The following is a 57,671-nucleotide window of genomic DNA, read 5'->3' on the forward strand; positions in this document are numbered from 1 at the left end:
GTCGATAAGATAATCTGTATTGTGTATACAAAATTCAATAATCTTTTTATTTTAAATCTTGTATTGAGTTTCTTTTTGTTATTAGGATATGACATATATACACTCCATAGCTTTGAATAATCGTAAAGCTAGGAATGATGAAATAACGATATCTTGTTTGATATTCGATTAAGAAATGAATAGCTACATAACCAATTATTAGTAGTAAAAATAATGTATAAGGAGTTTCATTTTGTTTAGTTATTATAAGATAAAGAAGTGACAATATACCAAATAGCAAGGTGGTAACATAAATATATCTTTCGTATTTTATAAGGTTGTCTTTTAATGTGATTATATCATTGTCTTTATGTTCTAATCCAAATAAACTCCACATCGGAGCTGAGTCGTAATCGGCCCACATAAGTATGAACTTGTCTTTAAATAAAGATAAAACTTTTTTCGGGTCAGCTATGCGTTCTTGAATAAGTTTTTTTTCCGCGACTGTCCGTTCCTCACCAATTTCAATGGATGTAATATATTCTGCATCTTCCTCAGAATAACCGCCTTTTGTGTCATGATTAAATCCTACTGTGAATTTCCATAGCGGATCACGATTAGAGAGCGGATATTGTGTAACACCGGTGGATATAAGTATGTAGCTAATAATATAATGTACAAGGTAAAAAATGATGAAAATACCAACAAGTTTTTTTATAGAATGGAAAACACTCTGTTTTGATTTTCCTAATATTACTTGTAAAAAAGTATAAATAGTTACGGCAATCAAAATTAAGGCACCAAGTGGACGGATGATATCTCCTAGAGATAGGAAGATTCCTATAAAAATCCACATATATTTATGGCTTAATCCCTTTGTAATTAATATATAAAAACCAAGGTAAAAGAAGAAGGTAGCAAGGTGTTGATTTGTTAATACAGAGCTCATTATAATGCTTGGGATATATAGCGAGTATATTACCCCTGCAATACGACCAGACCATTCATTAAATACCTTCGAAGTAATCTTATAAATCAGTAATGTTGTTCCTGTGCAATATGCAACATTTAAAATCTTCAGCAGTGTAGGAGATTCTCCGAATAATTTTATAATAAAAGCTTGATACATTGTAAAACCAAGTTGATACACCCATGAAGTATAGTATGTATTTTGGGCAAAACTAAAGTCGCCTTTAGCGGCTTGGACTGCGCTATAGTACATCACTGCAAAGTCAGATTCGATGGGGGTTGGAATATTGAGAATCCAGATCAATCGAATCGAAAAAGTTAAAGTAATAAGTGAAATAGTAAATACTATTTTTGACATATATTTATTCGCAATGTAACCAATAAGTAAAAGGAGTAGACCTATAATAATGGGTGGGACTATAACAAGGAAACGAGAATCGGAAGTACTTCCAATTATGGATATGGAATACCATGTTATGGCTGCATAAATAAATAGGCATAGTAGTAATAAACACTTTACAAAAAATGCATTGGCTTTTAGAGAAAATATATTTTGCATTATATGTCTAAACTCCTTAATGAATTTTATAAGTTATTTCAATGAAAATGGCCCTATGCAAACTTAACTTAGTCTGCATAGGGCTTGTTTTAAGAAATTAAGAGTTTTGTTGAGACCATTCTTCTACGTCCCAAACCTTTGTTATCCAATCTTCATAAAAGTCTGGTTCGTGACATACAAGTAGAATCGTTCCTTTATATGCTTTCATAGCTTTTTTAAGCTCTTCTTTTGCTGTAACATCAAGGTGGTTTGTTGGCTCATCAAATAATAGCCAGTTACTTTCTTCTCCCATTAGTTTACATAAACGAACTTTTGCCTGTTCACCACCACTTAATTGACTTAAAGGGCGAGAGATATGTTCATTTTTTAAACCACATTTTGCTAACATTGCACGGATTTGATGTTGGTCCATGCTAGGAAATGTATTCCACACATCATCAATCGGTGTTATATTATCAGCTTTTACTTCTTGTTCGAAGTATGATGGCGTTAGGAAATCACCAAGGCTTGTTTTACCGCTTAATGGTTTAATCTTGCCTAAAATCGTTTTTAATAATGTTGATTTACCAACACCATTGCATCCAACAATTGCAATTTTTTCACCGCGTTCAATTGTCATCGTTAATTTTGGCAATAATGGATGTGTATATCCGATTTCTACATCTTCACCTTCAAAGACGAAACGACTACTTGCACGACACTCTTTGAAAGAGAATTCTGGCTTAATTGCCGTTTCAGGACGATCAATACGCTCCATGCGATCAAGTTGTTTTTGACGACTCTTTGCACGACCCGTCGTTGAATAACGAGCTTTGTTCTTCGCAATAAAGTCTTCTTGCTTTTTAATAAATTCGCGTTGTTTTTCATAAGCATTTATATGCTGATTTTTATTGATTTCCGCTAGCTCTAGGAATTTTTCATATGTCGCTGTATAACGCGTCATTTTTGTGAATTCTAGATGGAAAATAATATCGACACATTTATTCATAAATTCCGTATCATGGGAAATTAATAGGAAGGCATGAGGATATTCTTTTAAATAATTTGTTAACCAATGAATATGTTCAACGTCTAGATAGTTGGTAGGTTCGTCTAATAGTAATACTTCTGGTTGTTCAAGTAGTAACTTTGCAAGTAATACTTTTGTACGTTGTCCACCACTTAATGCAGCAACATCACGATCTAAACCGATTGCATCAATTCCAAGACCACGAGCTGCTTCCTCAATTTTAATATCTAATAAATAGAAGCCACCTGCTTCAAGAGCATCTTGAATTTCTGCCATTTGCTCAAGAAGTTCCTCTAATTCTTCCGGTGTAGCAGTGCCCATTTTTTCTGTAACTTCATTTAAAGCTTTTTCCTTTTCAAATAAAGGTAAAAATGCATCTGCTAATACATCACGGATCGTGCGACCAGGTGTTAAAATTGTATGTTGGTCTAAGTAACCGTAATTTGTACCAGGTGTCCATTCTACACGACCTTCATCATGGATAAGCTGACCAGTAATTATATTCATAAATGTTGATTTACCAACACCGTTTGCTCCAACTAATCCAACATGCTCTCCTGCGAGTAAGCGCATGGATACATCTTTAAATAATGTACGATCACCAAATGTATGTCCTAGTTTTTCGACTGTTAATAAGCTCATAATATCCTCCGTCCAACTTGAAATAGTACCTTGAATCATGATACTAAATTCTTTCGTATAATGCTATCATTTCAAAATGTATATTTTTTCAAGAATTATGTTTCATTATTTTGAAAAAAATATATATAATGGTGATAAGTATGAGAGATTTATTGGAGAAGTACCGAAAACGTCGTAGCGTGAAGGGTTAGAAAAGACTATTTTGTGTATAATAGAAAGATAGATAAATAGAAGGTGCAATCAGTTTATTAAAAATGATTGCACCTTTTTTAGGGGAAATAAAAATTATTTAAAGTATCCACGGATAATGCCTCTTACTCGATTTGCATGGAATTTACGTTTATCGTTAAATATATTTTGCATCATGCGGAATATAGCGGCAACGACTGCACGTACAAGGTAAGGAAATCCATAATGTAAACAGATAACTTTACCAAAACCACCAGCGTAAGAAATAGCTCTGTTTAATGATTGTTCATCTATAGTATCCTCTTTTACAGGATGGTACACGAAAAGATTTTTTCTAAATAAACCTATATAATTTTTTTTCATACCTCGTAGTACGAAATCAGTCTCTTCACCGGCCCCATAAATTGTTCCAGATCCAACACCTAAATCTTCATTAAATGTGCCAACGTTTTGTACAAATTGTTTTGTAAAAAACAGAGCGAAAGAGGGGCCCATGAATCCATACTTATTATTTAGAATGATGTCTTTATCAGGCGCATGTATTAAAGATCCTGTTTTTTCAATGTTTGTAGTGTTTGTCGATATAAATTGAATATGTGCATTTGAGTTAAACGTTGCTACTATGCTCTCTAAGACATTCGTTTCGTAAATACAATCATCATCTGGAAAAGCAATAATATCGCCATTAGCAACTTGTAAGCCGATATTTCTTGCACGAGATAGGCCTTTAATAGGTGTATAAATATAGTTAATAGAAAAATTATTGGTATATTCCTCAAAGAGCTCAGAGATTGGAATGTCATTTTGATCTACTACAATAAGTTCGAAGTTTTTATAAGTTTGTTGTTTAAGTGACTTTAGTAGATCTAGAATATCATCACGTCTACCACAAGTGGCCATAATCAAAGAAAATTTCAATTTTAACAGCTCCTTTAAGAGGTTGCGTTTACACCTTTTTGAATCGTGCTTGTAGCTTTCCTAGTAGAGCTAATAGAATCTCATCTTTTGTTACAAATAAGATAAGAATGTATGTTAATCCGCATATTAATATTACTAGGGCGAATTGTATGATTTGTCCAGAGACTAATTTTTTTATAATAAACGCTATTGGTAAAAATGTTAGAGAATAAAATAGGTATTTAAGTTTTTGAATATCAAACAATGTATAATTCACTTTTAATTTCTTTTTTATATATATATATTCGAGAGTAATTAATCCAATGTTTGCAATGGTTGTTGTGAAAATTGCTGTTGTGGGAGTGAGTATATCGGAAAATATTAATGCGATATTGGATACTAAGTTGACGAATCCACAAATAAATAAAAAGCGCACCAAAATATTTTCTTTCTTTTTCACATAAATAATTTGATTCGATAAAATAGACTCAATACCTACTGTGATCATATAAAAAGCAAAAATAATTAAAGTATTACCAGCGGGAGCGAATTCCTTTCCACCATAAATAATGACGGCCGTATGGGCAATGAGCATTAGACCGATTGCCGCAGGAAATAAGGTAATGAAATATACTTTTGAAATTCTATTTAATAAAGATTCATATTCATTTTCAGCTGCATTTCCAGATAAATACGAAAGTCTTGGAATCGTGACTTGTACAACACTTAACATAAGTGTATTGATGATAGTCATAATTTGGAAAGCCATAACATAGAAAGCGACTTCTATTTTTCCTGCGTATGCGCCTAAGACAAGTCGATCTAATTGTGTGTACAAAATACTGGCATTTGAAAAAATAACGACTAATACTAAGGGTTTTAAATGTGGAATAATCGTTAAGTTAGAAAAATCAAATTTGACTTGGCGTTTCACATATATAAAACTAATAAAATGATTTAAGAATGTTGAGAGCACTAATAAGCAGGCAAATGTTTTATAATCATTCACTCCATGAACTAGAGAGAAAAGAAGTCCAACATAGATAAGTCGAACAACAATTGTTTTTTTAGTAATGAAATCATAATTTTCATATGCTTCATTGTACCACTCGACATAAAATATATTTGAAATGAAATTGAAGCCGAAAATTAGAAGGACAGGGAATAAGTTTTCGTTACCGTATCCAATGTAACTAAAGAGTAAAAAGGATAGTAAAGCCAAAATACTAGTCGTAAAGTTAATTACATAAAGACTTGTAAATAACTTAGAAACTTTACTTTTATCATTTTTTATTAAACTAATTTCACGTAGTCCGTATTGATATACACCAAATACTGCGAATATGAAAAAATAATTAAAAATAGTTTCGGCGTAGTTAACAGTTCCTATTGACTTGGCTCCTAGCATTCGATACGCGTAAGGACCAACTAAGATTGGGAGTATAATATTAAATGTATTGAGCAGCATTTTATAAAAGATATTAGAAATAATTGATTTTTGCATGATTTCACCTTTTCATTAAAGTAATACGATTTAATCAAAATATCATTTGTATCGTATTAAGAACCCTTATTAGAGCTAATTATTTGACTCCATATAAAAATATATTTGAAGTGTGAATAATTTTAGTATAATGAAATACATTTTATATACAGTTTTGAAGGTATAGTTTTTTTATATGTGCAATAAATCATCACCTTCATTTGTTAATTACGAGTATAAGTGTACCTTACATAAACTTTGTAAATCAACTATTGCTTGTATAGAAATATATATAAAATAAGTTGTATAAAAAAGAAAATAAGAATGGATATGCGTAGTTAAGATAGATATATAGGTTAAGGGGTGACTATAAAAATCGTAGTGGATGTTTGAATTGTTTACAAAGCAATGAGCGAATATATATACTACATATTCGCTCAGAAGGAAATTGCTTTTTATACGCTCCAAGGTTTATTTAAAGTTAGTACTTCAGCCATTTCTTTACTTTTTAGACGTCCTTTTTTTCGATCTTCTGCACGTTCTAGACCAGTTTTGTGCAACCAATGTTCTTCTTCAGTTTCTGGCAGTACTTGCGGAACGGAAGAAGGTTTCCCATCTTTTAGAGCTACGAATGTAATAAAGCAAGTAGCAGCGATGCGACGTTCTCCTAATAATAAGCTTTCTGCGATAACCTTCACAAATACTTCCATAGATGATTTACCAGTATAACAAACAAACGCTTCGTAACAAACAGAATCAGCTTGTTGAATTGGTGTTAAAAAATTAACAGAATCAATAGATGCTGTAACGCAATGTTTTCGGCTATGTCTGGCAGCTGCAATAGAAGCAATACTATCAATTTCCGCTAATAATTTTCCACCGAATAAAGTTTGATGATTGTTCAAATCGTTTGGGAAAACACGTGTTGTTTTAATTGCTTTTGATTCTCTCATAAATTTCTTTTCCATATAATCAGCCCCTAGGTTACGTTTTCAATCAGAGTGACATGTTCTTTATGACATAAAAGGAGTGTTAGTTCCTATTGGATTTTACCAGATATTCAAATGAGTAAAAGTTATGGATAGAGAGGAAAGAATACTTCTGCAAGTATATTCATGCAACTGAAAGAAAATTTATTTTGTCTAAAGTGTAGTGTAAAAGAGGATTCGCTTACATTGCAAGTGAAAAGTGAAGAATACATATTTGTCATATAAATTCCCTATCAGCTGTGTGCCTATTCATGATAGAATCGTTGTGTTATGAATGGAAATAGAGGTGCAATGGACATATGAATCATATAAAAACAAATTTTTCATTTTTCTTCAGTAAAATAATGATCGGTGCGATGCTCGTATTTTTTGTTTATAGTTGTTGGTCAGCGTTTGAAGCAAGCAAGCAACTTTTGGGAGGAAGTAATACAAGTGTGACAATTGTATTGGCAATTTTCATTATCCTCATCTTGTTAGCGGCATCAATTTTACAATATCGTTTTACAGATAAACAATTTCTTATTTTTCTTATAAGTATATCTACAATTGTGAGACTTAGTGTGGTTCTATTTGTAGACGTTCCAGTAATCGGTGATATGAAAGCTATGTATGAGGCTGCAAAGCAGATTGCAATTGGTAATAATATAGAGAATGTAATGCAGTTACCTTTTATTATTTATGAATCGATTGTTATTCGTATATTTGGTGATACGGTATTTGTTTTACAGTTATTTAATGTTCTGTTCTGTACAGGAACCGTATTTTTCATTTATCGTATTGCAGCGATGATTTTTGGGAAAGAATGTGGTCGAATTGCGTCTGTGTTCTACGCTTTATATATTCCAAATATATTTATGAGTTCTTTATTAACGCAGGAATCACTCGCAATATTCCTATTTTATTTTGCTTGTTACATACTTCTACATAAAGGCTTAGAGCATCCTTATATGTGGGTGTTTTCGGCAATTTTATTTGCATTTAGCAATATGATTTTCCCAATGGGGTTATTCCTCCCTATTTTTATCGCTGTGTATGTGCTATTAATTGAATTCTTTCAATCAGCAACGAAAAAAAAAGTATTTTTAAAGATGATAGGGATACTTATTTTATTTTATAGTACTCATTTTGGTGTGAATTACGGAATTAAGACAATGGGAATGTCACAATATACGATTTCGAATGAGATGTATGTTCAAGATGTCTTAATTGGAGAAGATAAAAATGAGGGGGAAATACCGAAAAGTCAAAGTGTAGCAGGGCATATTGATCAAAAGCTAAAAGAGATTGAAGAAGAAAGATTTAAACTTTTAAAACCAGTAATGAATCAGTTTTCAGATGAGGGGATAAATTCTATTCTATTTAAATATGAAAAACTTATATATGTAGTGGTAACGTTATTTATGACTGTAGCTTTATTATATTTTCTTATTAAGACACAACAAAACGAAGGATATGTGTTGTTCTTACTGTTAATTAGTGGATATGTGTTGTTAAGACTTTTCCAAGTACATATGGCATATTACAATATGATTGTGCCAGCCTTGTTTATTTTACAAAGCTTTGGTGTTTATATGAGTTATGTTTACTGTCAAAAAATATTTTTCAGAAAATAAAAAGAATCCATTTTGGATTCTTTTTTTGTAGATGGATGATTAGAGTTCATACAAAGGAGAGATGAAGAATCTCCACCCTTATATTTGTTTGCTTTATCGGTTTAGTTCTAGCTGCAAACTATCCGCTGTTAAGGCCATTTTTGAGGAGTCGTCTTGAATACTCTTCATTACCTGTGAAATAACTTCTAATTCATTTTCAATTTTTTTATTCTGGTCTTTAGAGTTAGACATATCTTTTACGATTTCTTGGAAATATTGATCTGTCGCATGCATACTATCTGTCCCTTCAGATACGAGAGAGCTAATTTGTTCTACGGAGGAAGAGACGTGGATAATTTGTTTATTAGTTTTTTCAACGAGCTTTGTAACGTTGTAGATAGATTCTTTCGTTTGCTCTGATAACTTTCGAATTTCTCCCGCTACGACTGAAAAACCTTTACCGAATTCACCAGCACGTGCAGATTCAATAGCAGCATTTAATGCTAGTAAATTTGTTTGCTCAGCGATTGATTTTACGATATCAATGATTTCGTTAATTTTATTAGAAATATCGAGAAGTTCACGAGTATCAGTAATGATAGTTTCCATATTTGTTTGAATGCTTTCCATACGTTTGTTTTGCAGATTTAATTGTTCTTTTCCTTTATTAGCCTTTTCTTCTGATGTTGTGGCTAATGATGTACCTGTTTTTGCAATTCCTACAATATTTTCTGATTTAGATGTTAACTGTTGAATAGAAGAACTTGTTTTTTCAGATACTGCTGCTAGTTCTGTTGCAATATGTGTAATCGTCATAGCTGTCAGTTCTTTTTCTTTTTCATGTTCTTTTTGAATTCTTTCATATTCGGATTCATAAGCCGCAATAACAAGTTCTTGTTCTAATGTAAATAATTTGTTTATTACATTTATAGAATAAGAAAAATCCTCTATTGTTGAAATTTTAGTTTGCAAAATCTTCATGACGGAACGGAATAATTCTTGATAGGCTGCAGTATACCATTTTCTATGTAAACCAATTTGTACATGTCTTCTTGCAATTTTAGCACGTTGTTCAATAAAATCTTCATACATATTACCGCTAAACAATTCTTTAATATGTGTTTTTAACGTTTGTTTTAATTTGGGAATAGAGCTGTAGCGTTCAATAACGGCAATTAAATTAGGTTGTTTTGTGATGTTGGTGTAGAATTTTTCAGTGATCCAATCTATTTCCTCATAAATAAACGGCTGTAATACTTTTACAATTTGTAAATCTTCCTTCGAAATATGTAGCATATCCATTTGAGTTTTTAGTTCAGAATTAGCAGGCACATTAAATATTATTTGTTGGCCTTTACTTAACTCAATTATACTGGTGTTTGTTTTAATTTTTTTAAAAACCCCAAGCATCATTCTTCCCCCTGTTTGTAAAGCGTTTTCAATTTTGTATTCTAATGTAATTATATATTGTTATATAAAATTACTCTACAGTATATGGAATTGTATATAAATTAAGAGAATTCTATGTAGAATTCTCTTAATGACCTTTATTAATTTTAGCATGTGTTTTAAAGAAAACAGGGAAATGTACATTATATATTACAGTGACGACACGAATAATGAATGTTACTAATAAACAAACATAGAAAGCTAATACGTGCGCGCCCATTGCATGTGTGATTAGGAAGCTAATTGCTCCTAAGATAGAAGCGATTGCGTAAATTTCTTTTCGGAATACGTAAGGGATATCTTGAGCGCAAATGTCACGCAAAATACCGCCTCCAATACCTGTAATGACTCCCATTGAAACTACTAAAAATGAGGCGTCAACGTGATGTGACATTGCTGCATTTGCACCAATAGCTGTAAAAACACCTAAGCCAACAGCATCAGAAAGCATAATAACGACTTGAAGTTTATTGATGCGTTCAAAAAACATACAAGTAAATAATGCTGATAATACGCTTACGAAAAAGTAAATGGGTTTTACAAATGCGACAGGAGGCAGGTTACCAATCATAATATCACGAATAATACCGCCGCCGAGCGCAGTAGCTACAGCTAAACAAAGGACACCGAATAAATCTAAATCTTTTTTTAAACCAACTAATGTACCAGAAATGGCAGCGGCGATAATGCCAAGAAACGTAAATATATCGATTAATAACATGGCTCTAATTCCTTCCTTATAAAGATGTTCCAGAGAAAAAATATACACTAAAGTTTTGGAAATAACAATGTATTTTCTTTACGTGTAAAAAAAAAGAATAAATTAGGAAAGAAAGCGTTTGAAAATACAAATTTATTACCTTTTCTATTATAAAAATTGGTATATAAATCGGATAGTTTAACAATAAGGTTATGCTATAATAAACATTTGAGATGGATAAAAAATGTTTATTTTATAGGTTGAAATTATGTAATAGTTATGGAGGCTTTAAATGTTAAAGGAAAACAGTATAAGTAGTAAATTTGAAAATTTCTTACTGATTTTTATAATGTTACAGCCAATTCTAGATTTACTCACGGCATTTTGTATAATGGTTTTAAAAATTGATACAACCATTGGAATTCTTACGCGTCTATTTGTCATGGGCCTAGGAGGAATATACATTGTATTCCAAGCTAGGAAAAGAGGGAATCTTAAGTACTTGCTGTATATAATTGGAATGGGTGCTTTTTTCACTATAGGACTAATTAATAATAAATTGGTTAAGGATCCTATCGTATTAGGGGAAGAGATTAAGTTTATAGCGAAATCTTTATATCCGTTTATCATGTTTACTTGCTATATTTTGGTCTTTAAATCACTTAAAGAAAATAGGCATTTTAAAATGCGAAACAATATTGCCTATGCAGCATTAATTATAAATATAGTAATGGTAGTTTCAGTTGTAACAGGAACAGATTATAACAGTTATGATTGGTTAAAGGTTGGTTCACGTGGATGGTTTTATGCAGGGAATGAATTAGGTTCAATTCTGGCGATTATTTGTCCAATAGTTGTTTTATATTCTATTGAAAAAACAACTAGTATGTCTAAAATATATTGCTGGATTCCTTCTATTTTGATTATTTTTTCATTGTTTGCTGTTGGTACAAAGGTTGGATTTGGAGCGATTTTTGCTACAATGATTATTGCGTTCATCATGTGTTTTATTCAGGCATTTATGCAACGTAAAGATACAAAGAAAAATGCATATGTATTAAATGGTATGATTGCAATGACTGTTTTTCTAGGGGTAATGGCATACACTCCTTTCTCACCATTTATGAAAAATATGGGGCTACATTTTCAAGTAATTGAGAAGCAACAAAATGAGAAGAAGGAAGAAAATGCGAAACAAGTAGAAGAATTGAAAGAACATAAACCTCACGTTATTGAGACGGAAAAAGAGAAAGAAATTGAAATTGAAAAAGAACAGAAAGAGGAAACACAGGCTATTATCTTTAGTGGCAGGGAATTATTTGAACAGCAGTATAAAGAGTACTATGAAAAAGCTCCTCTTTCTCAAAAAATATTAGGTATGGGTTATTCAGGTAATTATAAAGGTGAGCCCAAATTAATTGAACGAGATTTCCATGATTGGTTCTATTCATTTGGAATTGGTGGACTTGGGTTACTTTTACTACCTTTTGTATACTTTGGACTTAAAATTATTAGACTTGTATTGACTAAATTTAAACAATTATTCACTGTGAAATATGTATTAGTAATGACCGGAATAGGTTTAGCCCTAGGTATTTCATTTATAGCTGGTCATGTTTTAATGGCACCGGGTGTAAGTTTTTATTTAGCCCTTATTAGCGCATACCTACTTGTTGATTTGGAAATTGAATGATTAAAAAATAAAAGCTAGCACATGTTAGCTTTTATTTTTGTTATAGTAAGTAAAAATAAAAAAGTGTGGAGGAAATAGGAAATGAAAGTGTTACATATAAATGCTGGTGCAGAAGAGGGCGGAGGAAAAACACATATTATTTCACTTTTATCTCAGTTTCCGAAGAAAGAAGTGGAATTAATGGTATTCGAAGAAGGTGCGATTGCTAGAGAAGCGAGAGACCTTGGTATTCAAGTGCATGTTTTTACTCAATCATCTCGGTACGACCTATCCATTCTTTCAAGAATAAAATCATTTATTAATGAAAATCAATTTGACATTGTGCATACACATGGCGCACGAGCAAATTTCTATCTCTCCCTCTTGAAAAAAGGTATAAAAGCGAAATGGATAATGACTGTCCACAGTGATCCAACTTTGGATTTTATGAAGAGGGGATTAAAAGGATGGGTATTTACGAAGTTAAATTTACGTTCTTTCAGGAAGGTAGATTTGTTCTTTGCAATTACGGAGAACTTTAAGAGAAACATAATAAAACTAGGTGTACCAGAAGAGAAAATTTGTACGACCTATAATGGAATTGAATATGATAACGTTCCAGCAAAACCTTATGATAAAAGTGAATTTGGAATAGAAGAAGGAGTATTTACAGCCATTCAAGTAGCTCGTCTGCATCCTGTGAAAGGCCACCACATTTTGTTTGAGGCGTTACAAAAAATTAAAATACCAAATATAAAGGTACTTTTGCTTGGTGACGGACCTATAGAAGAAGAATTAAAAGAGATGGTGAAACAAAAAAAACTAGAGGATAAGGTGATTTTTCTAGGTTTTCGTACAGATTCAAAAGAATTATATGCATCTGCACACATTAATTTGTTAACCTCTTATAGTGAAAGTTTCCCTCTCGTTTTATTAGAAGCAGCAAATCAACGCTTAACCTCTATTGCAACAAATGTAGGTGATATGAAAAAGTTAATAGTTGATGATACGTATGGCTGGATTGTACCAATTGGTGATGTAGACTCGTTAGCAAGCGCATTAGAAAATGCTTACGAAAAATGGTTGAATGGTGAATTAGAAGCGATGGGAAATCGTTTATATAATCATGCATCTACTCAGTTCTCCCTAAAAAATTTGTATGAAGATACTTATAATGCATATAAAAAACTTTTACTGAAATAGAGAGGATAGTTAATCATGGAAGTAAAAACGGTTGATATTCTAGGTGTTCCCTTTTCTACAATGACAATGGATGAAACGGTCCAATATTTGAAGGGGCAACTAGAATTGGAGCGAACGCATACTTTTCAGGTAGTAACAGCGAATCCTGAAATTGTTATGTGTGCAAAAAAGGATGAAAATTTCCATAAAACATTATTAAATACAGATTTAATTACACCTGATGGTATTGGAGTTGTAAAAGCAAGTGGTATGCTTGGTACACCTGTAAAAGAGCGTGTAGCAGGTTTTGATTTAATGTGTAATTTGTTTGCGAAGTTATCAGAAGAGAATAAACCAGTATCCGTTTTCTTATTAGGAGCAAAACCACATGTTGTACAAGCTGCAGCAGATCATTTAACGAAGACGTATTCAGCGGTATCTATTGTGGGTATACAAGATGGGTATTTTAAACAAGAGGACGAAGAAAATATCATTTCTCGTATTCAAGAAGCAAAACCAGATCTATTACTTGTCGCACTTGGTTTCCCGAGACAAGAGAACTTTATCCAAACTAATAAGCATCGTTTAGAAACGAAAATGGCTGTTGGAGTAGGTGGAAGTTTAGACGTATGGGCTGGAGAGGTAAAACGTGCACCAAAATGGATTCAATCGATTTATTTAGAGTGGTTTTATAGATTGTGTAGCAATCCAACGCGCTGGCGTCGTCAGTTAGTATTAGTGGAATTTTTAAAAGAAGTTATGCGTTCGAAAAAGTAGCGGAATATCGCTACTTTTTTATTTGGCCATTTTTGATAAAATGCAACTTTAATCAGTGAGGTTTTGTTCATCTCCTACTGATTGTTAGTCTTCACCAATCGGACATTTACTGGCAGTTGATCTTCAATCTAACTCTTTCGCTCCAGCTGAATTTTGAGGCGGGATAAGTATTTTATTTTTTGGGAATAGATGAAGGAGAATTTTTTACACGAAAGTATTTTACTTATGTAATTCACACATGTAAAATGATGTGTAAAGACAGCCGTGTAAGGAGGACTTCTTGTGGGCAAGGTGAAAGAAATTTCGAAGCGAAAGCTACTTGGTATAGCAGGGCTTGGATGGTTATTTGATGCAATGGATGTTGGAATGCTTTCATTTGTAATGGTAGCACTGCAAAAAGATTGGGGATTAAGTACGCAAGAAATGGGCTGGATAGGCAGCATTAATTCGATTGGTATGGCAGTCGGAGCACTCGTTTTTGGAATACTATCAGATAAAATAGGGCGGAAATCAGTCTTTATTATTACATTATTACTATTTTCTATTGGTAGTGGTTTAACTGCTTTAACGACGACACTTGCGATGTTCCTTGTTTTACGATTTTTAATTGGTATGGGGCTTGGCGGAGAGCTTCCAGTTGCGTCTACATTAGTATCAGAGAGCGTTGAAGCGCATGAACGTGGCAAAATAGTTGTGCTATTAGAAAGCTTTTGGGCAGGTGGATGGCTAATTGCAGCCCTTATCTCGTATTTTGTTATTCCAAAATATGGTTGGGAAGTTGCAATGGTATTGAGCGCGGTTCCGGCATTATATGCTTTATATTTAAGATGGAATTTACCGGATTCTCCGAGATTTCAAAAGGCTGAAAAAAGACCGTCCGTTATTGAAAATGTAAAGTCAGTTTGGTCTGGGGAATATCGTAAGGCAACAATTATGTTATGGATTCTATGGTTTTCTGTTGTCTTTTCCTATTATGGGATGTTCCTTTGGTTACCTAGTGTGATGGTATTAAAAGGATTTAGTTTAATAAAAAGTTTCCAGTACGTACTTATTATGACGTTAGCTCAATTGCCAGGATATTTCACGGCTGCTTGGTTTATTGAACGACTTGGTCGTAAGTTCGTTTTAGTTACGTATTTAATCGGTACAGCATGTAGTGCTTATTTGTTTGGAGTGGCGGAGTCATTAACGGTATTAATCGTAGCAGGCATGTTACTATCCTTCTTTAATTTAGGTGCTTGGGGTGCATTATACGCTTATACACCGGAACAGTATCCAACGGTTATTCGTGGTACAGGTGCAGGGATGGCGGCAGCATTCGGTCGTATTGGTGGTATTCTTGGGCCGCTATTAGTAGGATATTTAGTTGCTTCACAGGCTTCACTATCACTAATATTTACGATTTTCTGTGGATCAATTTTAATTGGCGTAGTTGCTGTAATTGTACTTGGGCAAGAAACGAAGCAACGAGAATTAGTATAAGGTGAAAGTTTAATCGGTGAGGGATTTATCCCTCGCTGATTATTAGCCAGCACCAATTGTGTCTTTGGGGAAGTAACACTCATTTCTTCGCATTCAGTGAGTGTTACTTCCTACAAATAATGGAATAAAAGGGCAGGGGAACCGTCGTGGTTTCCTTTTTTCTGTTTTTTTAGATAAATAATGGTATAGTAAGAAAAAGGGAATGTTTCTTATAAAAGCGAATGTATACAACAAGACGTATGGACAAAAGAATTAGGTGGTTGAAGAAATGAAAATTTTACTGATCATGGAAGAAGCAGAAGAGCGAAGAAGTTTAGCTGAAAAATTTACTGAAAATATAAGGAATGTAGAATGTTTTGAAGCGAATACGGGAGCAGAATCATTATTTATCATGAAAAAGCATACACCAGATTTTGTTTTCTTGAATTCAAAATTACTAGATGGAACTGGTTTTGAATATGCGAGTTTATTACGGGAAGTAAATTGTTATACGAAATTGATTTTTATGGGTGAAGATATAGAAGAGTCGATTACGGCATTTCGTTTTCAAGCATTTTATTATTTACTACGCCCATTTCGTGAGGAAGATTTGCAATTCCTTTTATATAGAATGTGTAAAGAGCAAGGCGAGAAAGCAAAGAGTTATTTGCGAAAACTACCGATAGAAGGTCAAGAGGGAATTCGGTATATTTTCCCTGAAGATATTGTATATGTAAGCAAAAATAAGGAAAACAAAACGGTTTCAATTTATACAACGAATAATCAGTATATTTCAACATATACACTTCAGGAGCTGGAAAATAAGCTAAATGTATATGATTTTTTACGTGTGCATAAAAGTTATTTAATTAATATGTCATATGTACAAGAACTAAAACCTTATTATAATGGCACATATAATCTGTATTTAGATAAATATGATGAGCAACCGATTCCAGTTAGTCGTAATTATGTGAAACGACTTCGAAATAAGATTGAATTATAGTAGGTAATGCGAATTTTTTAACATGATAAACTAAAAATCCTTCATGATAAGGAGGATTCAAATTAAATATTCAGAAAATTTAGTACAATCCCACTAAGCGATAGTATTGGGGGGATTGTATGTGAAAACATTGAAGTCGATTTTACTATGGGGAGTTATTGCAGCAGTAGGCGCAGGTGCTTTTGGTGTAATAGCTTTATCACAAGGTGAAACTATTAATGCCGTGTGGCTCTTAGTAGCTGCGGTATGTGTGTATGCAGTTGCTTACCGCTTTTATAGTAGATTTATAGCGAGAAAGGTATTTGGTTTAGATAATAATAGGCAAACGCCAGCCCATACATTAAACGATGGAAAAGATTATGTTCCGACAAATAAGTGGGTATTATTTGGGCACCATTTTGCAGCAATTGCTGGGGCAGGCCCTTTAGTAGGACCGATTTTGGCAGCGCAAATGGGATATTTACCAGGGACAATATGGATTATTGTTGGGGTAGTTGTCGCTGGAGCTGTACAAGATTTTGTAATTTTATTTGCTTCGATGAGACGGAATGGTAAATCTTTAGGAGAAATGATTAAAGATGAGATCGGTCCTGTTACAGGGCTTATTGCAATGATAGGCATTTTAGGCATTATGATTATTTTATTAGCGGTATTAGCATTAGTGGTAGTAAAGGCGCTTGTCGGAAGTCCTTGGGGAATGTTTACGATAGCAGCAACGATTCCTATTGCTATTTTAATGGGAGTGTACATGCGCTACATTAGGCCTGGCCGGGTTGGAGAAGGGTCAGTAATCGGAATTATTCTACTTATACTGTCTCTTATTGGAGGACAGTATGTAGCAGAGCATCCAACGCTTGCAAGCATGTTCACGTTTAGCGGTGAAACGATTGCTATTATGCTTATTGTATATGGATTTATCGCATCGGCCTTACCAGTTTGGATGCTTTTAGCACCACGTGATTATTTAAGCACATTTTTAAAAGTCGGAACAATTGTTGGATTAGCAATTGGTATTTTAATTGTAGCACCAGATTTACAAATGCCAGCAGTTTCGAAATTTATCGATGGAACAGGTCCTGTTTTCTCTGGAAACTTATTCCCATTCTTATTTATTACAATTGCTTGTGGTGCGGTGTCTGGATTCCATGCTCTCGTTTCATCAGGTACGACACCAAAGATGATTGAACAAGAGGGACACGCACAGCCAATCGGTTATGGGGCAATGTTAATGGAATCATTTGTAGCCGCGATGGCGATGATTGCAGCTTGTGTATTAACACCAGGAACTTATTTTGCGATTAATAGTCCCGCAGCACTTATCGGTACGGATGTCTCGCAGGCAGCTCAAGTTATTTCCTCATGGGGATTTGCTATTACACCAAATGAACTAAAAGATCTCGCTGTAAACGTTGGAGAGCAAACGATTTTATCACGCACAGGTGGTGCACCAACGTTAGCGATAGGTATGGCGTATATTTTCTCACAAGTAATAGGTGGAACAGCCATGATGGCCTTTTGGTATCATTTTGCAATCCTTTTTGAAGCTCTATTCATTTTAACGACAATTGATGCTGGAACGCGTGTAGGCCGATTTATGATTCAAGATATTTTAGGACATGTATATAAGCCATTTGGGAAAACGGATTCTACATTAGCGAATGTGATAGCTACAACGTTATGCGTATTAGGATGGGGTTATTTCTTATACCAAGGGGTAGTTGATCCGCTTGGTGGAATTAATACATTATGGCCACTTTTCGGTATTGCAAATCAAATGTTAGCAGGTATTGCATTATTACTTGGAACGACAATTTTGTTCAAAATGGGGAAAAAGGCATATGTTTGGGTGACACTTATTCCAACTGTCGGATTGCTTATTGTAACGATGACGGCGGGTTATCAAAAGCTATTTCATGAAAACCCTAAAATAGGATTTCTATCTCATGCAAAGGTGTTTCAGGGAGCATTAGATGAGGGAAAAGTGTTAGCACCAGCTAAAAATGTCGCTCAAATGAAACAAATTATTTTCAATGATTATATTGATGCAGCGCTTTGTGGGATTTTTATGATAGTTGTAATCGCTGTATTAATTTCTGCAATTCGAATTTGGATTCAAGTATTAAGAAATAAGCCGATGCCGTTAAAAGAGGCGCCATATATTTCTAGAGATGAAAGTGAGTCGAGGAACTATGCTTAAACGACTACGGAAAGTATGGGGAAAAAGGAAACACTTTATTAGTTTACTCGTTGGGGTACCAAGCTATGAAACATATGTAGAGCATATGAAAAAGCATCATCCAGAAGAAGAGGTTGTATGTCAAAAGCAATTTTTTGCTGAGGCGCAAGAAGCTAGGTTTAATGCAAAAGGCGGAAAGATATCACGTTGCTGTTAACAAAAAAGGACGAACTTTCGTCCTTTTTTGTTTTTTGCTGTTTCACGTGGAACAGCAAAAAATAAATAAAAGCTTTGGGAATTATAGGGATTTCGTATACAATAAAATAAGGAAAGGGATAGATGGAAAAGTAGGGAGATTATTTTATGTTAAGGGATCTATTTATAAACACAACAATTATTCTTTCCTTTATTTTTATTGGAGGTCAGCTTTTAAGAGACAAGCCATTAAAAGAAGGGTTCTCTTTTTGGCAGAAATGTGTAGTAGGTGTTTTTACTGGAATATTAGGTATATTACTAATGTATTTCGGTGTTCATGTTGGTACTATCCTATTGGATTTACGCTACTTAGCCGTCATTCTAGCCGTTATAATTGGAGGACCAATAGCGAGTACTATAGCTGTTAGTATGATTTTAGTAACTAGATTATTATTTATGGATTATTCATTAGCTTCTCAAGTAGCTTTTTATACAATCATTGCGATAGGGATAGGTAGTATCTTTATTTCGCGTATGAAGCTTTCTTTAGCAGAAAAGTGGGCATGGTTACATACATATATTTTATCTATTCTAATCCCAGCGCTATATATATGGTTAATTAAAGACATCCACATAGTGGGATTATATTTATTTTCTAGTATTGTTACAGGATATATCACGTTTTTTAGTGCAAATTACGTATTGCAATCTAATGAGTTATTTCAAACGATGAAGCAATACGCAACGGTAGATGCATTAACAGGTCTAGGAAACGTAAGGCAATTTGATTTAGAGATGAATCGTCATATTAGTAATAAACGTATGAAAAATGATTCACTTTGTTTACTACTTATCGATATTGATCACTTTAAGCATGTAAATGATACGTATGGACATCCTGCAGGAGACGAAGTATTAAAACAAGTAGGGCGTATTTTAAGAGAAATTTCAACATTTCCGGATTTGACTTTTCGAAAGGGTGGAGAGGAATTTGCACTTTTGATACCGAAGAGGGAAATAGCTTATGGGATTTGTATGGGGGAGCAAATTCGTACAGCTGTTGAAAAACATTCATTTCAATTGTTAGATGGAACAAAAATAAAAATTACGGTTTCAGTAGGGATTTCAGAGTTTGAGTCATCACCAAATCAATTTATTCAAGCAGCTGATGATGCATTATATTACTCTAAAAGAAATGGAAGAAATCAGGTCAGTTCTGCATCTTAAAGGTAAGATGACCAGAAGATGTAAAGCCCCATAAAAATACCCACAGAGGCAATGTAAGAACTCTGTGGGTATTTTTATTCATATGTTAGACAAGTTCTTTTGATACAACGAATTTACGATATGCACCGTGATGTGTTGGGCCCACGTATTCGTTAATTTTGAATGAATAGCGGATAGCCGCTGTGATAAATTCTTTAGCAGTTTTTACTGCTTCTTTTACGGATTTTCCTTTTGCAAGTTCTGCTGTGATAGCAGCAGAATATGTACAACCTGCGCCGTGTGTATTTGTCGTATCAATTTTTTCTGATTCTAGAAGATCGAATGTTTCTCCATCATATAGGACGTCGATTGCAGTTTCTGTACCAAGCTTGCTTCCGCCTTTAATTAGGACATATTTCGCACCTAAAGCATGGATTTTCTCCGCTGCTTCTTTCATGTCCTCAAGAGAATTAATCTTTACGCCACTTAATTGGTAAGCTTCAAATAAGTTTGGCGTTACAACTAATGCTTTTGGCACAAGAACGTCACGTAAGCAGTCATTTGTTTCAGGATGTAATGCTTCATCGGCACCTTTACATACCATAACAGGATCAACTACTACATTTTTGAAATTATGCTTTTCGATTGTTTCTGCAACCATTTCAATAATTTCTACTGATCCAAGCATACCTGTTTTTAAAGCATCTACTCCAACACCGTCAATTGTTGTTTCTAATTGTGGTTTTAATGTAGAAGCTGGGATTGGGAATACGTTATGTGCCCAACCGTTATGTGGATCCATCGTTACGATTGTCGTAAGAGATGTCATTCCGTATACACCAAGTTCTTGGAATGTCTTTAAATCTGCTTGTATACCAGCACCGCCACTTGTATCAGAACCAGCGATAGTAAGTGCTTTATTTAATGTCATTATGAAAGCCCCCTCAAGTGATATAATGAAAACTATGTTTTCACCATTATATCAATGTTACGAATAAGTACAAAGTGAAAAGTAGATGATTTATTTTAGGAGCTATTTAAAATTTTGCGTGTAGGAGACTGATTATGTTTCGAGATAATCGCACAAATGAATTAGTTATATTAAAAGAAATTGCAGAAACACTAAATACATCAAATGATACATACCATGTATTGCAAGCGGTGCTAGAAAAATTGCTTAGTGTAACAGGTTTAACGACAGGATGGATTTTTCTTGCGGATGAAAATGGGAAGTATACGAAGTTGATTGATTACCAGTTGCCAGAGGCACTTACATATGAAAATAAACGTCCGATGTGTGAAGGGGAATGTTGGTGTTTACGTGGCTTTGTGGATGGGAAATTGGAGAGAGCCGTTAATATTATTGAATGTAAAAGAATTAATAATGCAATTGAATATAGTTGGGGAAATACAGAAGGCATTCTTCATCATGCTACGGTTCCTTTAAAGGCTGGGGGAGAAAAGTTTGGTGTGTTAAATGTAGCAAGTCCTGGTAAAACGCATTTTTCGGAAGAAGAATTAGTATTACTTCAATCGGTTGCTTTCCAAATTGGGACGGCCTTAAAGCGAACAAAATTATATGAAAATGAAAAGCGAAGAGCACATTATTATGTGAAATTGGAACGTTTTATTCAAGATTTAAAAACGATTCATAAATTTAATGTATTACCTGAAAAAGTGGTAAATCATATAGGTGAAGTATTTCAATGGAATCAAGTGGCTTTTTTTATTAGGGAAGAAAAGGAATTATCTTTGCGAGCGTCCTATAGTCAGGAAGAGTTACAAGAGGATGTAAAAGAAGCGGCAAAGAAGGCGTTAGAACAAGATGAGCCGGTGCTACTAAAACATCAAATTGGGCATAGTGTACATCTAAATAGAGCTGTTATTGCTACACCAATACATATTCAAAATCATATATTTGGTGTTTTATGTGTTAGTTTGAATAATGGAGAATTTGATGTTAACACAATAGATGTAATCCAAGCGCTATCGAATCATGTCTCGTTAATAATCGAGAATTTAAGATTAAATGAGCAGCGCCGTGAACTTGTACGAATGGAAGAAAGGAATCGGTTGGCAAGAGATTTACATGACTCAGTCTCACAAAAGCTATTTTCGTTAACCTTTATGACAAAAGGCGCTGAGGCAGTTTTAAAAGGTCAAAATGAAAAGGTGGATCAATCTTTGCATGAGATGCGTGAATTAGCACAAGGAGCTTTAAAAGAAATGAGGACATTAATTTGGCAGCTTCGTCCGGCAGGATTAGAGAAAGGGTTATTACCTGCTCTAAAGCAGTACGGTGAAAACTTAGGATTGAAGATTAGGGAGCAAGTTACTGGTGTTCGTGACTTACCTCGTGTAGTAGAAGAAGCACTGTGGCGCATTGGACAAGAGGCGCTAAACAATGTGAGTAAGCATGCAGGTGTAAAGGAAGCGACGATTTATTTTAAAGTAACTGAGAACAATGTATCATTAGAAATAGTGGATCAAGGTAATGGGTTTATAGAAAAGGACATAAAAGAGAAGAAGTCACTTGGCATGACAACGATGCGCGAAAGAGTAGAACTAATTGGTGGAACAATTAAAATTGTAAGTGAAAAAAAACGAACAAGTATAAAAATAAATGTACCATTATGATGTGAAAATGAGGGAAGTTTGTGAAAATAAAAGTATTATTAGTTGATGATCATACAGTCGTTTTAAAAGGATTAGCATTTTTCTTAAGTACACAGGAAGATTTAGAGTTAGTTGGAGAAGCAAATAACGGGAAAGAAGCATTAGTGAAAGTAGGAGAAACAAATCCTGATGTTGTACTAATGGATTTATATATGCCCGAAATGGATGGCGTTGAGGCGACAGCGTGTATCAAAAACGAATATTCTGATGTGAAAGTAATTGTATTAACAAGCTTTTCTGATCAGGCGCATGTTTTACCAGCGTTAAGGGCGGGAGCAAGCGGGTATATTTTAAAAGATGTAGAACCAGATCAACTTGTTGAGGCAATTCGTAGTGCGTATAAAGGGAATATACAGTTACATCCAGATATAGCAAATACTCTTCTCTCTCAAACATTACCTGTGGAAGAAAAGGAAGAAGAACCTTCTATTCAAGTGGATGTGCTAACGGCGAGAGAAAATGAAGTGTTGCAGCTATTAGCGAAAGGGATGAGTAATAAAGAGATCGCTTCTGTTTTAGTTATTACAGAAAAAACGGTAAAAGCGCATGTAAGTAGTATTTTGAGTAAGTTGAATTTATCTGATCGCACGCAAGCAGCATTATATGCAGTGAAAAATGGAATTGTATAAGACAAAAGTCGTAAGACCTAGTTCGCCTTTAGAAGGTGGACTTTTTTTATGGAAAAATACGTCTATGTGAGGACGAAATTGTCTTGATATAAAGATAAAATATGTTTGTAAGCAACAAAACAACAATTACAAGGGATACCTTTTTTGAAAGCATATAACAACAGAAGAGTGAGTACTAGGAGGAAAAACAATGGCAACAGTTTTATTTGTAAAAGCAAACAACCGCCCAGCGGAACAAGCAGTTAGTGTGAAATTATACGAGGCATTTTTAGCAAACTATAAAGAAGCACATCCAAATGATACAGTAGTAGAACTTGATTTATATAAAGAAGAATTACCATATGTAGGCGTAGATATGATTAATGGTACGTTTAAAGCAGGTAAAGGATTTGATTTAACTGAAGAGGAAGCAAAAGCAGTAGCAGTTGCTGATAAGTATTTAAATCAATTTTTAGAAGCTGATAAAGTCGTTTTCGGTTTCCCATTATGGAACTTAACGATTCCAGCAGTACTACACACATATATTGATTATTTAAACCGAGCTGGCAAAACGTTTAAATATACGCCAGAAGGTCCAGTTGGTCTAATTGGAGATAAGAAGATTGCATTATTAAATGCGCGCGGCGGCGTATATTCTGAAGGTCCAGCAGCTGAAGTAGAAATGGCTGTTAAATATGTAGCAAGCATGATGGGCTTCTTCGGTGCAACAAATATGGAAACAGTAGTTATTGAAGGACATAACCAATTCCCAGATAAAGCAGAAGAGATCATTACAGCTGGTCTTGAAGAAGCAGCTAAAGTAGCAAGCAAATTTTAATTGAAAATAGAATCGTCACTCGAAAAAAGTAGCATTAACAGGTAAACGTTAATGCTACTTTTTTTATATTTTAAGTTCATCAGCCAGTTTTTCTAATTGAATTCGATCTTGTATGTAATAGGTTCTTCCGTCTTTTTTTAAGTAATTTTGCTGACAAAACTGGTTTAATACGTATAAAAGATGGCGGTAGCTGACATTCAAGTATTCCGAAGCCTCGGTATGTTTTTCTGTATAACGGTTATTTTGTTCTGTTAATAGAATAAACGCCGCTAATCGATTTTCGAACGGATAACTATTGTTTTTGGCGTAACTTTCTGTTCGGCTAATTGTTTTTTCACCGATAAATTTACATAGTTTCTGTAGAAAGGTAGCATCTTGCAATAAAAGATGCTGACAATCTTTAAGAGGAAGCGCTAAGCATATACAATCTTCAATCACTTCCACCGTTTTCGTAACGGATTCTACGCCAATTAACCCTAATTCTCCAATGAACGAAGGTGCTTGAATAAAGTTAATTAAGGAGACCTTCCCGTTTTTGTGACTCATATATATTTTCGCTTTTCCGGAAATTAAGTAATAAAGATAGGGAACATCAACACCTTCATTACATATCCTTTCTCTCTTTTGAAAGGAATGTAGTTCAGCATACGGTAAGACATCAAAAGAAAAAAGAGTATGGAAGTTGTAAGTTTGCATGTAATGAGAGATTTCTTCGCTATTTTTGCTGACTTTCATATTTTCACCTCATGTTTAGTATGAGATATCTCCTATTATTTTTACAAGAAGGAATGATACGATTTACGTAAATTTGTTTTTGTAGAAAAGAGAGTGTGAAGGGCTTATGAAAAAATATAAAACATTGCTATTTGATGTAGATGATACATTGTTAGATTTTCAGAAGGCGGAGAAAATGGCGTTACGTATGCTTTTTGAAGAGAAAGGGATCCATCTAACTAGCGAGGTTGAAAGGCGGTATAAAAAAATTAATAAAAGCCTTTGGGATGCTTTTGAAGAAGGTGAAATAAACCGTGATGAAGTCGTAAGTACACGGTTTTCGATTTTGTTTAAAGAATACGGGGAAGAAGTAGACGGGATATTATTCGAAAATAATTATCGTAGCTACTTAGAAGAAGGAGACCAACTTATGCAAGGTGCGTTTGAATTTATAAATCAAATTCAAAGTGAGTACGATTTATATATAGTGACAAACGGTATTTCTAAGACGCAAGATAAACGTTTACGTAATGCAGGATTACATGCCTTGTTTAAAGATATTTTCGTTTCTGAAGATACGGGATTCCAAAAGCCGATGAAAGAGTATTTTGATTATGTTTTTGAACGAATTCCTAATTTTTCTTTTGAAGAAGGACTCATTATTGGGGATTCGTTAAGTGCTGATATTAAAGGTGGATATGTAGCGGGAATTGATACTTGTTGGTTTAATCCAGAAAAGAAATCAAATAATAGCGAGATTGTGCCAACATATGAAGTGCAAAATTTTGAAGAGTTATATGCGTTATTGAAGCAACGTGTGTAATAAAAATAGGCAGTGGAACTTTTGTCCCTACTGCCCATTTTTATTCGTTTGTAGCTTCGTTGTTTTTAGGAAGTGGAAATGCATTACCAATCGCTGCCGCTCCAAGCATCGGTAATAGTAAATTGAGCGGGAAAAACATGAGTAATAGTAATGTTATAGCAATTGGTTTTCTTAATGCATAGCTTGAAATTGCTGTCGTGACGATGGCTACCGAAGCGATTGGATCTATCGGGATAATGGAAGCTATAGCATATCCGATACTAGATCCAGCAAATATAATTGGGAAAATATGTCCACCGCGCCAACCTGTATTTAAACAAACGGCAGTAATACATAATTTTAAAACACCTGAAAGAAGTAGTACCCAGAAGGATAAATGACTCCATTCAACGACTAAATCTTTTAATTGGTGTTCTCCTGAGAATAACGTGTACGGGAGAACAGTTCCTGTAATTCCTAATAAAATACCACCGATAATACCAAGTGATAGTTTGTATTCCCTGAAGGGATGGATTAATTTCTCCAATGTGAATTCAAATTTGAAATAAAAGAAACCAACTATAGCACCAATACTAGCAAGTGGTAGAAAGGCGATCCATTCATTAAGAGAAAGGGAACCTTCCCCAAAATCAACGATAAAGGATCCGCGATTATCGAATTTACTAAGTAATAAATAAACAGAAAAGCCAGCGAAAGTGGTAGCTAAATATACAATTGCTTTTTTTCCTTTAGAAAATTCGTTAATTTGCTCACCCTCATTTTCATTTGGAGCTAAATAACCGAATAATGGCGCGTTAAAAATTACACTTAAAGTAGCACCGATTCCAACCTCTGTTAGTTCATTCATTCCTTTTAAGGCGAATGTAAAGCGATCGCCTACCCATGTACAAAGTCCACCGATAATTCCAACAAGTGCTGCTTCGGGACCTAAGCTAGCTCCAAATATTAAAACGATAATCGCAGTTAAAGTAGCTTTATGTACAAAACGGTATTCAATTCTACCTGTTTTTTTATATTCACCCATTACTTCCGGCATAAGACGAGGATATGTGCCGAAGTATTTTTGGGTTAAACCAACGAGAATCCCACCGATAGTTGTTACACAAATAGTGTAATAAGGGGGAGAAGAGAAAATAGTAGGTAAGTATCCCCAAATAAAGTGAATGCCGATATTTATTGTAACTAAAAATAACCAGACTGTTGCTCCTACTATAGAGCCTAAAAGAATGCCGTATAGGACGAGCATATAGTGCATGTCTTTTGTATTTGTCATGTGATACCTCCGTTATGTAAGTTTTAATGTCGAAAGGATTAAATATACTACTGCGAAATGAGATGAATATGTATAGTATCTTTTTGAGAGGTTGGCTTATTCAATATATTGAGGTCTCGTGAGAGTTTGAAATGTATACAGTTAAACTACTTACTTAATTTTATATAGTAATCGTGGGTTTTAAAAGGTCTTTTTTAAATGAATATGGAATATATTTCTTTTGTTATGCATGTAAACTTATTTGTAATTAATTTTGAACATTCAGAAAAACCAATTGACATTAGGAAATTATTGCTATAAAATCAACGGTAATTGCATAGTCTTATCAAGAAAAGGTGGAGGGACAGGCCCGATGAAACCTTGGCAACAGCCGTATAACGGAATTGTGCCAAATCCTGCAGGTAATATCCTGAAAGATAAGAAAGAGCCTTTAGAGCGTGTTTTCAAACTGCTCCTTTCTTGTTTTCAGGAAAGGAGCAGTTTTTTTATTTTGTATAAAAGAAAGGAGAATGAGAGATGGGAGAATCATGGGGAAAAGGAACAATTTGTGTGCAAGGTGGCTATACACCAAAGAATGGTGAACCGCGTGTTTTACCGCTTTATCAAAGTACAACGTATAAATACGATACTTCGGATGATTTAGCGGCGCTATTTAATTTAGAGGCAGAAGGATATATCTACACGCGTATTGGAAATCCTACTTTAGCTGCATTTGAGCAAAAGTTAGCGGATTTAGAGGGTGGTGTAGGAGCTGTTGCAACGGCTTCTGGGCAGGCTGCTATTATGCTTGCCGTTTTAAATATTTGTAGTAGCGGAGACCACTTGCTTTGTTCTTCAACAGTTTATGGCGGAACGTTTAATTTATTTGGAGTGAGTTTGCGTAAGCTTGGTATTGATGTTACGTTCTTTAATCCGAATTTAACTGCTGATGAAATTGTGGCCCTTGCTAATGATAAGACGAAACTTGTTTATGCAGAATCGTTAGGAAATCCAGCGATGAACGTTCTAAATTTCAAAGAATTTTCAGATGCAGCGAAAGAGTTAGAAGTACCTTTTATCGTGGATAATACATTAGCAACTCCTTATTTATGCCAAGCATTTGAGCACGGAGCAAATATTATCGTTCATTCTACGACGAAATATATTGATGGTCATGCAAGCTCTTTAGGCGGTATTGTCATTGACGGAGGGAACTTCGATTGGACAAATGGGAAATATCCTGAACTTGTTGAACCGGATCCAAGTTATCACGGCGTAAGTTACGTTCAAAATTTTGGTGCAGCAGCTTATATTGTGAAGGCGCGTGTTCAATTATTAAGAGACTACGGAAACTGTATGAGCCCATTCAATGCGTATATTAGCAATATCGGCTTAGAAACGCTGCATTTAAGAATGGAGCGTCATAGTGAAAATGCTCTCGCAGTTGCTAAGTGGCTTGCTAACCATGAACGTATTGAGTGGGTGAATTATCCGGGATTAGATAGTAATGAAAATTACTCGTTAGCACAAACGTATTTGAAAAAAGGTGCTAGTGGTGTTTTAACATTCGGCATTGAGGGCGGATTAGAAGCAGCGAAAGAATTTATCGCAAATGTAAAACTAGCAACTCTCGTAACGCATGTAGCGGATGCACGAACTTGTGTTATACATCCTGCTAGCACAACGCATAGACAATTAAGTGCTGAAGATCAGCGTCTAGCTGGCGTTACATCAGATTTAATTCGTTTATCGGTTGGTATAGAAGATGTTTCTGATATTATTGCAGATTTAGAAGCAGCGCTAGTCGGAGGCAAAGAACATGCCGATCATAATTGATAGAGATTTACCAGCTCGCAAAGTGTTGCAGAAGGAAAATATTTTTGTAATGACGAAGGAGCGAGCAGAAACACAAGATATCCGGGCATTGAAAATTGCTATCTTAAATTTAATGCCTACAAAGCAAGAAACAGAAGCGCAATTACTTCGTTTAATTGGCAACACACCGCTGCAATTAGATGTTCATTTGCTTCATATGGAATCGCATTTGTCCCGTAATGTAGCACAGGAACATTTAACGAGTTTCTATAAAACATTTCGTGATATTGAGAATGAGAAATTTGATGGATTTATTATTACAGGAGCACCAGTTGAAACTCTTTCTTTTGAAGAGGTAGATTATTGGGAAGAGCTTAAACGTATTATGGAGTATTCAAAAAAGAATGTAACATCTACGCTTCATATTTGCTGGGGGGCACAGGCTGGCTTGTATCATCATTATGGTGTTCCAAAGTATCCTCTTAAGGAAAAAATGTTCGGTGTATTTGAACATGAAGTTCGTGAGCAACATGTGAAATTGTTACAAGGGTTTGATGAATTGTTTTTTGCCCCGCATTCTCGTCATACAGAAGTACGAGAGCGTGATATTAGAGAGGTGACAGACTTAACATTATTAGCAAATTCTGAGGAAGCGGGTGTTCACCTTGTTATTGGGCAAGAAGGAAGACAAGTGTTTGCGCTCGGGCATAGTGAATATAGTTGTGATACGCTAAAGCAAGAATATGAACGGGACCGCCAAAAAGGGTTAAATATTGATGTGCCGAAAAATTATTTTAAGCATAATAATCCAAATGAGAAACCGCTTGTAAGGTGGAGGAGCCATGGGAATCTATTATTCTCTAATTGGCTGAATTATTACGTGTATCAAGAAACCCCTTATGTACTATAAAAAGATTGTGTAACACGTGGTAACGTTTTCTTTGTAAAGATTAGCTTGTATTTTTCCGAATGTTCAAAAAACATTTTTTTCAGATTTTTTACTCATATAATTTCATCTAAACACAATTTTTGAGGGGTGGACAGTATTATGAAAGAAATTCAAGTTGGTTTATTAGGTCTTGGGACAGTTGGTAGTGGTGTAGTTCGTATCATTACAGATCATCAAGAGCGACTTATACACCAAGTAGGTTGTCCTGTAAAAGTAACGAAAGTACTAGTACAAAATATTGAAAAAGAGAGAGAGGTAGAGGTACCTTCTACTCTATTAACACAAGATGCAAATGAAATTTTAGATAATCCAAATATTGACGTTGTCATTGAAGTGATGGGTGGCATTGATGATGCAAAAGTATATATTTTGCAAGCTTTACAAAGTGGGAAGCATGTTGTGACTGCCAATAAAGATTTAATGGCGTTACATGGTGCGGAACTCTTAGCGGTAGCAAAAGATAATAAAGCTGATTTGTTTTATGAAGCAAGTGTAGCTGGAGGGATTCCGATTTTACGAAGTATCGTAGAAGGACTTTCTTCAGATCTTATTACGAAAGTAATGGGAATTGTAAATGGAACGACAAATTTTATTTTGACGAAAATGTCAGATGAAGGGAGAGCATATAACGACGTGTTAAAAGAAGCTCAGCAACTTGGATTTGCAGAAGCAGATCCAACATCAGATGTGGAAGGTTTAGATGCGGCAAGAAAAATGACAATTTTGGCTACCCTTGGTTTCTCTACAAATGTAGAGCTTGGAGATGTGAAGGTAAAAGGGATTACTTCTATTACAGAGGAAGATATTGAATACAGTAAGAGTTTAGGATACACGATTAAATTAATCGGTCTTGCGAAGCGGGATGGTGAAAAATTAGAGGTTACAGTTGAACCGACGCTACTTCCAAATACACATCCTCTTGCGGCCGTGCAAAATGAATATAACGCTGTATATGTGTACGGTGAAGCGGTCGGGGAAACGATGTTTTATGGACCAGGTGCAGGAAGTTTACCGACAGCAACAGCTGTTGTTTCAGATTTAGTAGCTGTAATGCAAAATATTCGATTAGGTGTAAACGGAAATAGTGCGGTATCCCCGCAGTATAAAAAGGTATTAAAAGAGCCAGACGAAATTGTTGTGAAGAAGTTTTTAAGACTTCATGTAAAAGATGAAATTGGTGTATTTGCAAAAATTACTTCATTATTCTCTGAGCGTGGCGTTAGCTTTGAAAAGATTATTCAAATGCCGCTTGAAGAGAAAGGGAAGGCTGAAATTGTAATTGTGACGCATCGTGCGTCTCTTGCTGATTATGATTATATTCTACATACGTTGCAAGGGTATGAAGAAATAGATTGTTTGAAAGCAAACTATCGAATTGAAGGGGATGCTAAGTAGTATCTCTTCTCATAAAACAGAAAGAGCCTGTTAAGCAGCTTGCTTAATAGGCTCTTTTCTATTTAAAATCTTCGTACCAATTTGAATAAATGCTTGGATAATCCAGCCTGTTGTAAAGGATAAGATGATTGTTCCAAAATAGATAGGTCCATCTAATAGGAAGCTTAATGTTAAAAATAAAAACGCTAACGAAATTTCTGTTCTTCTAAATGTCCATTTCTTTTTCTCAGCAACCGTTAAAACGAAAGCTTCTTGAGGTGCTGCGCAAAGGTTTGTAGAGACGTAAAGACCAATCCCAGCTCCAACGAATAGATTTCCGCAAATAAGTGTTATATATTTTGGAAGAGAACGGATAGCGTCCATAATAGTTGGAATGGAACCAATCCAATCAACAAAAAGAGAAATAAGAACCATCGTTACAATTGTACCAATTGTTATTTGTTTTTTATTCCAAAAGAGTACGATAAGTGTAAATGCAAAATTAATCATGAAAATCCAAAAACCGATACTTATCCCAAAATTTTGATATAGTGCAATAAAGAAGGAATCATAAGGGCTAAGTCCAAAGGAAGTAATTGTCGTCATCATATTAATACCGATGGCGAGAGTGAGTAGACCGCCAATGAAAAATATATATTCTAATTTGAATCGAAGCATAGTTGTATATCCTTTCAACATGTATTTGCTAGGAAAGGATATATTGTGGAAAGCTTACCAGGTCAAGGGAGAATTTTTGCAGAGAAGGGGAAAATGAGATGACGAATATAAGGAAGATTGCTGAACTTGCTGGAGTATCTGTTTCAACTGTTTCACGTGTACTGAATAATCATCCATATGTGAATGAACAGAAACGAAAAGAAATTTTAGCAATTATAGAAGAATTAAATTATACGCAAAATGTGAATGCAATTCATTTAGTGAAAGGAAAAACGAATGTCATTGGTGTTTTATTACCGCACGTAAATGATCAATATTATAGCGCTATTATCGAGGGAATATCAAAGGAAACAGCAAAGAATAACTATAATATGATGCTTTGTCAGACGAATTATAGTGAGGAAAGAGAATTAGAAATTTTGAATATGTTAAAAATGAAAAAGCTTGATGGGGTTATTATATGTTCTCGAGCAAATAGTAAGGAAAAGCTTGAAGAATATACGAAATTTGGTCCAATTGTTATGTGTGAAGAAATAGACTCGAATTTCATTTCGAGTGTGCATATTGATTACTATAAAGTCTTTTCGCGCGGTATGAAGAGCTTAATAGATGCCGGCCATACAAGTATTGGGTATTGCATTGGAAGAAGTAATAGCATTAATAGTCAGAGAAGAAAACAAGCATATGAGGATTCGCTTCAACAGATTGCTGTAACACCGGTAGAAGCCTGGAAGTTTAAGGGCTGTTTTACGGTGGAAGATGGACGTAATGTAATCAGGGAATGGGCCCATATGTCGGTAAAGCCAACTGCATTTCTTGTATCTTGCAATCATATTGCGGCGGGGATGGTAACGGAAGCAAAAAAACAAGGAATTCGTATTCCAGAAGATATTACGATTATCGGTTGTGATGATCAAGATGTCGCAGATATTTTAGGCATTACGACGATTTCGTATTGTAGTAAAAATGTTGGCGTGAAGGCATTTGAATTATTATATGAAAAGATTAATGATGAGAAAATAGATGTAAAGCACGTAGAGTTATCACCAGAATTAGTACACAGGGAAACAACATAATAGAGAAGTTGTGAAAATCGCTTTTCAAAATTGCGTTTGGTATAATTATGGACAATCTATGAGGGCTAAAAGGGGTTTTGATATGAGATCAAAAGTAGTAAAAGTAATTCTACTCATTACAATTGCATCTTTCTGTTTATTTGCATATGGTTTTGTTTCAGGGGTAAATGATGTATTAAATCCGAAAGCTTCAAATTTAATTAAAAAGACCGATGTAGTGGCAAAAGAGAAAAGGAAAACAGGAACATTACAAATCGTTAGTTTAGGTGATTCATTAACACGCGGTGTTGGTGATAAAGAAGGAATTGGCTATATTGGACGGACGAAAGAAGATTTACAAAAAGATTATAAGCAAAAGATTGCCTTAACTAACTTAGCGGTTAGTGGTGCGAAAATGCCTGACTTATTAAAACAAATTGAGAGTAGTGGCGCTCAATATTCAATTAAGCAAGCAGATGTAATCGTTTTAACGATTGGAGGAAATGATTTATTTCCAGGTTGGGAATCGCTTGGAAAGATAGATTTAGAAACATACCGTCCTGATACAGAAACATTCCAGAATGAAGCGAAGAAAATTATAGAAGAAATTCGTAAGTTAAATACAGATAGCCCTATTTTTTGGCTAGGTTTATATAATCCTTTTGAAGATGTAGAAGATTTAAAAGGGTCTTCAAACATTGTTGTAGATTGGAATGCATCTTTAGAAAAATTGGCGATAAATAATAAAAATGTGTATATTACACCGACATTTGATTTATTCCAAAACCGAGGGAAAGATTTATTATACTCCGATCATTTCCATCCGAATGAAGTAGGGTATACATATATGGCGGACCGATTAGTTCAAAATGTTACGAGTAAATTAAAACTAGAACAAGGAGGGGTAAAATGACGACGATACTTTCCGTACGAGACGTGAAGAAGGTAATTGGAAAGAAGACAATTGTAGAGAATATTTCCTTCGATGTAAAACAAGGAGAAGTGTTTGGCTTCCTAGGACCGAATGGCGCAGGGAAAACGACTACCATTCGAATGTTAGTTGGATTGATTAAAGAAACAGAAGGTACGATTTCTATCGGTGGTTATTCTATTAAGGAAAATTTCAGAGAAGCGATGCGTCAAATTGGGAGTATCGTTGAAAACCCAGAACTGTATACATATTTAACGGGATGGGAAAATTTAAAACAATTTGCCCGTATGCTGGGTGATATATCAGATGAACGTATTATTGAAATTGCTCAAATGGTTCATTTGGATGAAAGAATTCACGATAAGGTAAAAACATACTCACTTGGTATGAAACAGCGCCTTGGCATTGCGCAAGCGCTTCTTGGAAACCCAAAATTGCTCATATTAGATGAGCCAACAAATGGTTTAGACCCAGCTGGAATTAGAGAACTTAGGGAATTTATACATAAGCTTGTGAAAGAAGAAAATATGAGTGTGTTTATTTCAAGTCACTTGCTAAGCGAAGTACAAATGATATGCGATCGGGTTGCGATTATTCATAAAGGAAAAATGATAACAGTTGCCAAGGTTGAAGAGTTAATTAAAACAGCAAGTGATCGTGTAGAATGGATTGTTACACCGATTTCTAAGGCAAAAGATATGCTAGAAGATGCTGAAGAAGTAAGAGAAGTGAGTATAGAAGGTGACCGATTACTATGCCGCATGGATATCTCATCTATAAGTAGTTGGAATAGACACTTTGTAGAAAATGGGATAGATGTGCATAGTGTTAAGGAGCTTGTATTTACGCTAGAAGATTTATTTATTGAACTCACAAGGGGTGAGCAGCATGCGTGAATTTGCGAATCTAGTCTTAAATGAATCGGAAAAAATTTATCGTAAGAAACGTATTTTTGTTGTCATGCTTATTTTAGCAATCTTGATTCCACTTTTCGTGTATGCGCAGTATCGTGAAGTAGAAACGACACAGAAAAGACTAGGTACAACGGATTGGAAAGTTTCATTACAACAACAAATTGTTGATTCTCAAAACCGCTTGAATAACTCTAGATTACCAGAAGAATGGCGTGATTGGCTAAAGGTAAGAGTGGAGCAGCAACAATATTATTTAGATCATGATATTAACCCGATGGCACCGGGCGCACCAACTTTTGTAAGGGCGTTTATTGAGCAAGGAATTACATTGTTTATTCCGCTTCTTGTCATGATTGTCGCTATTGACATTGTTTCAGGAGAAAGAAGTGATGGAACGATGAAAATGTTGCTCACGCGGCCGATTCGGCGCTGGAAAATACTCCTGAGTAAGTACGTGACGATGTTATTTTTCATTTCATTCATACTGTTTCTTGTTGGTCTGTTTGCTTACGTATTATCAGGGCTTGTATTTGGATACTCAGGATGGAATTTACCTGTGTTAACAGGATTCGTCATTGATAAGGAAACGTTAAATACAAACTTTGTGCATCTTATTCCGCAGTGGCAATACATCTTAATGGCGTACGGATTAGCTTGGTTCGTTGCTATCGTTGTCGGAACTATATCATTTATGGTTTCTGTTTTAATTCGAAATACACCAGCTGGTATGGGCATTATGCTAGCCGCATTAATCGCAGGTGGTATTTTAAGCTCATTCGCAACATCTTGGGAAGGTGCGAAATATATTTTTAGTGTGAATTTATCATTAACGGATTATTTATCAGGAAAACTACCTGCATTACAAGGTTTATCCATGGGATTTTCTTTAATGAATTTAACTGTTTGGGGAGTTGTATCTCTTATTATTTCATTTGTAGTATTTACAAAGCAGGATATGGTGAATTAATTGAACAGGAAGTGAAAGTATGGAAAATGTTTTAAAAAATGATTGGGGACCATTATTGGCACCAGAATTTGAGAAAGAATATTATCGCAAGTTGGCTGATTTTTTGAAAGAAGAGTATAGTACACATGTTGTTTATCCGAAGGTAGAAGCTATTTTTAACGCTCTTCAGTATACAAGTTATGAAAATACAAAGGTTGTTATTTTAGGACAAGATCCATATCATGGACCGAATCAAGCGCATGGTTTAAGTTTTTCTGTACAACCTGGTGTTAAAACACCACCATCATTGTTAAATATGTATAAAGAACTTCGAGATGAATATGGTTATGAAATTCCGAATAACGGTTATTTAGTAAAGTGGGCAGAGCAAGGAGTATTACTACTAAATACAGTATTAACAGTTCGTCAAAGTGAAGCAAATTCTCATAAGGGAAAAGGATGGGAACACTTCACAGATCGTGTGATTGAACTGTTGAATGAACGTGAAAAGCCAGTTATTTTCATATTGTGGGGACGTCATGCACAGGCGAAGAAAAAGTTAATTACAAATTCAAATCATCATATTATCGAATCTGTACATCCAAGCCCGTTGTCAGCAAGACGTGGTTTCTTTGGTAGTAAACCATACTCTAAAGTAAATACGATTTTAGCTAATATGGGTGAAAGGAAAATTGATTGGGAAATTCCAAATTTGTAAATAAAAAAGGTAGTTAACAGTCGTTAACTACCTTTTTGTTATCATTGTTGCTCGTTCTTTAATTTTGCATCTAGTACAAAAGTACCGAATGGGATAACTGATGAAACAAATGCCCCAAGTGCCCATGCAATTGATTTGCGGTGTACGATTGTTACTTGAATTACCGCAAAGATAAATAGAATAAATAAAACACCATGAGCCATACCTGTAATTTTAACGGCTGTTGCAAATCCTGCAAAATATTTTAATGGCATTGCTACAAATAATAGTAATAGGAAAGAAATCCCCTCAATTAAGCCGATTGCTCTTAATCGTCCGATTGGTGTAGATAACATAAAGTAGCCTCCTTTAACGTATGCTTGTTTATAGTAAATTTGTATTCTTTTTCAAAATAAAATAGTCTATTTTGTTTCATTATATACAAAAAGAAAGTTTACACTACGAGAATAGTGCAAAGTTCAAAATATAGTCACAAAAACATGAGAATTTAAATAAAAACCTATTTGAAGTGTTTGACTTCAAATAGGTTTTATGGGTGAAAATATTAAACGAGCGCTTCTCTTTTTAATACAAATTTCTCTACAACTTTTGCAACACCATCGTTCATATTTGTATCTGTTACGTAGTTTGCAATTTCTTTAATATCATCTGGTGCATTGCCCATTGCAACACCAAGACCAGCGAATTCAATCATTGCCTGGTCGTTATAGCTATCGCCCATTGCGATAACTTCTTCACGCTTAATGTCTAGCTTTTGAATTAATTGGTTTAAGCTCGTTCCTTTTGTAACACCAGCTTCAGTAAATTCTAAGAAGAATGGTTTCGAACGCATAACGCTTAATTGACCTTCTAATTGTTTTTGTAGTTTCTTTTCTACTACAACAAGGCGTTCAGCTTCTTTATTCATTAATACTTTTACTACAGGCTCTTTAACAGCAGCTTTAAAGTCATCTACTACAACAATTGGCATACCAGTAATATCGCCCTCAATTTCAGTATAAGGATTATTTTCTTCCGTTACGATAGCATCGCCAATGTAAGTATGAATCCATACATCTTCATTTTTACTAATTTCAAATAGGTTGTGAACGATTTCAGGAGATAGCGTACTACTAAAGATTTCTTCGTTTGTTTTACAGTTAATAATTTTTGCGCCATTAAAAGATAGAATGAAACTACCGTATTCTTCTAAACGAAGTTCTTTCGCTACATTGCGCATACCAAACGTTGGACGTCCAGAAGCAAGTACAACTTTTACACCTTGCTCTTGTGCAGTCATTAGAGCCTCTTTCGTACGAGGTGAAATGGTATGGTCGTCACGTAATAAAGTATCATCTAAGTCTAAAACAATCATTTTATAAGTCATATTGAAAATTCCTCTCTTTGTTGAAATAGAAATAAAGTTTTATGAAGATATTGGGGAATATATAGTAAGACATCGAACTTCTTTATGTGAAGCTAGGAGAAGTTCTGTGTTTTTAGTATAAATTATCACGAGCACGTTGCCCATGATAATTTATACTGCTAATGCCCGATCGGTGAGAGCTAATCATTAGTAAAGATGAATAGCTCTCATTGATTAAAGTTTAACTTTATCATTATCGTAACAACTCTAAAGATAGAGTGCAATAATGGAAGTTTTCCAATTTACGATGGTTGTTTTTCTGTAGAACGAGAAAATAGTATTTCGAGCAAAATTGCCATTACAGATCCGAGAACAAGACCATTACTTAAAAACGATGCTAGAAACGGCGGGAGTGTAGAAAATGCTCCTGCTGGAACAAACATAACTCCGACTCCTGTAAAGATTGAAAGACCTGCTACTTTAAATAACCGTTCTTTATCTTGTACTGTTTCGTATTCGCGAAAGGCAAGACCAATCATGCTTGCAAATACAGGGTAAATGGCAGCATATCCGACTGCGACAGGTATCGCCGCAAAGAATGAAGTAATCTTTGGGAATATACTAACAGAAATAATAAAGCTTGACCCTAACATAAATGGGAGTCGTTTATAAATATTAGTCGTTGCAATAAATCCTGCTGATCCAGAAATCGCAACAGGTCCAATAGCTGAAAAAAGGCCTCCTAGCAATTGATTTATTCCTGTTATAATACCGGCTTGTTTGAAACGATCTGGTGCTGCATTCTTTTCATACTTAGAGACAATCCTTTGCACAACGCGAATACTTGCTAACATATTTGTTAGAAGTAATAGTGTAACGAAAACTACCGTAATTGCCATGTTCCATTCAATACGAGGCATTCCGAAAACAAATAGAGACGGAAAACGGATTATATCTGTCACAGGCGTTACTGGATTTGATAATCCGAAGCATGCGAATAATATCCAGCCGCAGACGATACTGAAAAGAACGGAATATTGTCCAATAATAGGTAGCTTCATGATGAAAAAGGATAGTAAAATAACAATGAGTGAAAGAATAAATACGTCAGCTTGTACCTCTGTATGTTGTCCGTCAAGACCGAACATTCCCTTTAAGAAGGACCCGCTAAGTTGCGCGACAAGAAGAAATAAATATGTTCCAATGACTGTCGGTGTAAAATAGCGGACTAGTTTATCGATTAGTCCAAAAACACTAAGAATAATACAAATGATACCACTTAATAGGAAAGCGTACTGAAGGACTTTAAGCGTTTCATTGCTGGATCCAAATAATACGACACCTAAACTTGCATAAAGGGAGAAAATACCCCACCAAAGTCCAGCAGGACCTTCTTGAATAGGAAGTTTATGCCCAAATATAGCTTGCAGTAGGCCAGCAAAGCCAAGAACAAATAATGTTCTTTGTACGAATGCAATAGCTTCAGCGCCATCGAGACCATAATTAGTTGCGACGCTAATTGGTACAATAAGGCTTCCAGCTAAAATAAATAGTGCCCATTGTAAGGCGGAAAGAAATGTTTTCATTATATCAACCTCTTTCATAGATTCCGTATCTAGTATATATGTATTTCATTTCCACTGGCAAAGATTGTAGATAGAGAAAAGAGTTGAAGCGCAATATGAATGCACGGAAGCAATTATGGATAGCAGTTATATGTATGACTTTTGTTGTAATTCTAGGAACGCTAGGATTTATGATGATTGAAGAGATTAGTTTGTTTCAAGCATTTTGGATGACGATGATTACTGTATTGACTGTTGGATACGGAGATGCCGTTCCTGTAACGCAAGCGGGGAAAGTATTTGCACTCCTTATTATACCTGTTGGTGTCGGTATTGTTACGTATGCAATTGGTGTAGTGGCAGCTATGATTATTGAAGGGAATTTATTTCATGCAGTACGGAGGAAGAAGATGGATAAACAAATAGCACAGTTACAAAATCATATTATCGTATGTGGTTGCGGTAGAGTGGGGCTTCAAGCTGTACATGAATTGCAAGAAAAGAAAATCCCATTTGTCGTTGTTGATAAAGATGAGAGTATATTGGAACAGGAAAAGCTTTTATTTGTACACGGAGATGCAACGGAAGACCAAGTGTTACATCATGCTGGAATTTCAAAGGCAGCTGGTTTAGTTGCTATCGTAGCAAATGATGCTGAAAATGTATTTATTACATTAACGGCAAGAGGGCTAAACGATGCAATTAAAATTGTGGCAAGAGCGGAAAAACCAGAAACCGAAGACAAATTAAAGCGTGCTGGGGCAAATAAGGTGATTAATCCATCTAGCATGGCAGGAATTCATATTGCAAAAGGTATTGCGAATCCGCTAACAGTTCATTATATTGATACAGTACTATATGGCATGGAACAGTCATTTGTAATTGAAGAAATTGCAGTCGGCAAGGGTTCTATTTTAGCTAGTAAATCGTTACTAGAGAGTGATGTGAGAAATCAATTTGATGTAACAATTTTAGCGATTTTGAGAAATGGGGATGTTATACATAATCCAACGGGGCAGGAAAAACTACAAGAACATGATATGATAATAGTGTTTGGTTCAGTAGAGAAGCTAGGACAATTTGAGAAAGAACTACAAAGTAAGAGGTGACAAGGAATGCAAATATCGAGCGATAAGATTTTAAATAAAATGGCGAATGAAATTGCAAAGGCAAAAAGCAGTGAAGGGCAACAATCAAAAGCGCATTTATTAGTTGTGCGAGCGTTATGTGATTTATTATTAGATGAACAAGCTGAGCCTTCTATGTATAGAGAACCTGAGATTCCATCACAAGTAATTGGATCTCAGCCTATGACGACAGTTCAACCAGTTATGCCGGTTTCGGGAGAACCTGTGTATATAAAAGAAGAAGGCGCAAACGGTAATTCTTTATTTGATTTTTAGAAGATAAATCGTTTGGCTTATATGAAAAAATTGCTTATGATAAAGGTAAAAAAAGGGGAATTAAGATGAAAATTTTCTTTTTACTAGGTTGTATTGCGGCAGGGCTATCTGTTGCGCTAGGGGCTTTTGGAGCACACGGTTTAGAAAATAAAGTTTCTGCAAAAATGTTAGAAGTTTGGAAAACAGGCGTTACATATCAAATGTTTCATGCAGGTGGACTATTCGTAGTTGCTTTATTAATGGATAAAATTCAATCATCACTTTTAACTACTGCTGGCTGGCTTATGGTAGCTGGGATTATTATGTTTTCAGGTAGTTTGTATGCATTAAGTACGACAGGTATTAAGTTCTTTGGCCCAATTACACCTCTTGGTGGTGTAGCGTTTATCGTGGCATGGATCTTAGTCGGAACTGCAGTTGTAAAAGGCTTATAAAAAAACAAAAGCTGGCATATGCCAGCTTTTTTTATGGTCTTGGAGCATAAGTTGCTTGTTGACTAGGTAAATACATAATTTCTTCTGGGAATTCTACATAATCTAAGTAAATCATTAGTAGTAAAAAACGTTTCCCCGATTGCGGTTCACTAATAACGATGTGATCACGTCCAGCTGCCTCAATAATACCTGTATAAGATTGTGTACCGAGTGAACTACCACGCTCATAAGTCATTACTACGGTGGCTTGCTTGCCTTTGTTCAAGCGAAGAATATTTTCAATATACGACTGTTCTAATGGTAACATGCCTTGAGAAACGGCATATTGAGCTTGCGCAGCTTGTTGTTGCATCGCTTGCTGTTGTTGCTGTTGCTGTGGGGTCATTTGTTGCTGTTGTGCATAAGTTCCAGATGGTTGATAAAAACCTGTTCCATAATACGGGTTTTGTTGCTGTGCCATTCAAAAATCCCTCCTCGTTTTCATTCATTAATATACGCTAGGGCAATCCCCGGCAGATGGTTGGAAGAAGCAGTGCTTTTTAAAACGTCCAGAGTTTTGTTGGTCATACCAAGTTGGTGGGCAAGGACCTTCAGGTCTAAAAAACCATAAGGCGAAATTTGCAGGCCAAAAACGTTGTCCTTGAATCGTTCGCCTTGCTAATGCGATATCTTGTTCTCTTGCACGCTGATAAAAATACCCTTTTTGCGTTGCCTCAAAACCGCCAGGATTTTGATAAACCATTTGACGTAAATTACGTATTTTTTTAAAATCTAAACAATTTCCGCGGACACGATTTACCCCTACGTTTCCGACCATTAACATTCCTTGTTGTCCTTCTCCTTCAGCTTCAGCACGCATCAGTCTAGCTAATAACTTTACATCTTCTTCGTTATAAGCAATAACACCCATTATGTGTCACCTCTCTTTTTGGAATACCTTGTGGAAAGAGGTTTATTTCTAGATGAAGTGTGTAACGATTACTAGTTCATACGTATGAGAAAAAGGACTCAGATATGACAACCAAACGAAGTTTTACATGGAGAGAGGAAAATAAAAAAAGCTAGCGTGAGCTAGCTTTCCATCATTAAAATACTTTAGACCATAAGTTTGAGAAGAAATCTCCGATAGAGCGCATTGTTAATACGAACCAATTTGCCTTTTCAACTTCTTCTGTCGTTTTTGCAGTAACTTTCATCCTTTTACTACCGTCTAAGAAACCATATTTATCAGTTGATTCTAAAGTAATTGAGCCTACTTTGGCATCTTTCTTAATAGGAGCAACTAAATGTCCATCTTCAGCAAGAGATTTATCTACTTCAGTCTCAATTTTATAAGGATCTTTGCTACCTTTTTTCGCGATTACTGTTATTTCTTTTTCCGGTACAACAGTTACTTGATCTTCTTTACCTTTTACTACAGAGATTGTATTATTTTTATCAACTTTTAGCTTTTGTTTTTCGAAGTTATTAAACCCGTATTCGATTAATTCACGAGATTCTGTGAAGCGCTCGTCCATTGATTTTGTTTTAATAATAACTGAAATAAGACGTACATCACCACGTTTAGCAGTAATAGTGAATCCATATCCAGCGGTATCAGAACTACCAGTTTTTAAACCATCTGTTCCTTCATAAGAGAAAGCAGCACCTGGTAACATCCAGTTCCAGTTTTCCATACGAATTGGTTTCGGATGATTATCTGGGAAGTTTCTAAATCTTTGTTTTGTATCCTCTAGCATTTCTGGATACTTTGTAATCATTGTTTTTGAAAGCATACCCATATCGCGAGCTGACATGGAATTTTCTCCATTCGGATCCGTTCCCTCAGGGTGTTTTCCTTTTAAGTCAGCGTTATTTAACCCAGTAGCGTTTACAAATTTATATTTCTTTAACCCTAGTTTTTTTGCATGTTCATTTGCAAGATTCAAGAAGTTCTTCTCACTTCCTGCAAGAAGTTCTGCTAAGGCAATACTAGATCCGTTTGCAGAGAAGATAACGATAGAATGATATAATTCTCTTACAGTATATTGACGTCCCTTTTCAAACGGAACGTTAGAGAATTCATTATTACGTGAAACTTCATAAGCATAATCAGAAATGTTTACCTTTGTATCCCAAGTAATTTTTCCTTCTTTAATTGCTTCTAATACGGCATAAACAACAATTAATTTTGACATACTAGCAATAGCTAGTAATTCATCTGGATTTTGTTCATGCAGTATTTTTCCTGTATCTGCATCAAATAAAAGTGCAGCTGCCGCCTCAATGTGTATTTTTTCTTCCGCATGGGATGTTGTTACTCCTAAGGAAGAAATTGACAATAAAAGCGCTAGTAAAATAGACAAGATTTTCTTCATATAGATTATCACCTTCGCATCGTTATTAGCATGTAGCTCGTACCATTTTAGCATAAATTTGGATATAGAAAGGTTACAATTTTGTAAGGAAATTGAAAAGAATTTGTCCATTTTTGTTCAAATTTGCAGAGAAAAGAAGTATTTTGAGGAGAAATATAGAGGGTAATAAAAAAAGGAACGAAATTCGTTCCTTTTTCACGATTTATATGTGTAAAAATTTCTCTACCTTTTCGTCTGGTAAAATGTTTCCAACGAAAAATGTTCCGAATTCACCATAACGAGCACTTACTTCATCGAAGCGCATTTCATATATAAGTTTTTTAAATTGAAGAACATCGTCAGCGAATAATGTTACGCCCCACTCAAAATCGTCGAATCCAACTGACCCTGAAATAACTTGGCGTACCTTACCTGCGTACTGGCGACCAATTTTACTATGACTGTACATCATTTTCTTACGTTCTTCCATAGGAAGCATGTACCAGTTGTCATCACCTTGGCGACGCTTGTCCATTGGGTAGAAGCAAATGTGATTTGCTTTTGGTAGTTCTGGATATAAGCGAGCTAAGATTTGTGGGTTTTGATATGGATCTTCATCAGCTGGAAGGTAGTTGCTTAGTTCAACAACAGATACGTAAGAGTATGCAGGAACCATATATTCAGCTAATGTTGTTTTATTCAATTCTGTCTCAATTTCATTTAACTCTTCCATTGTTGGACGTAAAATCATAAGCATAATATCAGCTTTTTGGCCAACAACTGTATACATTGCATGACTGCCTTTTTTCGCACTAGCTACTTCGTTCCATTTTTCAACGACATTTAAAAATTCAGACACAGCTTGCCCGCGTTCGTCGCTAGATAATGTTTTCCATGCAGCCCAATCAATAGAACGTAAATCATGTAAACAATACCAGCCATCTAACGTTGTTGTTGCTTCACTCATTCTATTCACCTCAGTTAATGATAGTTTTACACGTTAACTATAGCATATATAGTTTTAAAATCATCTATATAAAGCTTTGGCGCATAAAATTGTCACATTTAAGTTTATTTGAAAATAGGAGAGGATAAGGCTTAAAGGGGCGTTATTTCTAGGCTGAATTTTATGAAAATATAATCATTTTCATTTTATCTATTTTTTGGGAGCTATAAGTTTAAAATAGAGAGGAAAAGCAGTATTCTTAAAGATAGAGTTTTTTAACATATGTAGGAGGGTTTATTCGTGAGCAACTTATTTACAACAGTAAAAGAAAAAGTTCAAGGAAAAGGCATTTCTATCGTACTTCCTGAAGGAACTGATGAAAGAATTTTAGGCGCTGCAGAGCGTTTAGCAAAAGAAGAGTTAGTACAACCAATCTTAGTTGGTAATAAAGAAGAAATTAGCGCAAAAGCTGCTAGCATGAATTTAACATTAGCAGGCGTTGATATTTATGACCCAGCTACATACGAAGAAATGGATGCAATGGTAGCATCTTTCGTTGAACGCCGTAAAGGTAAAGCAACTGAAGAAGACGCTCGCAAAATCCTTAAAGACGAAAACTACTTCGGTACAATGCTTGTATACATGGGCAAAGCACACGGTTTAGTAAGTGGTGCAGCTCACTCTACAGCTGATACAGTTCGTCCAGCACTTCAAATCATTAAAACAAAACCAGGCGTTACAAAAACTTCTGGCGTATTCATCATGGTACGTGAAGAAGAGAAATATGTATTCGCTGATTGTGCAATTAACATTGCACCAAACAGCCAAGATTTAGCTGAAATTGGTATCGAGAGTGCGAAAACTGCTGAACTATTCGGTATTGATCCACGCGTTGCTATGTTAAGCTTCTCTACAAAAGGTTCTGCGAAATCTCCAGAAACAGAAAAAGTTGTAGAAGCAACTCGTATTGCAAAAGAAATGGCTCCGGAATTAACTTTAGATGGAGAATTCCAATTCGATGCTGCATTCGTACCATCTGTAGCCGAGAAAAAAGCTCCAGGTTCTACAATTAAAGGTGATGCTAACGTATTCGTATTCCCAAGCTTAGAAGCTGGTAATATTGGCTACAAAATCGCTCAACGTTTAGGTAACTTCGAAGCAGTAGGACCAATCTTACAAGGTTTAAATATGCCTGTAAATGATTTATCTCGCGGATGTAACGAAGAAGAAGTGTACAAGTTAGCTTTAATTACAGCAGCTCAAGCACTTTAATTCTATAATGAATCGAAATAAAGACCGTCGCTATTATAGCGACGGTCTTTATTTTTCTAAGCCAAGTGCTTTATTGTTACGATCAATAATACGTTGTAAATTCGTCTCATATAAAGGTATTTCATCTATTGTTAATTGAGATGGTGTTAACTTTGGAGCGAATTGCTGCAATGTTTTTAAAAGGCGCATCATTAAATCTTGTACTGTAATGGTTTCGCCAAGTAATTCTGAAAGTGAAGCCATCGTACTCGGTACAATTCCAGGATACGTAAAGCGTGTTTCTTCTCCTTGAATGGCTAGGTTGTAGAAATCACGAACGAGTGCGGCACGCTCAGAGCCACTTCCTGTAGCACAAAGATAAATTTGGACAGCGACACCGCCGCGAATACGTCGCTGTGAAATGCCAGCAAATTTTTGATTGCGAATACTTAAGTCATAGCTACCAGGACAGTAAGAGCCAACAATTTCTTTTGCCTCGATTGTAACATCGTAATCGTTTAACATTTCCTTAATTAAATGCCACATTGTATCGTATCCAAGATCAATATCTATACCTTTTTCTGTCTCTTGGAATAAAAGTGATATGTTTAAAACACCTTCATCAAGTACGACTGCAAGTCCACCGGAATTACGAACGATAACATTGAAGTTGTTTTCTTGTAAAAAGGAAATACCTTCTTCCAAGTGTGGTAGGCGTGAATCTTGAATGCCAAGAACAATTGTATTGTGATGAACCCAAGAACGCATTGTTGCAGCTGATTGACCATTTCCAATGCTTGTGCACAGTGTGTCATCCATTGCGAATGACTGCAATGCATGGAATGTTGGTCCCAAACTAGACTGATCTACAATACGCCACTCTGGCTGAGATAAAATGGAACGGGAATTGCTCATATAACTAACCCCTTATCTTTAAAATGACAATCTCTATTATAGCAAAAAATGTAGAAACGGGTTTTTTCATATATAAAGGGAAAGTTTAAAGGTGAAATGATAAAAAGGATGCATACAATGCATCCTTTTTATTCTGCAATTTTTTCTAAATTACCGTTTCGATCCATTCGGAAAGATGTTTGAGAACGTTCTTCGTCATCCATGACTGCCAGCTTACGAGCACGGTTCATAATATTCATAAGTGTTTCGTAATCTTCTTGTACAGTATGAGATTGTTTTTCTAATTTTTCTAGTTTCTTTTCTAGTTCTTCATTTCGAAGGATTTGTGATTTAATTTCTTGTTTCAATCTCGTATTCTCGTTTTCAAGAGCTGTCACTTTTATATTTGAAGATCCGACCGTTTGTAAAAAATAAATAACATCTTGCATTGTCATAGAGCCTTTTGCAGCAGGAACAGTAGGTTCTTGATATGGAATAGCTTCTTTATATTGCACAATTGATTCCTCTTGTACGAATTCTTCATAGTCAGTTATCGAATCTGAAGCTGGTGGTGTATAAAGTAAACGTTTTTTCGCTTGTTCACCGCTTGCAGCACGCATTTTATCTTTACGATGTTTTTTTGCTAGTTGAAGAGCTTGTTCATAGCTATAGCGAACAACAGCATTCCAACGGAAACCACAGGCAGCCGATGTACGATTTAATTGATCACCCACTTCTTCAAATGCATTTAATTGAGTACTTCCTTCTCGAACGTGACGAAGTACAGTTTCAGCAAGTAATAAATCATCCTCATCCGTCCAAGCATCTTGTCTTACTTTCATAGATTCAACTCCCTTTCTTTTTATGAACTTCCTATTTTTATAATGGGCAAAAAAATGAGCTTTTATACAAAGCTTTTAAAAATATGGTAGATTTCGATGAAAGGTATAAATTTTGCTATGAATGATGAGAGCTTATGAAGGAGAGCATATAAATATGTAACATTATATGAAGAAAGAGCGTTGTAAGGACACTTGCAACGAGCTTCAAAGAGCGGTAAAATACCATTTAGTGTTTATTTTTAAATGTACTTGTGAAAAGTTTAAAATAGAGGAAGTGTTATATATAATGGGAAACGAATTTCGTGTGTGCGATGATTGTCAGGCAACGAACGTTAAAACGTTGATTCCAAAGTTAAAAAAAGTCGATTCATGTGCAACGATTGAAGTTGCATGTCAGTCTTACTGTGGTCCTGGTCGTAAAAAATCATTCGCATTTGTAAATAATCGTCCAGTCGCGGCTCCAACAGAAGATGAATTAATTGTAAAAATTGAAGCAAAGTTAAATAAGTAAGAAAAAGAAGAGTGAACAGATTACTCTTCTTTTTTTATGCCCATACGAGGAATGAGTTATTCTACGAAAATACAATTGAGTAGATTAACATTCAATGAAGGAGGGGCATCATCTATCCATTCAAATATAAATTTATATTTCAAAATAATGGTTGACAGTCTTTTGAAGCGATAGGTAGAATAGAAAGTGTCTGATTCTGAGAATCATTATCAAGAAAAGGTCAATTAACCTAATTTTTTTATTACTATTTGAGAATAAATTTCATTTCATTAAATATATGTTGTTGGTTAGGATGGTTGAGGTATGGAAGCGAGCGCAAGGAGTATAGAACAGCAAGATGTGAATGTTAAAGAGATTAAGAGCAGACCGCTCGTTGCTTCTATTATTTTAGTAGCAGGTACAGTTTTGTTAGCTTTAAGCATGGCAGTTTCTATTTCGTTTGGTGCTGCAGATATTAGTTTAAAGACTGTATGGCAAGCTGTGTTTCAGTTTGACGGTTCTATTACGCATCATAACGTAATTCAAGAACTTCGCATGCCTAGAGCAATAGGGGGCGTAGTTGCAGGTGCCTTTTTAGCGGTATCAGGGGCAATTATGCAAGGTATGACGCGAAATCCACTTGCTTCACCATCGTTAATGGGAATTACAGATGGAGCTGTATTTGGAATTGCAATTATGTATGCATTCTTCCCTAATTCACCTTATTTAATGTTCGTTATCGCATCTTTTATTGGGGCTGCGTTTGGAGCGAGCATTGTATATGGAATTGGGTCTTCTTCACCAGGTGGATTAACACCTGTGAAGTTAGCTTTAGCGGGTGCAGCAATTAGTGCTTTATTAGGGGCCATTTCATCTGGAATTGCGCTATATTTCAACCTTGCCCAAGAGGTGAGTATGTGGAATGCAGGCGGAGTTGCGGGAGTGAAATGGGAAAGTATTAATATGTTAGTACCAATTGGCCTTGTTTGTCTCTTTATTGCAATTATGATGTCGAGGTATATTACAATTTTAAGCTTCGGTGAAGAAATTGCGATTGGACTTGGTCAAAATACGACATTAATTAAATTTATCGGAACAGTACTTGTTCTTGTGTTAACAGGTTCTGCGGTTTCTATGGCAGGATCGGTTGGATTTGTTGGCCTTGTAATCCCGCATATGACTCGTTTCCTTGTAGGCTCAGACTATAGATGGGTTATTCCATGTTCTGCGGTCTTAGGTGGGCTGTTAATTGAATGTGCAGATATGTTATCTCGCGTTATTAATCCGCCGTTTGAAACGCCAATTGGAGCAATTACAGCGCTAATTGGGGTTCCATTCTTCCTCTACTTAGCACGTAACGAAGGGAGAGGGAAAATGTGAGGACAAGTGTCTTAACAAAAAAGAACGTTTCTGTTTTAACAATCTTAGTAGGATTAATCGTTACTGTATTTTTAGTAAGTTTAAATACAGGGACATTTAAAATACCGCCAATGGACGTATTAAAGTCATTGGTTGGACTTGGGGCTGAAGATCAGTCTGTTATTTTATTTGAATTCCGTATGCCGCGTATGGTTATTGCTATATTAGTCGGATCCGCTTTAGCGATGTCAGGTGCGATTTTGCAAGGATTATCACGAAATCCACTTGCTGATCCAGGTATTATCGGTATTAACGCTGGAGCGGGATTAACAGTTGTTATATTCGTCTACTTTTTCTTCGGAAAAGTTGGGACTGGTACATTTTTATCTGTATTTATCCTTCCATTCTTCGCGTTAGTTGGTGCAATATTAGCGGCGGTTATTATTTATTTACTAGCATGGAAAGACGGCGTTTCATCAACGAGATTAATACTAGTTGGTATCGCTGTTGCAGCCGGGTTTGGTGCTGTTAGTTTAATTTTTTCTATGAAGATGACATCTAACGATTTCCGCTTTGCTACGATTTGGTTAGCAGGAAGTCTATGGGGCACAGATTGGAAGTTCGTACTAAGTGTACTTCCATGGATGGTTATTTTCTTGCCACTTGCTATTAGTAAGGCACACATATTAAATGTAATGAATCTAGGTGACTCCACAGCTGTTGGCCTTGGTCTAAATGTAGAAAAAGAAAGACGTAAATTATTATTTATTGCAGTTTGCTTAGCTGGTGCATCTGTCGCTGTTGCCGGAGGAATTGGTTTTATCGGTTTAATGGCTCCGCATTTAGCGAGGCGCCTTGTTGGTGGTAAACATCAAATTATGCTGCCTACCGCTGCACTAATAGGGACGTTTTTACTCTTATTCGCAGACGTAATTTCAAGAAGTGTGTTAACAACTTCAGAAATACCGGTCGGTCTTGTTATTTCTGTAATTGGTGCACCATATTTCATATATTTACTTATGAGGACAAAATAAAGGGAGGCTTTTTGTATGGCAACTTTAGCAGTTGATGCGGTATCTGTTGGCTATAATGAAGGGTTAATTATTGATGGATTAACAGTTGAAATTCCGGAAGGGAAAATTACAACGATTATTGGACCAAATGGTTGTGGGAAGTCCACATTATTAAAAACGGCTTCTCGTATTTTGAAGGCGAAAAAAGGTACTGTTTATCTTGACGGAAAAGCAATCGAGAAACAACCAACGAAAGAAATCGCAAAGAAAATGGCGATTTTACCACAGACTGCAGAAGTGCCAACTGGCCTTACTGTGTTTGAACTTGTTTCATATGGACGTTTTCCTCATCAAAAAGGATTTGGAACGTTGAAAGAAGAGGATTATCGTTACATTCATTGGGCACTTGAAGTGACGGGAATGACAGAATTTGCAAATCGTTCAGCAGAGGCGTTATCAGGCGGGCAACGTCAACGTGTATGGATTGCGATGGCCCTTGCACAAGGAACAGAATTACTCGTATTAGATGAACCGACAACGTACTTAGATATGGCGCATCAATTAGAAGTATTAAATTTATTGAAAAAGTTAAATGAAGAAGAAGGTAGAACGATTGTTATGGTTATCCATGACTTAAACCATGCTTCTCGTTTCTCAGATCATATGATTGCATTAAAAGCAGGTAAGTTAATGAAACAAGGAACGCCAGATGAAGTGATGACAAGTGAAACACTTCGCAGTGTATTTGAGATTGAAGCTCAAATCGTTCCGTGTCCAGTAAACTGTAAACCAATTTGTTTAACATATGATTTAGCGATGATTAGTAATCAATTGCGTAAAAAAGCATAAGTAGAATCCCCCTCGTAAAGAGGGGGGCTTCTAATGGACGTTGAGCTTCTTATTAGTAAATAGGAAGTTGAACACCCGTTAGAACGGGGCATAAGTAACAATTAATCAATATATATTTATTAATTGTTAATCTTGTTTCTTATAGTTCATTGTAACTTATAAGAGAAATACAGCTAGAAGGAGTGGGAACATGAAGAATTTTAAAATGGCGTTATTAGCAATGGTACTAGTTGTTACTTCTGTACTATTTGCAGCTTGTTCTAACAAAGAAGAGAAGAAAGCAGATGCGAAGGATGCGAAGACTGAAGAGCGCACTGTACAACATGCAAAAGGGGAAATTAAAATCCCTGCAAATCCAAAGAAAATTGCTGACCTTAGTGGTTCAACAGAAGAATTATTAATTTTTGGTATGAAACCAATTATTACTGCTAATACATCGCAAGAAAAAATTGATACACATATTGAAAAGAAATTAAAAGACGTAAAACCAGTTGGTTCTGCTTGGGGCGATAAAATTAACATCGAAGCAGTAGCTGCTGCAAAACCAGACTTAATTCTTGTAAACAATCGTCAAGAAAAGATTTATGATCAATTATCTAAAATTGCACCAACAGTTATGTTAAAAACTCCATTAGATCAATGGCGTCCAAAATTCGAAGAAGTAGGTCAAATCTTCGGTAAAGAGAAAGAAACAAAAGAATGGTTCAAACAGTATGATGAAAAAGCAAGCAAATTACATGATAAAATCGTTGCGAAAACTGGCGATGCTAAATTTATGAAAATGGCTGCATATCCAAATGCTTTCCGCGTATACGGTGACTACGGTTACGGTAGCGTAATCTTTAATGATTTAAAATTACCAGCAGTTAAAGGTACACCAACGGATAAACCACTAGTACAAGTACAAAAAGAAGCTTTAATCGATTACAACCCGGATTACTTATTCGTATTTACAACTGGTGACGGTTCTCAACGTCTAAAAGAATTCCAAGAAGAATCAATTTGGAAAAACATGAACGCTGTTAAAAACAACCACGTATTTACAATTAAAAACGAAGACGTAAACAAAGGTTACTTCCCTCTAGGTAAAGAAATGATCTTAGATGAAGTTGCTGAATTCGTTTTAGGGAAATAATGTATAAACAGAAATCACTTTTACTTCGGTAAAAGTGATTTTTTCTTTATATAAGGGCAATTAATATAGTCTTTCATTTCTTTCTGTTTCCTATTTCGTTTATAATATATAGTAAGAATGCAGTAAAGAAAGGGGGATGTCGGAAGGTGGTATATTTAAACGACAAACTCAGCGAAACAAAAGTGTTTAAAGACCCGGTACATAAATATGTGCACGTACGCGATCGTGTTATTTGGGATTTAATCGGAACGAAAGAATTTCAACGCTTGCGCCGTATTAAGCAGCTTGGAACGACATTTTTTACATTTCACGGTGCAGAGCATAGTCGCTTTACTCATTCGTTAGGTGTATATGAAATTATTCGTCGTATGATTGATGATGTGTTTGATGGCAGACCGAACTGGAATGCTGAAGATAGATTGTTATGTTTATGTGCGTCATTACTTCATGATGTCGGTCACGGCCCATTTTCTCACTCGTTTGAAAAAGTATTTTCATTAGATCATGAGAAATTTACGCAAAAGATTATCGTTGGAGATACGGAAATTAATCGCATATTAAGTCGTGTGGATAAAGACTTTCCGCAAAAGGTAGCCGATGTAATCGCCAAAACATCTACGAATAAATTAGCGATTAGCATGATTTCCAGTCAAATTGATGCAGATCGTATGGACTATTTATTAAGAGATGCGTATTTCACTGGCGTAAAGTATGGAAACTTTGATATGGAACGTATACTACGTGTCATGCGTCCATATGGGAATCAAGTAGTCATTAAAAATAGTGGTATGCATGCTGTTGAGCATTATATTATGAGTCGTTATCAAATGTATTGGCAAGTATATTTCCATCCGGTAACGCGCAGTGCCGAAGTTATTTTAACGAAGATTTTACACCGTGCAAAATCATTGCACGAGAAGTATTATACATTTAAAAATCATCCGGTTCATTTCTATTCTTTATTTGAAGAAGAAGTAACAGTAGAGGATTATTTAAAGTTAGACGAGAACGTTATGTATTATTACTTCCAAGTATGGCAAGACGAAGAAGATCCAATTTTAAGTGACTTATGCCGCCGTTTTATGAATCGAAACCTATTTAAATACGTAGAGTTTACAGATAAGCACGGTTTAGATAATTGGATGGAATTAAGTAGCTTATTCAAAAAGATTGGACTTGATCCAGAATACTATTTAGTAGTTGATTCAACATCAGACTTACCGTATGACTTTTACCGTGCTGGTGAAGAAGAAGAGCGTCTGCCAATCTTACTTCTTATGCCAAATGGAGAGCTTAGAGAGCTTTCACGTGAATCGGATATCGTTGAGGCGATTACTGGTAAGAAGAGAAGGGATCAAAAATTATTCTATCCGCATGATTTAATCTATGAAGATGGAAGAAAAGGAAAATATAAAGAGAGAATTATCGAGTTACTAGAAGGAAAAAAATAAGAAGCAGCTAAGGGCTGCTTCTTATGAAAGAACTTGAAATTATTTGTCGCTTAAGCGTTTTCCGCCAACTGCATAATGGTTTTTAGACATTTCTTCGATGAAAACAACGATGTTTTCTTCAGGAGCACCAGTTGTTTCGCTTACTGCTGCTGTTACTTTCTCAGCAAGAGCTTTCTTTTGTTCCTCTGTGCGTCCTTCTAGCATTTTCACTGTTACGTATGGCATATATAATCGCTCCTTTTATGTAAGTTACACTCTTATTATAGCGGATTATGGGGAAGAACAATCGAAAAAACAAATAATTTCTTTTTTTGACAGATTGAAGAGGAGATGAATCATGGATCAGTTATTTAGATATCCGTTGCACCAAATTCCGTTGGTAGCAATGGCCATTATTATTGCGTTATCAGTGCATGAATTTGCGCATGCATATGTTGCATATAAATTTGGAGACGATACAGCAAAGAAGCAAGGCCGTTTAACATTATCACCGATGGCGCACTTAGATCCTATTGGGATGATCGCTGTATTAATTCTTGGTTTTGGTTGGGCAAGACCTGTTCCTGTTAACCCATATAACTTTAAAAGGCCGCGTCTTGCAGGTATATTAGTTTCAATTGCAGGCCCAATTAGTAACTTAATTTTAAGTGCAATTGGTTTAATCATTTGGTATAGCCTATTAACATTTGGTGTATTAGACTCAATTCCATTTGCAGTAGCGGATACATTGGCTCAATTCTTCCGAATTTTTATTATGCTTAATATCGTATTACTTGTATTTAACTTATTGCCAATTCCGCCACTTGATGGGTATCGAGTTGTGGAAGATCTAGCACCAACAAATATTCGTGCGAAAATGACACAGTATGAAAAGTATGGAGCAATAGCGTTATTAATTCTTGTTATTACACCGCTTAGCAATTATACAATTCAACCTATTTTTAATGTTGTCATTCCATATGTATTTGTATTTTTAGACAGTATCATTTCGCCTATTTTTGGCCTTTTATAATCATTAAGTGAGGAGGAATTTACATATGACAGAGAAAAAGAAAAAAATCGGTTTTAATATCGTGAAAAATGATTCAACAGATGGACATGGTGGTTTTGGTGTTGGAGCATTAAGTCTAGAAAACATTTCACCTGTATTTGTCGATGTACTAGAGAAAACAGCATTTGTTGATATCGGTGCAATGCATGCGCGTAGTACAGTCGAAAAAGGTATTAAGTTTTTAACAAATAAAGATGAAGTTCCAAACGGAAAACCATTTTGGCTTGTGTGGGTAACGATTGAAAGAACGGCGACAGGTGCTTATTATGCAGGTGTAACAGCTTGTGAAATGACAGTTGACCGTGAAATTCGCCGCGGATATAAATCACTTCCAGAGCATGTAAACAAAATGGATAAATCAATGAAGCGTCACATTATGGTTGACCATATGGATGAATCATCTAAAAAAGTACTTGGTACGTTCTTGAAAGAACATAATGAAGCGATTTGGAACGAATCTAGTGAAGAATTGCGCCGTGCATTATTAAGTGAATAAAAAATAGCTGACGGATACCCGTCAGCTATTTTTTTACCAAGGAAGATATTTTTTCCACCAACTTGTTTTCTTCTTTTCTTCAGTTTTCTTTTCAAATGCCTCTTTGTCATCGACATGATCCATACAATATTCAGTTGGTTCTGTACCTTTTGCGAAATACATTTTAACTGAAATGGGACAATTTTTTGTAGCGATTTTTCCGTTTTCAGGGTTAATATCGACTGCAACGACGTCATTTGGTTGTTTAAACTCTTTTTTAGGTTGTCCATCTAAGCCTTTTTCCATCGTATCGGTCCATATTCTTTTTGCATATCCCTGTTCGGCTACATTTGAAATTGATTTAGGTTGATCGTATCCAACCCATACACCAGTTACAATTTGCGGAGTAAATCCAATCATCCAACTATCCGTTTCAGTAGAACCAGACTTTCCAGCATATGTTCTTGATAGCTTTGATAACATCGATTGACCAGTTACAGCAGCATAACTGCTTAGTTTTTTATTAAACATACCCGTCATCATTTCTTCCATCACAAATGCTTTGCTTTTATCAAGAACTTGCTTACTCTCCAAATGAGCATCGTATAACATATTTCCTTCATGGTCCATAATGCGGCGAATAAACATTGGTTTTACTTCTTTTCCACCGTTTGCGAACATGCTATAAGCGTTAACCATTTCAATTGGTTTTACAGGAGATGTACCGAGAGCGAGAGACGGAACATCTTTTAATGCGGTAGTAATACCGAATTGCTTCGCTGTTTTTGTAAGAATGTCTTCGCCTAAAAATAAATTGGTCTTCACGGCATATACGTTATCAGAGACCGCAAGAGCTTGCGCCATTGTTACAAAATCGTCTGCATAATAGTCTTTATAGTTTTTCGGTTTATACTTTGAAACACCGTCACCTAAAGTGAACACAGTGTATTCGCTTTTTAAGCGCGTAGCAGGGGTGAATCCTCGTTCTAATGCCGCGTAATACAGGAATGGCTTAAACGTAGATCCAGGCTGTCGAGCGGCCTGTGTAGCCCTGTTAAATTGACTCGTATTATAATCAGTTCCACCAACAAGGGCAGCTACTTCACCTGTTTTTGGATTCATAGAGACGAGCGCAGTTTGTATGTTTGTTGTGTCAGGTATGTGATCTTTTACAGCTTGCTCTGCAACAGATTGTAATTTAGGGTCTAGTGTTGTATAAATACGCAGGCCACCCTTTTGTAAGGCTTGTTCATCTAATCCGATATCACGAAGAAGAGAAGCTTGTACAGCATCTTGGAAATAAGGTGCAATCTCTGCCACTTTTTTTGTATCTAATGAGGCAAAAGTTAGTGGCTCTTTTTTTGCTGACGTTGCTTGTTTCTTCGTAATGTAACCTTGTTCTACCATTTCGTCTAATATGAGAGATTGTCGTCCTTTCGCACGATCCTCTTTTAAAAAGGGAGAGTAGACACTAGGTCCTTTCGGGATACCTGCGAGCATACTAGCTTCCGCTAATGTTAATTCTTTTGCTGTTTTATCGAAATATAGACGAGATGCAGCTTCGATTCCGTAAGCACCATGCCCGTAATAAATTGTATTTAAATATCCTTCTAAAATATGATTTTTATTATAGTTCACTTCAAGGCGGATTGTGTACATTGCTTCTAATAGTTTACGTTTCCACGTTTTATCATGATCTAAGTATAGGTTACGAGCATACTGTTGTGTAATCGTACTAGCACCTTGGACTTTTGCCATCGCTTTTAAATCGGCAACAATAGCACCAGCAATACGTTTCATATCAAAGCCATGATGTTTGTAGAATCGTTGATCTTCGATAGATAGTGTCGCCTCTTTTACATAAGGAGAGATTTCATTGAGAGATACATTGTAACGTTTTTGCATTTCATTACTTTGTCCGATAACAGTGTCATCATTAGCGTAAAAGACACTTGTTTGCGGGACAGCAACAGGGGGAGGTCCCATAATTTTTGCAACTATAATAATAACAAAAAAGGAAAAAACGAAAAAAAGAACAGAAGAAAACATTACGGTGAAGAAAAGACGTTTATATTTTTTAAGTTTCGGATTCATAGTTTGATCCATCTTTTTCAGCCCCTCAATACTAATACAAACATTATTGTATTAGTATTGAGGGTTTTCGGTTATTTTAAACAATGAAATTTCGAAAACAAAAAGCTCCTTTAATTAAGAAAGGAGCTCAAAGGCACGCGCTGGCCAATCGGTAATAATGACATCTACGCCGTAGTCAATCATAGTTTGTAAATCTTTGTATTCGTTAATTGTATAAGGGCGGAAAGCGTACCCTTGATTTTGTGCAAATTGGACAAATTCTTTTGTTAATAATTGAAAGTTTGGGTGTAAACCAGTTGCGTTTCTATTTTTTGC

General features: G+C 35.4%; 56 protein-coding genes and 1 riboswitch (1 of these 57 only partly in view). Of the genes, 33 read left to right on the forward strand and 23 right to left on the reverse strand.

What is annotated here, in order from left to right; all coding sequences use genetic code 11:
- Positions 1-46: 46 nt before the first annotated feature.
- From QEP67_RS00290 to QEP67_RS00310, 5 genes are all read right to left on the reverse strand, one after another.
- Entirely contained in the window at positions 47-1,507 is a 1,461-nt protein-coding gene (locus tag QEP67_RS00290) for a glycosyltransferase family 39 protein (RefSeq protein ID WP_001179457.1), read from the reverse strand.
- 97 nt (positions 1,508-1,604) lie between these two features.
- On the reverse strand, positions 1,605-3,197 hold the full coding sequence (locus QEP67_RS00295) for an ABC-F family ATP-binding cassette domain-containing protein (RefSeq protein ID WP_074651465.1): 1,593 nt from the start codon (positions 3,195-3,197) through the stop codon (positions 1,605-1,607).
- A 246-nt stretch (positions 3,198-3,443) separates the two neighbouring features.
- Positions 3,444-4,265 carry a glycosyltransferase family 2 protein gene (locus QEP67_RS00300; RefSeq protein ID WP_000672699.1) on the reverse strand — a complete coding sequence of 274 codons (822 nt, stop codon included), beginning with the start codon at positions 4,263-4,265 and terminating at the stop codon, positions 3,444-3,446.
- Positions 4,266-4,293: 28 nt separating this feature from the next.
- The gene (locus tag QEP67_RS00305) at positions 4,294-5,748 is read right to left on the reverse strand and encodes an oligosaccharide flippase family protein (RefSeq protein WP_001172433.1); all 1,455 of its coding nucleotides are present in this window, start codon (positions 5,746-5,748) and stop codon (positions 4,294-4,296) included.
- 434 nt (positions 5,749-6,182) lie between these two features.
- Positions 6,183-6,695, reverse strand: coding sequence for an acyl-CoA thioesterase (locus QEP67_RS00310; protein ID WP_000412137.1), 513 nt, complete (start codon positions 6,693-6,695; stop codon positions 6,183-6,185).
- 320 nt (positions 6,696-7,015) lie between these two features.
- Here QEP67_RS00310 and QEP67_RS00315 point away from each other — a divergent pair, with 320 nt between their 5' ends.
- Positions 7,016-8,329, forward strand: coding sequence for a glycosyltransferase family 39 protein (locus QEP67_RS00315; protein WP_353706486.1), 1,314 nt, complete (start codon positions 7,016-7,018; stop codon positions 8,327-8,329).
- A gap of 93 nt (positions 8,330-8,422) precedes the next feature.
- Here QEP67_RS00315 and QEP67_RS00320 read toward each other — a convergent pair whose 3' ends face one another.
- Complete coding sequence (locus QEP67_RS00320; RefSeq protein ID WP_000901879.1) at positions 8,423-9,718, reverse strand: globin-coupled sensor protein; 1,296 nt, start codon at positions 9,716-9,718, stop codon at positions 8,423-8,425.
- 127 nt (positions 9,719-9,845) lie between these two features.
- Positions 9,846-10,478 carry a trimeric intracellular cation channel family protein gene (locus QEP67_RS00325; RefSeq protein ID WP_000924369.1) on the reverse strand — a complete coding sequence of 211 codons (633 nt, stop codon included), beginning with the start codon at positions 10,476-10,478 and terminating at the stop codon, positions 9,846-9,848.
- 271 nt (positions 10,479-10,749) lie between these two features.
- Here QEP67_RS00325 and QEP67_RS00330 point away from each other — a divergent pair, with 271 nt between their 5' ends.
- The 8 genes from QEP67_RS00330 to QEP67_RS00365 all read left to right on the forward strand — a co-directional run bounded on the left by QEP67_RS00330 (position 10,750) and on the right by QEP67_RS00365 (position 20,153).
- A complete protein-coding gene (locus QEP67_RS00330; RefSeq protein WP_000910731.1) occupies positions 10,750-12,150 on the forward strand; it encodes an O-antigen ligase family protein in 1,401 nt (466 codons plus the stop codon).
- 81 nt (positions 12,151-12,231) lie between these two features.
- A complete protein-coding gene (locus tag QEP67_RS00335) occupies positions 12,232-13,332 on the forward strand; it encodes a glycosyltransferase family 4 protein (RefSeq protein WP_353706487.1) in 1,101 nt (366 codons plus the stop codon).
- Positions 13,333-13,347: 15 nt separating this feature from the next.
- Positions 13,348-14,088: a WecB/TagA/CpsF family glycosyltransferase gene (locus QEP67_RS00340; RefSeq protein WP_048566738.1), complete on the forward strand. Its 741-nt coding sequence runs from the start codon at positions 13,348-13,350 to the stop codon at positions 14,086-14,088.
- Positions 14,089-14,370: 282 nt separating this feature from the next.
- The gene (locus tag QEP67_RS00345; protein WP_000521099.1) at positions 14,371-15,570 is read left to right on the forward strand and encodes an MFS transporter; all 1,200 of its coding nucleotides are present in this window, start codon (positions 14,371-14,373) and stop codon (positions 15,568-15,570) included.
- A gap of 268 nt (positions 15,571-15,838) precedes the next feature.
- Complete coding sequence (locus QEP67_RS00350; protein ID WP_000698269.1) at positions 15,839-16,555, forward strand: LytTR family DNA-binding domain-containing protein; 717 nt, start codon at positions 15,839-15,841, stop codon at positions 16,553-16,555.
- Between the two features lie 121 nt (positions 16,556-16,676).
- On the forward strand, positions 16,677-18,752 hold the full coding sequence (gene cstA / locus QEP67_RS00355) for a carbon starvation protein CstA (protein WP_046958589.1): 2,076 nt from the start codon (positions 16,677-16,679) through the stop codon (positions 18,750-18,752).
- Positions 18,745-18,948 (forward strand): YbdD/YjiX family protein, encoded by a 204-nt coding sequence (locus QEP67_RS00360; protein WP_000919820.1) that lies wholly within the window; start codon positions 18,745-18,747, stop codon positions 18,946-18,948. The genes cstA and QEP67_RS00360 overlap by 8 nt, the downstream gene beginning before the upstream one ends.
- Before the next feature lie 146 nt (positions 18,949-19,094).
- A complete protein-coding gene (locus QEP67_RS00365) occupies positions 19,095-20,153 on the forward strand; it encodes a diguanylate cyclase (protein WP_000942853.1) in 1,059 nt (352 codons plus the stop codon).
- An 85-nt stretch (positions 20,154-20,238) separates the two neighbouring features.
- Here the strand turns inward: QEP67_RS00365 and pdxK are convergent, their stop codons facing one another.
- A complete protein-coding gene (gene pdxK / locus QEP67_RS00370; RefSeq protein WP_048566737.1) occupies positions 20,239-21,063 on the reverse strand; it encodes a pyridoxine/pyridoxal/pyridoxamine kinase in 825 nt (274 codons plus the stop codon).
- A 134-nt stretch (positions 21,064-21,197) separates the two neighbouring features.
- On the opposite strand from pdxK, the gene QEP67_RS00375 reads away from it, so the two are divergent.
- The 3 genes from QEP67_RS00375 to QEP67_RS00385 all read left to right on the forward strand — a co-directional run bounded on the left by QEP67_RS00375 (position 21,198) and on the right by QEP67_RS00385 (position 24,254).
- Positions 21,198-22,769: a GAF domain-containing sensor histidine kinase gene (locus QEP67_RS00375; RefSeq protein WP_353706488.1), complete on the forward strand. Its 1,572-nt coding sequence runs from the start codon at positions 21,198-21,200 to the stop codon at positions 22,767-22,769.
- A 20-nt stretch (positions 22,770-22,789) separates the two neighbouring features.
- Positions 22,790-23,437 (forward strand): response regulator transcription factor, encoded by a 648-nt coding sequence (locus QEP67_RS00380; protein ID WP_353706489.1) that lies wholly within the window; start codon positions 22,790-22,792, stop codon positions 23,435-23,437.
- Between the two features lie 190 nt (positions 23,438-23,627).
- Positions 23,628-24,254, forward strand: a complete 627-nt coding sequence (locus QEP67_RS00385) for an FMN-dependent NADH-azoreductase (protein ID WP_000246726.1) — start codon at positions 23,628-23,630, stop codon at positions 24,252-24,254.
- 63 nt (positions 24,255-24,317) lie between these two features.
- On the opposite strand, the gene QEP67_RS00390 is transcribed toward QEP67_RS00385, so the two are convergent.
- Entirely contained in the window at positions 24,318-24,989 is a 672-nt protein-coding gene (locus tag QEP67_RS00390) for a transcriptional regulator YeiL (protein WP_048566736.1), read from the reverse strand.
- Positions 24,990-25,095: 106 nt separating this feature from the next.
- Between QEP67_RS00390 and QEP67_RS00395 the strand changes: the two genes are divergently transcribed.
- On the forward strand, positions 25,096-25,791 hold the full coding sequence (locus QEP67_RS00395; RefSeq protein WP_000760167.1) for a YjjG family noncanonical pyrimidine nucleotidase: 696 nt from the start codon (positions 25,096-25,098) through the stop codon (positions 25,789-25,791).
- Positions 25,792-25,831: 40 nt separating this feature from the next.
- Here the strand turns inward: QEP67_RS00395 and QEP67_RS00400 are convergent, their stop codons facing one another.
- Entirely contained in the window at positions 25,832-27,064 is a 1,233-nt protein-coding gene (locus QEP67_RS00400) for a chloride channel protein (protein ID WP_064459788.1), read from the reverse strand.
- Positions 27,065-27,383: 319 nt separating this feature from the next.
- Positions 27,384-27,487: riboswitch (SAM riboswitch) on the forward strand.
- Between the two features lie 93 nt (positions 27,488-27,580).
- On the opposite strand from QEP67_RS00400, the gene QEP67_RS00405 reads away from it, so the two are divergent.
- From QEP67_RS00405 to QEP67_RS00415, 3 genes are all read left to right on the forward strand, one after another.
- Entirely contained in the window at positions 27,581-28,879 is a 1,299-nt protein-coding gene (locus QEP67_RS00405; protein WP_353706490.1) for a bifunctional O-acetylhomoserine aminocarboxypropyltransferase/cysteine synthase, read from the forward strand.
- Complete coding sequence (gene metA / locus QEP67_RS00410) at positions 28,863-29,768, forward strand: homoserine O-succinyltransferase (protein ID WP_064470144.1); 906 nt, start codon at positions 28,863-28,865, stop codon at positions 29,766-29,768. Before QEP67_RS00405 ends, metA begins: the two co-directional genes overlap by 17 nt.
- A gap of 138 nt (positions 29,769-29,906) precedes the next feature.
- Entirely contained in the window at positions 29,907-31,202 is a 1,296-nt protein-coding gene (locus QEP67_RS00415; protein WP_000659111.1) for a homoserine dehydrogenase, read from the forward strand.
- A 30-nt stretch (positions 31,203-31,232) separates the two neighbouring features.
- Here the strand turns inward: QEP67_RS00415 and QEP67_RS00420 are convergent, their stop codons facing one another.
- Entirely contained in the window at positions 31,233-31,859 is a 627-nt protein-coding gene (locus QEP67_RS00420) for a YitT family protein (RefSeq protein WP_088065058.1), read from the reverse strand.
- A gap of 98 nt (positions 31,860-31,957) precedes the next feature.
- Here QEP67_RS00420 and QEP67_RS00425 point away from each other — a divergent pair, with 98 nt between their 5' ends.
- The 5 genes from QEP67_RS00425 to QEP67_RS00445 are packed head-to-tail and all read left to right on the forward strand — an operon-like array spanning position 31,958 to position 36,423.
- Positions 31,958-32,935 carry a LacI family DNA-binding transcriptional regulator gene (locus QEP67_RS00425; protein ID WP_282895822.1) on the forward strand — a complete coding sequence of 326 codons (978 nt, stop codon included), beginning with the start codon at positions 31,958-31,960 and terminating at the stop codon, positions 32,933-32,935.
- Between the two features lie 10 nt (positions 32,936-32,945).
- The gene (locus QEP67_RS00430; RefSeq protein WP_170771082.1) at positions 32,946-33,827 is read left to right on the forward strand and encodes an SGNH/GDSL hydrolase family protein; all 882 of its coding nucleotides are present in this window, start codon (positions 32,946-32,948) and stop codon (positions 33,825-33,827) included.
- On the forward strand, positions 33,824-34,741 hold the full coding sequence (locus QEP67_RS00435; RefSeq protein ID WP_000207734.1) for an ABC transporter ATP-binding protein: 918 nt from the start codon (positions 33,824-33,826) through the stop codon (positions 34,739-34,741). The genes QEP67_RS00430 and QEP67_RS00435 overlap by 4 nt, the downstream gene beginning before the upstream one ends.
- Positions 34,734-35,726 carry an ABC transporter permease subunit gene (locus tag QEP67_RS00440; protein WP_048566732.1) on the forward strand — a complete coding sequence of 331 codons (993 nt, stop codon included), beginning with the start codon at positions 34,734-34,736 and terminating at the stop codon, positions 35,724-35,726. Before QEP67_RS00435 ends, QEP67_RS00440 begins: the two co-directional genes overlap by 8 nt.
- 19 nt (positions 35,727-35,745) lie before the next feature.
- Positions 35,746-36,423, forward strand: a complete 678-nt coding sequence (locus QEP67_RS00445; RefSeq protein ID WP_000432536.1) for a uracil-DNA glycosylase — start codon at positions 35,746-35,748, stop codon at positions 36,421-36,423.
- Between the two features lie 41 nt (positions 36,424-36,464).
- Here the strand turns inward: QEP67_RS00445 and QEP67_RS00450 are convergent, their stop codons facing one another.
- The 3 genes from QEP67_RS00450 to QEP67_RS00460 all read right to left on the reverse strand — a co-directional run bounded on the left by QEP67_RS00450 (position 36,465) and on the right by QEP67_RS00460 (position 39,354).
- The gene (locus QEP67_RS00450; RefSeq protein ID WP_000953389.1) at positions 36,465-36,758 is read right to left on the reverse strand and encodes a DUF3817 domain-containing protein; all 294 of its coding nucleotides are present in this window, start codon (positions 36,756-36,758) and stop codon (positions 36,465-36,467) included.
- 209 nt (positions 36,759-36,967) lie between these two features.
- Complete coding sequence (locus QEP67_RS00455) at positions 36,968-37,789, reverse strand: Cof-type HAD-IIB family hydrolase (protein ID WP_048566731.1); 822 nt, start codon at positions 37,787-37,789, stop codon at positions 36,968-36,970.
- Positions 37,790-38,070: 281 nt separating this feature from the next.
- Entirely contained in the window at positions 38,071-39,354 is a 1,284-nt protein-coding gene (locus QEP67_RS00460; protein ID WP_048566730.1) for a purine/pyrimidine permease, read from the reverse strand.
- A 95-nt stretch (positions 39,355-39,449) separates the two neighbouring features.
- On the opposite strand from QEP67_RS00460, the gene QEP67_RS00465 reads away from it, so the two are divergent.
- From QEP67_RS00465 to QEP67_RS00475, 3 genes are all read left to right on the forward strand, one after another.
- On the forward strand, positions 39,450-40,442 hold the full coding sequence (locus tag QEP67_RS00465) for a potassium channel protein (RefSeq protein WP_353706491.1): 993 nt from the start codon (positions 39,450-39,452) through the stop codon (positions 40,440-40,442).
- Between the two features lie 6 nt (positions 40,443-40,448).
- On the forward strand, positions 40,449-40,736 hold the full coding sequence (locus QEP67_RS00470) for a YwdI family protein (RefSeq protein ID WP_001167358.1): 288 nt from the start codon (positions 40,449-40,451) through the stop codon (positions 40,734-40,736).
- Positions 40,737-40,801: 65 nt separating this feature from the next.
- The gene (locus QEP67_RS00475) at positions 40,802-41,170 is read left to right on the forward strand and encodes a DUF423 domain-containing protein (protein ID WP_000688322.1); all 369 of its coding nucleotides are present in this window, start codon (positions 40,802-40,804) and stop codon (positions 41,168-41,170) included.
- A 31-nt stretch (positions 41,171-41,201) separates the two neighbouring features.
- On the opposite strand, the gene gerQ is transcribed toward QEP67_RS00475, so the two are convergent.
- From gerQ to hemQ, 4 genes are all read right to left on the reverse strand, one after another.
- A complete protein-coding gene (gerQ, locus tag QEP67_RS00480) occupies positions 41,202-41,630 on the reverse strand; it encodes a spore coat protein GerQ (protein WP_000068635.1) in 429 nt (142 codons plus the stop codon).
- A gap of 27 nt (positions 41,631-41,657) precedes the next feature.
- Entirely contained in the window at positions 41,658-42,080 is a 423-nt protein-coding gene (gene cwlJ, locus QEP67_RS00485; protein WP_000538157.1) for a cell wall hydrolase CwlJ, read from the reverse strand.
- 175 nt (positions 42,081-42,255) lie between these two features.
- Positions 42,256-43,527 (reverse strand): serine hydrolase, encoded by a 1,272-nt coding sequence (locus tag QEP67_RS00490; RefSeq protein ID WP_000722839.1) that lies wholly within the window; start codon positions 43,525-43,527, stop codon positions 42,256-42,258.
- A 202-nt stretch (positions 43,528-43,729) separates the two neighbouring features.
- On the reverse strand, positions 43,730-44,473 hold the full coding sequence (hemQ, locus tag QEP67_RS00495) for a hydrogen peroxide-dependent heme synthase (protein ID WP_001287590.1): 744 nt from the start codon (positions 44,471-44,473) through the stop codon (positions 43,730-43,732).
- Between the two features lie 279 nt (positions 44,474-44,752).
- On the opposite strand from hemQ, the gene pta reads away from it, so the two are divergent.
- Entirely contained in the window at positions 44,753-45,724 is a 972-nt protein-coding gene (gene pta, locus QEP67_RS00500) for a phosphate acetyltransferase (RefSeq protein ID WP_000067226.1), read from the forward strand.
- A gap of 48 nt (positions 45,725-45,772) precedes the next feature.
- On the opposite strand, the gene QEP67_RS00505 is transcribed toward pta, so the two are convergent.
- On the reverse strand, positions 45,773-46,618 hold the full coding sequence (locus QEP67_RS00505) for a biotin/lipoate A/B protein ligase family protein (protein WP_353706492.1): 846 nt from the start codon (positions 46,616-46,618) through the stop codon (positions 45,773-45,775).
- A 128-nt stretch (positions 46,619-46,746) separates the two neighbouring features.
- The gene (locus QEP67_RS00510; protein ID WP_000868353.1) at positions 46,747-47,439 is read right to left on the reverse strand and encodes an RsfA family transcriptional regulator; all 693 of its coding nucleotides are present in this window, start codon (positions 47,437-47,439) and stop codon (positions 46,747-46,749) included.
- Positions 47,440-47,725: 286 nt separating this feature from the next.
- Here QEP67_RS00510 and QEP67_RS00515 point away from each other — a divergent pair, with 286 nt between their 5' ends.
- From QEP67_RS00515 to QEP67_RS00540, 6 genes are all read left to right on the forward strand, one after another.
- On the forward strand, positions 47,726-47,950 hold the full coding sequence (locus QEP67_RS00515; protein WP_000526075.1) for a DUF1450 domain-containing protein: 225 nt from the start codon (positions 47,726-47,728) through the stop codon (positions 47,948-47,950).
- A 303-nt stretch (positions 47,951-48,253) separates the two neighbouring features.
- Entirely contained in the window at positions 48,254-49,309 is a 1,056-nt protein-coding gene (locus QEP67_RS00520) for an iron ABC transporter permease (RefSeq protein ID WP_000388283.1), read from the forward strand.
- On the forward strand, positions 49,306-50,322 hold the full coding sequence (locus QEP67_RS00525) for an iron ABC transporter permease (RefSeq protein WP_001260774.1): 1,017 nt from the start codon (positions 49,306-49,308) through the stop codon (positions 50,320-50,322). The genes QEP67_RS00520 and QEP67_RS00525 overlap by 4 nt, the downstream gene beginning before the upstream one ends.
- 15 nt (positions 50,323-50,337) lie before the next feature.
- Positions 50,338-51,150, forward strand: a complete 813-nt coding sequence (locus QEP67_RS00530; RefSeq protein WP_000212066.1) for an ABC transporter ATP-binding protein — start codon at positions 50,338-50,340, stop codon at positions 51,148-51,150.
- A gap of 190 nt (positions 51,151-51,340) precedes the next feature.
- Positions 51,341-52,285: an ABC transporter substrate-binding protein gene (locus QEP67_RS00535; protein WP_000787744.1), complete on the forward strand. Its 945-nt coding sequence runs from the start codon at positions 51,341-51,343 to the stop codon at positions 52,283-52,285.
- 146 nt (positions 52,286-52,431) lie between these two features.
- Positions 52,432-53,736 carry an HD domain-containing protein gene (locus QEP67_RS00540; RefSeq protein ID WP_000262747.1) on the forward strand — a complete coding sequence of 435 codons (1,305 nt, stop codon included), beginning with the start codon at positions 52,432-52,434 and terminating at the stop codon, positions 53,734-53,736.
- A gap of 39 nt (positions 53,737-53,775) precedes the next feature.
- Here QEP67_RS00540 and QEP67_RS00545 read toward each other — a convergent pair whose 3' ends face one another.
- Positions 53,776-53,961, reverse strand: coding sequence for a 2-hydroxymuconate tautomerase (locus QEP67_RS00545; RefSeq protein WP_001147171.1), 186 nt, complete (start codon positions 53,959-53,961; stop codon positions 53,776-53,778).
- A 112-nt stretch (positions 53,962-54,073) separates the two neighbouring features.
- On the opposite strand from QEP67_RS00545, the gene QEP67_RS00550 reads away from it, so the two are divergent.
- The gene (locus tag QEP67_RS00550) at positions 54,074-54,748 is read left to right on the forward strand and encodes a site-2 protease family protein (protein WP_000372449.1); all 675 of its coding nucleotides are present in this window, start codon (positions 54,074-54,076) and stop codon (positions 54,746-54,748) included.
- A gap of 25 nt (positions 54,749-54,773) precedes the next feature.
- Complete coding sequence (locus tag QEP67_RS00555; protein WP_000136683.1) at positions 54,774-55,283, forward strand: YwhD family protein; 510 nt, start codon at positions 54,774-54,776, stop codon at positions 55,281-55,283.
- Between the two features lie 33 nt (positions 55,284-55,316).
- Here the strand turns inward: QEP67_RS00555 and QEP67_RS00560 are convergent, their stop codons facing one another.
- Together QEP67_RS00560 and QEP67_RS00565 are read right to left on the reverse strand one after the other, a co-directional pair.
- On the reverse strand, positions 55,317-57,368 hold the full coding sequence (locus tag QEP67_RS00560; protein ID WP_353706493.1) for a PBP1A family penicillin-binding protein: 2,052 nt from the start codon (positions 57,366-57,368) through the stop codon (positions 55,317-55,319).
- Positions 57,369-57,470: 102 nt separating this feature from the next.
- Positions 57,471-57,671: the 3' end of a glycerophosphodiester phosphodiesterase gene (locus QEP67_RS00565; RefSeq protein ID WP_001039758.1), read on the reverse strand. 525 nt of this gene lie beyond the right edge of the window; 201 of the gene's 726 nt are visible here — the last part of the coding sequence; the start codon falls outside the window, past its right edge — the gene reads right to left on this strand; the stop codon is at positions 57,471-57,473.

The organism is Bacillus cereus group sp. MS39 (genome assembly GCF_040448665.1).
Taxonomy (GTDB): Bacteria; Bacillota; Bacilli; order Bacillales; family Bacillaceae_G; genus Bacillus_A; species Bacillus_A wiedmannii.

Excerpts from the sequence above, each read along its gene's own strand:
- QEP67_RS00290 (WP_001179457.1), bottom strand. The coding sequence starts at position 1,507 with ATGCAAAATATATTTTCTCTAAAAGCCAATGCATTTTTTGTAAAGTGT.
- QEP67_RS00295 (WP_074651465.1), bottom strand. The coding sequence starts at position 3,197 with ATGATTCAAGGTACTATTTCAAGTTGGACGGAGGATATTATGAGCTTA.
- QEP67_RS00305 (WP_001172433.1), bottom strand. The coding sequence starts at position 5,748 with ATGCAAAAATCAATTATTTCTAATATCTTTTATAAAATGCTGCTCAAT.
- QEP67_RS00310 (WP_000412137.1), bottom strand. The coding sequence starts at position 6,695 with ATGGAAAAGAAATTTATGAGAGAATCAAAAGCAATTAAAACAACACGT.
- QEP67_RS00315 (WP_353706486.1), top strand. The coding sequence starts at position 7,016 with ATGAATCATATAAAAACAAATTTTTCATTTTTCTTCAGTAAAATAATG.
- QEP67_RS00320 (WP_000901879.1), bottom strand. The coding sequence starts at position 9,718 with ATGCTTGGGGTTTTTAAAAAAATTAAAACAAACACCAGTATAATTGAG.
- QEP67_RS00325 (WP_000924369.1), bottom strand. The coding sequence starts at position 10,478 with ATGTTATTAATCGATATATTTACGTTTCTTGGCATTATCGCCGCTGCC.
- QEP67_RS00330 (WP_000910731.1), top strand. The coding sequence starts at position 10,750 with ATGTTAAAGGAAAACAGTATAAGTAGTAAATTTGAAAATTTCTTACTG.
- QEP67_RS00335 (WP_353706487.1), top strand. The coding sequence starts at position 12,232 with ATGAAAGTGTTACATATAAATGCTGGTGCAGAAGAGGGCGGAGGAAAA.
- QEP67_RS00340 (WP_048566738.1), top strand. The coding sequence starts at position 13,348 with ATGGAAGTAAAAACGGTTGATATTCTAGGTGTTCCCTTTTCTACAATG.
- QEP67_RS00350 (WP_000698269.1), top strand. The coding sequence starts at position 15,839 with ATGAAAATTTTACTGATCATGGAAGAAGCAGAAGAGCGAAGAAGTTTA.
- QEP67_RS00360 (WP_000919820.1), top strand. The coding sequence starts at position 18,745 with ATGCTTAAACGACTACGGAAAGTATGGGGAAAAAGGAAACACTTTATT.
- QEP67_RS00365 (WP_000942853.1), top strand. The coding sequence starts at position 19,095 with ATGTTAAGGGATCTATTTATAAACACAACAATTATTCTTTCCTTTATT.
- pdxK (WP_048566737.1), bottom strand. The coding sequence starts at position 21,063 with ATGACATTAAATAAAGCACTTACTATCGCTGGTTCTGATACAAGTGGC.
- QEP67_RS00375 (WP_353706488.1), top strand. The coding sequence starts at position 21,198 with ATGTTTCGAGATAATCGCACAAATGAATTAGTTATATTAAAAGAAATT.
- QEP67_RS00385 (WP_000246726.1), top strand. The coding sequence starts at position 23,628 with ATGGCAACAGTTTTATTTGTAAAAGCAAACAACCGCCCAGCGGAACAA.
- QEP67_RS00390 (WP_048566736.1), bottom strand. The coding sequence starts at position 24,989 with ATGAAAGTCAGCAAAAATAGCGAAGAAATCTCTCATTACATGCAAACT.
- QEP67_RS00395 (WP_000760167.1), top strand. The coding sequence starts at position 25,096 with ATGAAAAAATATAAAACATTGCTATTTGATGTAGATGATACATTGTTA.
- QEP67_RS00400 (WP_064459788.1), bottom strand. The coding sequence starts at position 27,064 with ATGACAAATACAAAAGACATGCACTATATGCTCGTCCTATACGGCATT.
- QEP67_RS00405 (WP_353706490.1), top strand. The coding sequence starts at position 27,581 with ATGGGAGAATCATGGGGAAAAGGAACAATTTGTGTGCAAGGTGGCTAT.
- metA (WP_064470144.1), top strand. The coding sequence starts at position 28,863 with ATGCCGATCATAATTGATAGAGATTTACCAGCTCGCAAAGTGTTGCAG.
- QEP67_RS00415 (WP_000659111.1), top strand. The coding sequence starts at position 29,907 with ATGAAAGAAATTCAAGTTGGTTTATTAGGTCTTGGGACAGTTGGTAGT.
- QEP67_RS00420 (WP_088065058.1), bottom strand. The coding sequence starts at position 31,859 with ATGCTTCGATTCAAATTAGAATATATATTTTTCATTGGCGGTCTACTC.
- QEP67_RS00425 (WP_282895822.1), top strand. The coding sequence starts at position 31,958 with ATGACGAATATAAGGAAGATTGCTGAACTTGCTGGAGTATCTGTTTCA.
- QEP67_RS00435 (WP_000207734.1), top strand. The coding sequence starts at position 33,824 with ATGACGACGATACTTTCCGTACGAGACGTGAAGAAGGTAATTGGAAAG.
- QEP67_RS00440 (WP_048566732.1), top strand. The coding sequence starts at position 34,734 with ATGCGTGAATTTGCGAATCTAGTCTTAAATGAATCGGAAAAAATTTAT.
- QEP67_RS00445 (WP_000432536.1), top strand. The coding sequence starts at position 35,746 with ATGGAAAATGTTTTAAAAAATGATTGGGGACCATTATTGGCACCAGAA.
- QEP67_RS00450 (WP_000953389.1), bottom strand. The coding sequence starts at position 36,758 with ATGTTATCTACACCAATCGGACGATTAAGAGCAATCGGCTTAATTGAG.
- QEP67_RS00455 (WP_048566731.1), bottom strand. The coding sequence starts at position 37,789 with ATGACTTATAAAATGATTGTTTTAGACTTAGATGATACTTTATTACGT.
- QEP67_RS00460 (WP_048566730.1), bottom strand. The coding sequence starts at position 39,354 with ATGAAAACATTTCTTTCCGCCTTACAATGGGCACTATTTATTTTAGCT.
- QEP67_RS00465 (WP_353706491.1), top strand. The coding sequence starts at position 39,450 with ATGAATGCACGGAAGCAATTATGGATAGCAGTTATATGTATGACTTTT.
- QEP67_RS00470 (WP_001167358.1), top strand. The coding sequence starts at position 40,449 with ATGCAAATATCGAGCGATAAGATTTTAAATAAAATGGCGAATGAAATT.
- QEP67_RS00475 (WP_000688322.1), top strand. The coding sequence starts at position 40,802 with ATGAAAATTTTCTTTTTACTAGGTTGTATTGCGGCAGGGCTATCTGTT.
- gerQ (WP_000068635.1), bottom strand. The coding sequence starts at position 41,630 with ATGGCACAGCAACAAAACCCGTATTATGGAACAGGTTTTTATCAACCA.
- cwlJ (WP_000538157.1), bottom strand. The coding sequence starts at position 42,080 with ATGGGTGTTATTGCTTATAACGAAGAAGATGTAAAGTTATTAGCTAGA.
- QEP67_RS00490 (WP_000722839.1), bottom strand. The coding sequence starts at position 43,527 with ATGAAGAAAATCTTGTCTATTTTACTAGCGCTTTTATTGTCAATTTCT.
- hemQ (WP_001287590.1), bottom strand. The coding sequence starts at position 44,473 with ATGAGTGAAGCAACAACAACGTTAGATGGCTGGTATTGTTTACATGAT.
- QEP67_RS00505 (WP_353706492.1), bottom strand. The coding sequence starts at position 46,618 with ATGAGCAATTCCCGTTCCATTTTATCTCAGCCAGAGTGGCGTATTGTA.
- QEP67_RS00510 (WP_000868353.1), bottom strand. The coding sequence starts at position 47,439 with ATGAAAGTAAGACAAGATGCTTGGACGGATGAGGATGATTTATTACTT.
- QEP67_RS00515 (WP_000526075.1), top strand. The coding sequence starts at position 47,726 with ATGGGAAACGAATTTCGTGTGTGCGATGATTGTCAGGCAACGAACGTT.
- QEP67_RS00520 (WP_000388283.1), top strand. The coding sequence starts at position 48,254 with ATGGAAGCGAGCGCAAGGAGTATAGAACAGCAAGATGTGAATGTTAAA.
- QEP67_RS00530 (WP_000212066.1), top strand. The coding sequence starts at position 50,338 with ATGGCAACTTTAGCAGTTGATGCGGTATCTGTTGGCTATAATGAAGGG.
- QEP67_RS00535 (WP_000787744.1), top strand. The coding sequence starts at position 51,341 with ATGAAGAATTTTAAAATGGCGTTATTAGCAATGGTACTAGTTGTTACT.
- QEP67_RS00545 (WP_001147171.1), bottom strand. The coding sequence starts at position 53,961 with ATGCCATACGTAACAGTGAAAATGCTAGAAGGACGCACAGAGGAACAA.
- QEP67_RS00550 (WP_000372449.1), top strand. The coding sequence starts at position 54,074 with ATGGATCAGTTATTTAGATATCCGTTGCACCAAATTCCGTTGGTAGCA.
- QEP67_RS00555 (WP_000136683.1), top strand. The coding sequence starts at position 54,774 with ATGACAGAGAAAAAGAAAAAAATCGGTTTTAATATCGTGAAAAATGAT.
- QEP67_RS00560 (WP_353706493.1), bottom strand. The coding sequence starts at position 57,368 with ATGGATCAAACTATGAATCCGAAACTTAAAAAATATAAACGTCTTTTC.